Source organism: Rahnella aquatilis CIP 78.65 = ATCC 33071, assembly GCF_000241955.1.
Classification (GTDB): Bacteria; Pseudomonadota; Gammaproteobacteria; order Enterobacterales; family Enterobacteriaceae; genus Rahnella; species Rahnella aquatilis.
Genome location: NC_016818.1, coordinates 4,023,991 through 4,081,661 on the forward strand (window position 1 = coordinate 4,023,991; position 57,671 = coordinate 4,081,661).

Genomic DNA, 57,671 nt, shown 5'->3' on the forward strand with positions numbered 1-57,671 from the left:
AAAACGATAGCCATATTATGAATGTAAAACCTGACCGTCTTGAACTGCGCCCTACCCAACGTTTGCTGCTGGAGCTGATTCGTCGCCATGCACCGGTGACGCGCGCCGAACTGGCGCGCTATTCAAATCTCACCGCGGGGGCAATCACCCAACAATGCCGGGAGCTTTTATTTTCGGGTCTGGTTATCGAAGGCGAACGCAATATGGGACAGCGCGGACAACCGTCGCTGCCCCTGCGGCTCAATCCAGGCGGCGCATGTGCGGTCGGACTGGCGTTTAGCCCAGGGTTTATCGATATGACGCTTGTCGATCTCAGTGGCCGTAAGCTGTTCAGCGTTTCTGAGCCACACGAGGAAAATCAGCCCCTCACTACAACATTAAAACAGATCAAAAACCTGGTGGAGCAGACGTTAAAAAAACGCCAGCTGCAACACGCACGCATTCTCGGTGTCGGTTACGCCGTGCCGGGCTTTTTGAAACCCGATGGCAAAAAGCGCCACTGCGTAGCCTGGCTTTCAAGCTGGCGTGATGTCGACTTGCAACAGGCGTTTGAACTTAACTTGCCCTGGCCAACCTGGGTGGAAAACAACGCCAATGCGTCTGCCATTGGCGAGCTTTATTCGGGGTCGTGGAATGACTACCGTGACCTCACTTTTATCGATTTAGGCTATGGTATCGGCGCGGGGATCATTGCCGATAGTAAGCTTCTGCGCGGGGGGTTTCTAAACGCAGGAGAAGCCGGCATGGCATTCCCGGGCGATAAACCACGTCCATCCTACAAAGACCTGGTTGCCACACTGGCGCAGTACGGGATAAATGAAACCCAGCTGGCTGAACGGGTCGCGGCCAGACATCCGGTGTTTGAAGCGTGGTTTTCGCGCTGCTGCGATCAGGTTGAACAGAGCGTAATGGGCTGCCTGCAATGGCTGGATCCACAGTTGATTATTCTGGGTGGTGCAATGCCGAAAGCGATAACGGAACGGCTGGCGGAAACGTTAACGCAACGGCTTGATGCCCGGCTGGATCCCGACAGACCACGAGTGAGGCTGGTGAGTTCACCTATAGGTGCCGAAAGCGCCTCATGGGGCGCGGCAATGATCCCGTTATATCAAATCATCAATCAGCCTTAGCAGTCCGGAAACGGAAAGGAGAAGCGGTTAAGCTTCTCCTGATCAGTAAAATATAGCTTATCCCTTGAGTTACATTAGTCTTGACCTAATTTCCAGTAATAAGGGGTAGATAATGTTGTCGGCTTATCAACATAAACATACCCATAGTTGTAACCCCAATATAATTTACCCGAATATGTCCATGTCAGGGTCATTTTATTGGCATCAATTAATGAAAAATATCGTTTGTCATCGACACTGGGCTGCATTTCCCACTGCGAATTAAGCGATTTACAATCATTTTTCCAGTAAACATAATCCCATGACGCTGAACTTAAATTCGATCTCAAACATTGACTCGTTGCTTTAAGCGGCCAAACAATAACGCGCCCGTCAGGCTGGCGTGTTAATAATATATAGGGTGAATGGCCCGATTCGTAAGCCTGAGAAGGGGCATCCAGACGGTAGGTCCAGGCATACGAATCATTATTGCTCCAAAGAAACTGCGCGTCTTTCGCTGAAGACAAAAGTGCGGAAGGCGCTACAGCAATACCCAACTGCCATGAAAGCAGTGATTGCATATAAAATGAAGGTGCCTTGGTATAAGGGGTTAACGTCGTGTCCAGCCCTCCGGCTTGAGAAAAATATGTATTAATGGAATCTGTGTCATCTGCCGTAATAATGTTCGCACCGATATCCCGTAGCCAGCCGAGGTTTAAACGATAGTCTGTAGCTTCAGTGGCAATAGTTGATGGACTGAGTTTATCCAGTACCCGATAACAACATGATGAGTCATTATTATAAAAGGCATCCCTAACCGGAATATCCTGCGGGATGTTCTTATCATAGACAGTTTCTGTATAGAAATTAAAATTCTTCCATAACATATAGTCCGGGACAGGTGAGAACACCTCCAGCGCTTTTCCTGCGCTTTTGATCTCCGCCACTATATGCGCGATAGAGCCGCTGCGCGTATTGGATACCGCTAAGCTTGTTGGTGCGCTATAGGAACCCTGTATATTTTCTTTATCAACGGCTTGCGTGAAGTCAGACGAGTCTTTTATTAATACTGACACCATCGGCGCCAGGGTAACAGGTGCTTGAGCCCATGCACGCACAGCGCAAATCGATTTTGTATCGGTAACGCCAGCAGGACATGCAAAGGTACTGTCAGGCAATTCGTTTATTTTGCTGGCATCATTGGGGGTGATCACCGGGTCAATCATGATAGTCGTTCCCGTCGGGATACCGGCACTCACCAGGGCATGATTCCAGAGATCAGGTGAGGGATATTCCGCCATGTTCACTTTCATAATCACCCGCTTCAATAGGTTGCTGCTTGAGAAATCCACGGATTTTCTGTAGAGCGCAAGTGCGGTCGGGATGATAACGGAAGATGACTTGGTTTCCAGGTAGATGAGGGACTGACCGTTATAGGAAATGTAGTCCTGAAGCATTTCATCGACCGTGGGAACGGTAAGCGTTGTGGGTTGCCGGGTCGCCACGTTGACAAGAAATTTTGACTGTAGCTGTGCAAGCGTCAGGGTGCTTAATGCGTCATTGGGCCCCAGCCCCGAAACAGGATCATAGCCGGGCTCAAGCATTTTGCCGACGTTGAGATCGTGGAAAACCACCAGTTGATGATCTGAGGTTTCACGTACGTCGGTTTCAACATTTGGCCGACAGCGATCGTAAGAAAGATGGAAGGCATCGAGGCTGTTTTCAGGCCGGGTGTCATCAAAATCACCCCGATGTTGCGCAGTGGTCACCAGATTATTTATCGCCAGGTGATTTTGCATTTCATTGAGCAATGTACTTGCGCTGATGCAGGCTGAGGCATTTTTTTTCAGTTCGGCGGTAAACTCCACCGTCAGAACCGTTACCGATCCCGGATTAGAATCGCCATCGCTACCAGACAATTTGAAATGACCATGTTCCTCGATGGGGAGATTCTGCAAAAGTATGGAGTCTTCTTTTGGCTTATAATCCGATCCCATAAAAAATGCCAGTTCAAAATAATAAGGCTCATCGTTTTTCAAACATTCTGTTTCTTTGTCATCACCAATATCATAGATAAATGTCCAGTCTTTATTCGGTGGAATATAGCCTCCCATTTGCGGACATTGTTTGCTATACATTTTCACGCCATAATAAATTCCGGGCATTGACGTGGGATAAAGCTCTACATTTTTACCCTCTTTGGTGGTGTACGTTTCTAATGACCCCTGGTAATCTGCCACACTGCCCGAAAAGGCCTGTCCATCCTGACCAGGATTACACGTCGAGTGGATCGTATTTGACGTGATGAACTGCGTGCTGGTTTGCGCGGCGAGTTCTACATAACCACTGGTTGGCGGTGCCTGGTCAGTAAGGACAATCTTTTCGGTATAGCTAATGGGGATATGCCACTGATAGGTAAACATGCATTCGGTTGCGGCCTTCGCCGACGAACATATAGATAATAAACATAATGCGCCGAGCGTAGCCCTGAATTTAATATCCATTTTCACTCCATCTTCCAATGAATTAATTTTGACAACGACTTTATTGCCTTTGCACATTGCGCTTTTAATAAAATGAAAATGATATCGAACTCACATTTATAATTATTGATTATTAATATTCAGAGAGTTAACGAATCAACTATAAATATATTATATTCAACCACAGCAGAACATTTATTTAATAAATAGACAAAGGTCCACTGCGGGCAAAAAAAAACGCCTCCGGAGAGGCGTTTATCAGCAAAGGAGAACGATTATTTCTTCTTCGCTTTCGGGTTCGGCAGGTCGGTAATGCTGCCTTCGTAGATTTCTGCTGCCAGCCCCACGGACTCGTGCAGAGTCGGGTGAGCATGGATGGTCAGCGCGATATCTTCGGCATCACAACCCATTTCGATTGCCAGGCCGATTTCACCCAGCAGCTCGCCGCCGTTGGTGCCGACAATCGCACCACCGATAACACGGTGAGATTCTTTGTCGAAGATCAGTTTGGTCATACCGTCTGCACAGTCGGAAGCGATAGCACGGCCTGAAGCTGCCCACGGGAAGGTGGCGGTTTCGTAGCTGATGCCTTTTTCTTTCGCTTCTTTCTCAGTCAGGCCCACCCAGGCAACTTCCGGCTCAGTATAGGCAATGGATGGAATGACTTTCGGATCGAAGTAGTGTTTCTTGCCGGAGATAACTTCAGCAGCCACGTGGCCTTCGTGAACACCTTTGTGCGCCAGCATTGGCTGACCGACAATATCGCCGATAGCAAAGATGTGTGGCACGTTGGTGCGCATTTGTTTGTCGACGTGGATGAAACCACGGTCATCAACTTCAATGCCCGCAGCGCCCGCTTCCAGCAGTTTACCGTTAGGTACACGGCCGATAGCCACCAGCACCGCGTCATAACGCTGTGGTTCTGCAGGGGCTTTTTTGCCTTCCATCGTGACGTAAATGCCATCTTCTTTGGCTTCTACTGCGGTCACTTTGGTTTCCAGCATCAGGTTGAATTGCTTGCTGATTTTCTTGGTGAAGACTTTCACCACATCTTTGTCAGCCGCAGGGATCACCTGATCAAACATTTCTACCACGTCAATCTGAGAACCCAGCGCGTGGTAAACGGTGCCCATTTCCAGACCGATGATACCGCCGCCCATTACCAGCAGACGCTCTGGAACGCTTTTCAGCTCCAGTGCATCGGTGGAATCCCAGACACGCGGGTCATCATGAGGAATGAATGGCAGTTTGATTGGACGGGAACCCGCCGCAATGATCGCATTGTCAAAAGTGATGGTCGTCGGACCATTTTCGCCTTCAACAACCAGAGTATTCGCGCCCGTAAATTTGCCCAGACCGTTAACAACTTTGACTTTACGGCCTTTCGCCATACCGGACAGACCGCCGGTCAGCTGGTTGATAACTTTTTCTTTCCAGACGCGAACTTTATCGATGTCTGTTTTCGGCTCACCGAAAACAATACCGTGTTCAGCCAGTGCTTTTGCTTCAGAGATCACTTTCGCGACGTGCAGCAAAGCTTTAGAAGGGATACAGCCAACGTTCAGGCACACGCCGCCAAGCGTGGAATAACGTTCAACCAGAACAGTTTCAAGACCTAAATCAGCGCAACGGAAAGCAGCAGAATAGCCCGCAGGGCCCGCCCCAAGTACCACGACCTGAGTTTTAATTTCAGTACTCATCATGACCTCTTAATTTATGTCCGGCGGGTCTGACGTCATTTTGTATCGTAACGCCCATCATCCACCGGGTCGTTCTATCCGCCCGCAGTTTACAAAATTGTTAACAAATTTGAAACAACAAACGGCATCCGATTTGTGCTTTGCCCTGGAAAATCTCAAACAGCATGAAGAGATTATCAGAAAAAAGCCGGCCGATTGGCCGGCTTTTCGCTTACATCACCAGACGGCGAATGTCAGACAACACGTTGTTGATGATGGTGATGAAGCGTGCACCATCGGCACCGTCGATAACACGGTGGTCGAAGGAGAGCGACATTGGCATCATCAGACGCGGAGTGAACTCTTTGCCGTTCCAGACTGGCTCAATGGCAGACTTGGAGACGCCCAGGATAGCCACTTCCGGCGCATTAACGATTGGCGCGAAGTGGGTTGTCCCGATACCGCCGAGGCTGGAGATGGTGAAGCAACCGCCCTGCATTTCGCCGGCAGTCAGCTTACCGTCACGGGCTTTCTTGGAGATCGCCATCAGCTCACGGGACAACTCGGCGATGCCTTTCTTGTTCACGTCTTTGAAGACCGGAACAACCAGACCGTTTGGCGTATCTACCGCCACACCGATGTTGATGTATTTTTTCAGCGTCAGTTTCTGACCATCTTCGGACAGAGAACTGTTGAAGCGTGGCATCTGCTCAAGGGCAGCGGCAACGGCTTTCATGATGAAGACCACCGGCGTGAATTTCACGTCCAGTTTACGTTTCGCGGCTTCATCGTTCTGCTGTTTACGGAACGCTTCCAGCTCAGTGATATCAGTTTTGTCGAAGTGCGTAACGTGCGGGATCATCACCCAGTTACGGCTCAGGTTCGCACCAGAGATTTTCTGGATACGGCCCAGTTCGACTTCTTCAATCTCACCGAATTTGCTGAAGTCCACTTTCGGCCAAGGCAGCATGCCTGGCAGACCGCCGCCCGTTGCAGCAGCCGGTGCGGCTTCTGCACGTTTGACCGCGTCTTTCACGTAAGTCTGAACGTCTTCACGCAGGATACGACCTTTACGGCCCGTCCCTTTCACTTTCGCCAGGTTAACGCCGAACTCACGGGCCAGACGACGGATAACCGGCGTGGCGTGAACATAAGCATCGTTCTCAGCGAACTCGCCTTTGCTTTCTGCTTTGACAGCAGGGGCAGCCGCTTTTTGTTCCTGTTTCGCCGGGGCAGCCGCTTCTTCTTTCTTCGCCGCCGGAGCAGCAGGCGCAGCGCCTTCTACTTCGAAGACCATGATCAGAGAGCCGGTGCTGACTTTGTCGCCCGCAGCGATTTTGATTTCTTTCACGGTACCCGCGAACGGTGCCGGGACTTCCATTGAGGCTTTGTCGCCTTCAACGGTGATCAGTGACTGTTCTGCACTGATTTTGTCGCCAACTTTCACCATGATTTCAGTGACTTCTACTTCGTCGCCACCGATATCTGGCACGTTCACTTCTTTGCTGCCGGACTGAGCCGGAGCCGCAGGTGCCGCATCTGATTTGGTTTCTGCAGCAGCGGCAGGTGCGGCTGCACCAGAACCAGCCACTTCGAAGACCATGATCAGAGAACCGGTGCTGACTTTGTCGCCCGCAGCGATTTTGATTTCTTTTACTTTGCCCGCGAACGGTGCAGGGACTTCCATAGAAGCTTTATCGCCTTCTACGGTGATCAGCGATTGTTCCGCTTCGACGGTGTCACCCACTTTCACCATGATTTCAGTGACTTCTACTTCGTCGCCACCGATATCTGGTACGTTCACTTCTTTGCTTTCGCTGGAAGCAGGTGCGGCAGCAGGCGCTTTCTCTTCTGCTTTGGCTTCCTGTTTCGCAGGTGCTGCATCAGCAGCACCATCAGCGGCGTCAAAGATCATGATCAGTTTGCCGGTTTCGACGGTATCGCCAACCGCAACTTTAATTTCTTTGACCACGCCAGCCTGTGGAGAAGGCACTTCCATAGAAGCTTTATCGCCTTCAACGGTGATCAGCGATTGTTCGACTTCAACTTTATCGCCCACCTTCACCATGATTTCGGTGACTTCCACTGCATCTGCACCGATGTCCGGTACGTTAATTTCAATAGCCATCTGTCTTTACCTCTTATGCCAGACGCGGGTTAACTTTTTCTGGATTGATATCGAATTTCTTAATGGCTTCAGCCACTACAGACGTTTCGATTTCGCCGCGTTTAGCCAATTCACCCAGCGCAGCAACCACAACGTAAGACGCATCCACTTCGAAGTGGTGACGCAGATTTTCGCGGCTGTCTGAACGACCGAAGCCATCTGTACCCAGAACGCGATAATCGCTGGCCGGAACGTAGGTACGAACCTGTTCAGCAAACAGTTTCATGTAGTCAGTAGACGCCACCGCTGGCGCATCGCTCATCACCTGGGCGATGTACGGAATGCGCGGGGTTTCAGTTGGGTGCAGCATATTCCAGCGCTCACAGTCCTGACCGTCGCGGGCCAGTTCAGTGAAGGAGGTCACGCTGTAAACGTCAGAACCTACACCGTAGTCTTTGGACAGGATCTCAGCCGCTTCACGTACGTGACGCAGAATAGAACCGGAGCCCAGCAACTGCACTTTACCTTTGCTGCCTTCCAGCGTATCTAACTTGTAGATACCCTTACGGATGCCTTCTTCCGCGCCTTCCGGCATGGCTGGCATGTGGTAGTTTTCGTTCAGCGTGGTGATGTAGTAATAAATGTTTTCCTGCGCTTCACCGTACATACGCACCAGACCATCATGCATGATGACAGCCACTTCGTAAGCGTAAGACGGATCGTAGGAAATACAGTTAGGGATAGTCAGAGACTGAATATGGCTGTGACCATCTTCATGCTGCAGACCTTCACCGTTCAGGGTAGTACGACCTGACGTACCGCCGATCAGGAAGCCACGCGCCTGTTGGTCACCCGCTGCCCAGCACAGGTCACCGATACGCTGGAAACCAAACATGGAGTAGTAGATGTAGAACGGGATCATTGGCAGATCGTTGGTGCTGTAAGACGTCGCTGCGGCCAGCCATGAAGACGCGGCACCCAGTTCGTTGATACCTTCCTGCAGGATCTGACCTTTCTCGTCTTCTTTATAGTAAGCAACCTGCTCACGGTCCTGCGGGGTATATTGCTGACCGTTCGGGCTGTAAATACCAATCTGACGGAACAGACCTTCCATACCGAATGTACGCGCTTCATCAGCGATGATCGGGACCAGACGGTCTTTAATGGAGTCGTTTTTCAGCATCACGTTCAGGGCACGGACGAAGGCGATGGTGGTAGAGATCTCTTTCTTCTGCTCTTCCAGCAGTTGTGAGAAGTCTTCCAGTTTCGGCATTTCCAGCTTCTGCGTGAAGTTTGGCAGACGGGTCGGCAGGTAGCCTTTCAGCGCAGCGCGACGTTCGTGCAGGTATTTGTATTCTGCAGAGTCTTTTTCCAGTGTGATGTACGGCAGTTTTTCCAGATTTTCATCGGTTACTGGCACGCTGAAACGATCACGGATATAGCGCACGCCATCCATGTTCATTTTCTTCACCTGATGAGCAATGTTTTTACCTTCGGCAGCGTCGCCCATGCCATAACCTTTAATGGTATGCGCAAGGATAACGGTCGGCTGGCCTTTAGTATTTTGTGCTTTGTTCAGTGCAGCGAAGACTTTCTTCGGATCATGGCCGCCACGGTTCAGCGCCCAGATTTCGTCGTCGGTCATGTCTTTGACCAGCGCCGCAGTTTCAGGGTATTTGCCGAAGAAGTGGTCACGAACGTATTTACCGTCGCGGGACTTGAAGGTCTGGTAGTCGCCATCCACGGTTTCGTTCATCAGCTGGATCAGTTTGCCGCTGGTGTCTTTACGCAGCAGTTCATCCCAGCGGTTGCCCCAGATCACTTTAATCACGTTCCAGCCAGCGCCTGCGAAGATGCCGTCGAGTTCGTTGATGATTTTACCGTTACCGGTTACCGGGCCATCAAGACGCTGTAAGTTACAGTTGATGATGAAGCACAGGTTGTCCAGTTTCTCACGGGTCGCGATGGTGATCGCGCCTTTGGATTCTGGTTCGTCCATTTCACCGTCGCCCAGGAATGCGTAAACGCGCTGTGCAGAGGTGTCTTTCAGACCACGGTGTTCCAGATATTTCAGGAACTTAGCCTGATAGATGGCACCGATCGGGCCCAATCCCATGGATACGGTCGGGAACTGCCAGAACTCAGGCATCAGTTTAGGGTGCGGATAAGAAGACAGACCTTTACCGTGAACTTCCTGACGGAAATTGTTCATCTGGTCTTCAGTCAGGCGGCCTTCAAGGAAAGCACGTGCGTACACGCCCGGGGAGATGTGGCCCTGGAAGTACACCAGATCGCCGCCGTCTTTTTCGTTGCGCGCACGGAAGAAGTGGTTGAAGCACACTTCGTACACGGTCGCAGAAGACTGGAAGGACGCCATGTGGCCGCCGAGTTCCAGGTCTTTCTTGGACGCACGCAGAACGGTCATGATGGCGTTCCAGCGGATAGCGGTACGAATGTTACGTTCCAGCTCCAGGTTACCCGGGTATTCAGGTTCGTCTTCAACAGCGATGGTATTGACGTAGTTACGGCTGGCTGCGCCAGCAGCGACGCTCACGCCGCCCTTACGCGCTTCACTGAGAACCTGATCGATCAGGAACTGTGCACGCTCAACACCTTCTTCACGGATGACCGATTCGATCGCTTGTAGCCAGTCGCGAGTTTCGATCGGATCCACGTCATTATTTACACGTTCTGACATGGTGCTTTTCCTTATCTGTCTCTAATACGTTGGTTTATCTGGAGCCTGTCTTCCTGCGCTCTTTCTAAAACGCGCTTCGCCGCGATGAGAACGCACGAAGACAGGCCCGTCATGTAGTTGCCGTGAGCCCTCAAATGAAGGCTCTAAAAATTAACCCTGATGGTTAACTTTCATCTTTTCGTTGCTGGAGCCGTCGTAAAGACCGATCCCGCCGGGTGTGTTCCCTGCTGAGATCCAGCAAAACTTCTTCAATGAACGCCAGGTGACGGTGAGATGCAGCACGCGCTATTTCTGGTTCCCGTGCAACAATCGCCTCGAAAATACTGGCGCGGTGGTTGCTTACCGTCGCCAGCATTTCCCGGCGTGAGTAAAGCAATTCAAAGTTCTGTCGAACGTTCTTCTCGAGCATCGGCCCCATACAGCGGACCAGATGCAGCAGCACCACATTATGGGCTGCTTCTGTTACAGCGACCTGATACTGCATCACCGCGTCGGCTTCTGCGTCCAGATCTCCGCTGTCTTGTGCGGTCTGAATGACCACATGACAATCGCGAATGCGCTGCAAATCTTCCTCTGTGCCACGAAGCGCCGCGTAATACGCAGCGATCCCTTCAAGGGCATGTCGTGTTTCAAGGAGATCGAATTGTGATTCAGGATGGTCGGCCAGTAACTCAGCCAGCGGATCACTCACGCTTTGCCACAGGTTACTTTGTACGAAAGTACCACCACCCTGACGGCGCAGGAGTAGCCCCTTCCCTTCCAGGCTTTGGATTGCCTCTCTGAGAGAAGGTCGCGATACATCAAACTGTTTGGCCAGTTCGCGCTCTGGCGGAAGCTTTTCCCCAGGCCTCAAGGTGCCTTCGAGGATCAGAAACTCAAGTTGCTGCTCGATCACATCGGATAACTTAGGCTGTCGGATTTTGCTGTAAGCCATATATGTGCGGTTCTCTGCGAGTAGCGACTCTGTAAGTTGCCGGAGTCAATTGGTAATACCAATTTAAAAAACGTGGCCGTAAAGTAACAAAGTATTCACCTTGTGTCCATATGGCTACCCAGTAAATGCGTCGACCCCGCACAATTTAACAAATTTTTATCATTTATTGTTTTTACGCTGCGTGAGATCGCATTTTAGAGATCCAGAACAAATTTCCAGTCAATTTGATTATTTGTTATGCAGATGACGCATAAACCCCGTGCAAACTTTTCCGCATAACATTATTCTTGCCCGAACGGTAGATGATCCTGATTTTTAGGCACAATCCAGCCGTAAATAATTAGATACAAAAAGTGTAATTATCGCCTTACATTCTCTCTAACACACAGAATGTTATGGGTTTTGCCCCAATGACAGAGGACAGGTAAATGGTTGATCAACAACAAGGCGATGAGCTGAAGCGCGGCCTTAAAAACCGCCATATTCAGTTGATTGCATTAGGTGGGGCCGTCGGTACAGGGCTGTTTCTGGGCAGCGCTTCCGTTATTCAGTCCGCAGGGCCGGGGATTATTCTCGGTTATGCCATCGCAGGTTTTATCGCATTCTTAATTATGCGCCAGTTGGGTGAAATGGTGGTTGAAGAGCCGGTTGCCGGTTCGTTCAGTCATTTTGCCTATAAATACTGGGGCGGATTTGCAGGTTTTGCTTCCGGCTGGAATTACTGGGTGCTGTACGTTCTGGTCGCGATGGCCGAACTGACTGCCGTCGGTAAATATATTCAATTCTGGTGGCCGGAAATCCCGACATGGGCTTCTGCTGCGGTTTTCTTCGTGCTGATCAACGCTATCAACCTGACTAACGTTAAAGTGTTTGGCGAGATGGAGTTCTGGTTTGCGATCATCAAAGTGGTTGCCGTGGTGGCCATGATTCTGTTCGGCGGCTGGCTGCTGTTCAGCGATACGGCCGGCCCTCAGGCAACCGTGCGTAACCTGTGGGAGCAAGGCGGTTTCCTGCCACATGGTATGACCGGGCTGGTGATGATGATGGCGATCATCATGTTCTCCTTCGGTGGCCTGGAACTGGTTGGGATCACTGCTGCTGAAGCCGATAATCCGGAAACCAGCATTCCTAAAGCGACCAATCAGGTTATCTACCGTATTCTGATTTTCTATGTGGGCTCACTGGCCGTCTTGCTTTCCCTGATGCCATGGACCCGTGTCGGGCCGGATACCAGCCCGTTTGTGCTGATCTTCCATGACCTGGGTGATGCGCTGGTGGCTAACGCCCTGAACGTGGTGATCCTGACGGCGGCGCTGTCGGTGTATAACAGCTGTGTTTACTGTAACAGCCGCATGTTGTTTGGTCTGGCTCAGCAAGGCAATGCGCCAAAAGCATTGCTCAACGTCGACAAGCGCGGCGTGCCGGTGGCCTCTATCCTGGTGTCTGCGGCCACCACTGCGTTGTGCGTGCTGATTAACTACCTGATGCCGGGCGAAGCGTTTGGCTTGCTGATGGCGCTGGTGGTTTCCGCACTGGTCATCAACTGGGCAATGATCAGCCTTGCACACATCAAATTCCGTCAGGCGAAACGTCGTGAAGGTGTGGAACCTAAGTTCAAAGCCCTGCTGTATCCGGTGGGGAACTACATCTGTCTGCTGTTTATGGCGGCGATTCTGGTGATCATGGCTATCACTCCGGGCATGGCGATCTCCGTGTGGCTGATCCCTGTCTGGCTGGTGGTGCTGGGCATTGGTTACTGGATCAAGAATCAGCAAAGCGGGAAATCCGTTAACGCTTAAGCAAGAGTAATCATTTAAAATCCTCAGACGCCCCGGTTAAGTGCCTTGCCGGGGCGTCCTGTTATACAGGTCACACTTTTTCTGAGATGACCAAATCGTCCATCTTCATGACTCTTACCTCCTGACTCTTATTCCCTTTCTAAGCCAATACTCTGGGCTATCAAACAGTTTTTTAACAACTGTCCTTTTGACATCTATCCGGAGAGAACATCCATGAAGGAAGGCGCGCTGTCGTTCAAAGAGAAAGTGGCGTACGGCATGGGAGATGCGGGCTGCAATATGATTGGCGGCGCCATCATGCTGTTTCTTAATTATTTTTACACCGATGTCTTCGGTTTAGCTCCGGCACTGGTTGGCGTATTGCTGCTATCAGTGCGTGTTATCGACGCCGTCACCGACCCGATAATGGGCGCAATTGCTGACCGCACCACGACGCGCTGGGGCCGTTTCCGCCCTTATTTGTTATGGGTTTCGGTGCCATATGTGCTGTTCAGCGTGCTGATGTTCACCACGCCGGAATGGAGCTACAACAGCAAAGTTATCTATGCGTTTGTTACCTACTTCCTGATGTCCCTGACTTACACCGCCATCAACATCCCCTACTGCTCGCTGGGCGGCGTCATTACTGCCGATCCGCATGAGCGTGTTGCCTGTCAGTCTTACCGCTTCTTTATGGTGGGTATCGCAACGTTGATCCTGTCTTCCACCTTGCTGCCGATGGCCGACTTTTTCGGTGGCGCAGACAAAGCCAAGGGCTACCAGATGTCGATGGGCGTGATGGCGATCATCGCGCTGTTTATGTTCCTGTTCTGCTTCAGCTCGGTAAAAGAGCGTATTCAGCCTGCGGTGCCTTCTAAACACGCCTTAAAATCTGACCTGAAAGATGTGTGGAAAAACGACCAGTGGGTACGCATCCTGCTGCTGACGTTCTGCAACGTGTGTCCGGGCTTTATCCGTATGGCGGCCACTATGTATTACGTGACGTGGGTAATGGAGAAATCCACCTCATTCGCCAGTATGTTTATCAGCCTGGGTGTCGTGGGCATGATGATCGGCAGCGCGCTGGCAAAACCGCTGACCGACAAATACTGCAAACTGAAAGTGTTCTTCTGGGCCAACATCATCCTGACCATTTTCTCCTGCGGATTCTATTTCCTCGACCCGCACGCCACGACGCTTATTCTGGTGGCGTACTTCATCCTCAATATCATGCACCAGCTCCCTTCCCCGCTGCACTGGTCGCTGATGGCCGACGTTGACGATTACGGCGAATGGAAAACCGGCAAACGTGTTACCGGCATCAGCTTCTCCGGTAACCTGTTCTTCCTGAAATGCGGACTGGCGGTAGCGGGCGCGATGGTCGGCTTCCTGCTCTCCGCCTATGGTTACAACGCCGGTGCGGCGCAGCAAAGCGATCATGCCATCAACGGCATCATGTTGCTGTTCACCATCATTCCGGGCGTGGGTTATCTGATTACTGCCGGTGTTGTACGTTTACTGAAAGTGGATCGCGAAACCATGCGCACCATTCAGGCCGATCTGGAAATCCGCCGCCGTAATTACCGCGAGCTGAATGAATATCACGATGCGAAAAATGCCGTGGACGCGGACACACTGAGCGTCCCACTGACCAGCAAGGAGCTGAAACATGAGTAATTATCCAAACCCGCTGATTGAGCAGCGCGCAGATCCGCATATCTGGCTGCACAGCGACGGGCACTATTACTTTATCGCGTCGGTGCCGGAATATGACCGGCTGGAGATCCGCCGCTCACCGACATTGGCAGGGCTTGCACAGGCACCCGCCATCGTCGTCTGGCACAAGCCAGACACCGGCCCGATGAGTGCGCTGATCTGGGCACCGGAACTGCATTTTATCGACGGACAATGGGTCATCTACTACGCGGCCGCACCGTCGCAGGAAATCGTCGACGGTTTATTCCAGCACAGAATGTATGCGCTGGTCTGCGAAGACCCCGATCCGCTCAGCGGAACATGGCAGGAGAAAGGCCGGATCCAGACGCCGATCGACAGTTTCTCGCTCGATGCCACTCATTTTGAGCATCAGGGCAAAAGCTATTATTTGTGGGCGCAGAAAGACCCGGAAATTCGCGGAAACTCCAATCTTTATCTGGCCGAAATGGAAACCCCGTGGACGCTGAAATCACCTCCGGTCATGCTCAGCAAGCCTGAACTGGACTGGGAAATCATCGGTTTTTGGGTTAATGAAGGCCCTGCGGTGATCAAACACGGCGATAAGATTTTCATCACCTATTCCGCCAGCGCCACCGACGAAAATTACTGTATCGGCCTGCTCAGCGCAGACATCAACAGCAACTTGATGGATCCTGCGAGCTGGCATAAATCCCGGCGCCCGGTATTCAGTACTCAGACGCAGAACCGGCAGTTCGGCCCCGGCCACAACAGCTTCACCCGCAACGAACAGGGCGAAGATGTGCTGGTATATCACGCCCGAAATTACACCGAAATTGAGGGTGATCCGCTGTACGACCCGAACCGGCATACACGCATTAAAACCTTCCGCTGGGATGAAAACGGCATGCCCGATTTCGGTGAACCCGCCGCCGATAACCGTCCGCTGACTTTACAAAAGCAGCACTGACAAAAAGCAAAAAGCCCGGCCAATAAAATGTACCGGGCTTTTTTGCGATACTGGATATTAAAAGTTAATTAAATCAAGGTGCCATAAATCGTTAGCAGCGCCACGACCACCAGAATGATCATCGTCACTTTACGTGCAAGGCTCACGGCAGCACGAGGCGTCTGTACCGGATCGGTATGCGGATCGCGCGCCAGAGAGAACTGCGCCAGCCGCGTTAAGACATGATATTGCGAAGAGTGAATATCGCCCAGCGAAGCAAACCAGGCAGGTAAGGCTCTCTCGCCGTGACCAAGCAATGCATAAGCCACACCGGCCAGGCGAACCGGGATCCAGTCCATAATATGCAGCAGGGCATCGACGCCGGACTGGGAACGTTTCAGCGGCGGCATATGACGCGCCAGCCAGGTCTGATAACCGCGCAATACGGCATACCCCCCCAACGCTATGGGTCCGTAAGGCCCACAGACCACGAACCAGAACAACGGTCCCAGGTAGTAGCGATAGTTAATCCAAAGCAGCGCATTTTGCAGCTCTCTCAGACGGGCTTCTTCGCTGCAGTCTGTCGGTAACCCGTGGATCAAGGCCAGTTCTTCTGCCATTTCCTTACAGGCATCGACATCCCCCTGACGGGCGGACTTAAGATAAGCGCGATAATGCTTGCGTTTGATGCCCGCGCCAATGCACAGCAGGCATAAAATCACCCACAAAATCAGGGTTGGCACACCAAAGAAGATCCCCTGCACGGCGCGCAATATCGCCCAGATGATCACCATCCAGACAATCATAATAGCCAGCGTTTTAGTCAGAGAAGCCTGCCGGCCTCGGCGGAAAATCACCTCAAACCGATGATCCAACTGCCAGTGTTCACCCAGTTTGAACAAGCGTTCCCAAGCCAGCACCAGGAGCAAAGTAAATAACGTCATCGATTGTCACTCTCTCTCAACACACCACACCCGTAAAACAGACACCTAAGTCCGGTTTATCACAGGTCAGAAAGGTTATTCTGCCCTACCGGCAGCGCTAACAGCTTGCGATAAAATGCCCAGTCGAATTCAGGGCCGGGATCAGTCTTACGCCCGGGAGCAATATCACTGTGTCCGGTAATCGCATCAAGACTAATGGGATAGTGCTTAATTAACAACTCAGTAACGGCGGCCAGGCCGTGATATTGAGCGTCAGTAAAAGGCTCAAAATCCGTCCCTTCCAGCTCAATGCCAATCGAAAAGTCATTACAGCGCTCACGCCCCTGCCAGCGGGATACACCCGCATGCCAGGCACGTTTATCAAAGGGCACATATTGCACAATCTCACCATCACGACGAATTAAACAATGCGCAGCAACGCGTAAGTGACTGATCCCTTCAAAATAAGGATCATCCTGCGGATTCAGCGTGCCGGTAAATAATTGATCAATATAAGGACCGCCGAATTTTCCAGGCGGCAAACTGATGTTATGGATCACCAGCAGTGAGGGAATTTCATCTTCAGGACGGAGATCAAAATGCGGGGAAACGACCTGCCGGGCTTCAGTTATCCAGCCTTGTTTTAAGTGCATCAAAGACCTCAATGATGTGCTCAGGTGGTACTTATCACAGCAACAGGGTAGCATGTTTTTTTCTCCTTCTTATCCGCCATTTCGGAGTATTTGTATGTCTACCCGCAGCTACAGCCCTGAAAGTCGCCGCGCCCAGTTACTCGAACGTATCCAGAACGATATTCCTTCTCTTGTTACTCAGGCTCTCGGTGAGGATCTGGGGGGCGAAGCCAATGCCAACAATGACTTAACAGCTCAACTGTTGCCGCAAGACAAAAATGCTACCGCCACCATCATCACCCGCGAAGCCGGTGTTTTCTGCGGCCAGCGCTGGCTGGACGAAGTTTTTATCCAGCTGGCTGGCGATAAAATCACCGTCAAATGGCATGTCAAAGACGGCGACCCTGTTTCTGAAAACCAGACCTTATGTGAACTCTCAGGTTCCGCACGTCTGCTGCTGACTGGCGAACGTACCGCGCTGAACTTTGTGCAAACCCTGTCCGGCGTGGCAACCGAAGTGAATCATTATGTGAAAATCCTTGAGGGCACAAAAACTCAGTTGCTCGATACCCGCAAAACCTTGCCCGGCCTGCGAACGGCACTCAAATATGCTGTGTTATGCGGTGGCGGAAGCAATCACCGCCTTGGTCTTGCCGATGCGTTTCTGATTAAAGAAAACCACATCATTGCCTGTGGCTCGATAAAAGCCGCCGTGGAACGTGCCTTGTGGATCCACGCCGACGTGCCCGTCGAAGTAGAAGTCGAATCCATCGATGAACTTCAGCAGGCGCTGGATGCGGGTGCTGATATTATCATGCTGGATAACTTCACCGTGCCGATGATGCGGGAAGGCGTTGCCCTGACCGCGGGCCGTGCGCTACTTGAAGTCTCCGGTAACGTGACGGAAAAAACGCTACGCCAATTCGCGGAAACTGGCGTGGATTACATTTCTGTCGGCGCACTGACTAAGCATGTCAGAGCCATGGATCTCTCCATGCGCTTCAGCTAATTGCTGCATTGTTGCCCCTGAATTCCTTTCCAGGGGCAACACGACTTCCTTCGCTCTATTTCATCTTGCCGCATTACCCTCGCATTCTCCCCTTCTGGCCACCATCACCTTTTTCATTTCATCTTTATAGTTGCGAGACATCACGCAAATGTTTTGCCTGCCTTGCAGGCATACCTATTTATCCTGGAAGACATCCTGGAAAAGCCAGCAATGGTGCTGGAGTCAGGTTTTTTCTCCGTTTAGTTTGCTGCCTGAGAAACAACAACGCAGTCTTACGAAACGGAGAATGCCATGAATCACCGGCAACAAGGATTTACCCTCATTGAACTGATGGTAGTGATCGCGATTATTGCGATCCTCAGTGCCATCGGCATACCCGCTTACCAGAGTTATATCCAGAAAGCAGCCATGACCGATATGCTGCAAATGATGGTGCCCTACAAAACCGGTGTCGAACTGTGCGTCATCGATACAGGTACGCTGACGAGTTGCAGCGCTGGCAGTCAGGGCATTCCGGCGGCAGCGACCAGTCGTTATGTCAGTCAGATTCAGGTTAATTCGGGCATCATTTCACTGACCGGTCAGCAGGCATTGGACGGCCTCAGCGTTGTGATGACACCGGCCCAGGACAATCAGGCAGGCGGTATTACGTGGAGCAGAATCTGCACCAATTCCAGTAATGCTTCGATGGTTGAAGCTTGCGAAAGCGTTTTCCGGTTTGACACCACAGGAGCGCCATAATGAGCGATATCCCCCTGCGCCCAGAGTCTCCATCCATTAACGACCGCCTGCAAAGTGAAGCGTCACTTGAAGCATTGTGTCAGCGCTACAAAGCCGTTGTGTTGCATCGTGACAACCAGACGCTTCATGTTGCATGCCATGAAACAGAGGCAGACACGGAGGCATTAAGTAATGTACTGCGCTTTGCCACGGGCTTAAAAGTGCAGCTTGAACGCTGGCCACAAACACGGCTCGAACAAGTCATGGAGCAAGGCAATTCCGAAATAAAGGAGAAAACGGCCTCAGACGATTCATGGTCATCCTCGAAAACTGATGAAAGCAATGAGCTGAATAATCAAAGCGATGCCCCGGTCATTAATGTCCTCAATCAGATACTGAGGCTGGCAATCACCCGCAGGGCTTCAGATATACACTTTGAACCCTACGAACACAGTTTTCGGGTTCGGATGAGAATTGACGGAGTATTGCAGGAAGTCCCCGGCCCTGAATTTTCGATGGCAGCGGGTGTGTGCGCACGACTAAAGATTATGGGGCAGCTGAATGTCGCTGAGCGCCGGTTACCACAAGATGGTCAGATCTCAGTCATGCTGCAAAATCAAAGATATTCCATGAGAGTATCTTCTCTGCCGACCTTACACGGTGAGAAGATCGTGCTGCGCATTCTGCACATGACTCAGCAGGATCTCTCTATGTCACAACTTGGTTTTACGCCACGAGACCTGGACTTTTTCAAAGCCGCACTGAAACATCCACAAGGGCTAATTCTGGTCACCGGCCCGACAGGCAGCGGGAAAACGGTAACGCTTTACAGCGGCCTTCGTCACCTGAATGCCATCTCCCGCAATATTTGCAGCGTGGAAGATCCCATTGAGATCCCGGTCAGTGGCATAAATCAGACTCAGATTAACAGCAAAACAGATCTCAGCTTCGCCAGCGTCCTGCGTGCGTTGTTACGTCAGGATCCTGATGTAATTATGGTTGGCGAAATCAGAGACAAAGAAACGGCCGAAATTGCCGTAAAGGCAGCACAAACCGGGCATCTGGTGCTTTCGACTCTTCACACGAATTCAACCTGCGAAACACTGATCCGCCTCCGACAAATGGGGATTGAAGGTTTCCATATTGCCGCCAGTTTACGTCTTGTGATTGCTCAGCGGCTGGTACGAAAATTGTGCCCCCATTGCCGCAAACCGCACAAGTCGCTGGTTGAAAAAGACGCTGATGGCAGAAGCGGCTATATGCAGTTATGGCTATCCGCTGGATGCCATCAATGCTTTTCGGGCTATTACGGGCGTACCGGTATTTATGAAACGCTGAACATAACACCCCGGTTACAGCAGGCGCTGGTAGCAGAGGCAAGTGTGAACGAGCTGAGTAAAATTGCCCGCGAACAAGGTCAAAAGACGTTGCAGGAAGCCGGTATGTTGCTGGTCGAACAAGGTATTACCTCACTTGAAGAACTTTATCGTGTTACCGGTGAAGGCGAGGCTACATGAAAACTGACGGTGACGCTCTCCGGTCCTGGCGGCTATACCACTGGCAGGCCATCGACACACTGGGAAGCATTCAGCAAGATCATTGCATTGAGGTGGATAAAGACGGAATTTACCAGCAGCTTTTTGCTGCTGGTTTGCAACCGCTGAAAATCAGAATGAAGCAGCGGTTGGGACGGCGTTTCTGGAAAAATCAGGAACGAGTTGCTTTCGTCAGGCAACTCGCAACGCTGTTACAAGCCGGGCTGCCGCTGGTAAATAGCCTGACCTTACTGGCCAATGAACACCTGAAACCCGCATGGCATTGTGTATTGCTAAATATTGCGAAAGGCGTTCGCGAAGGAAAACCGCTGTCGGTAACACTGAATCATTATCCGGATGTTTTTCCAGATATTTACAGACAAATAATTGCTATTGGTGAGCTCACGGGACAACTGGACAAATGCTGCCTGCAACTGGCAACTCAGCAGGAGCAACAAGCTGAGTTAAGAAGCAAAGTGAAAAAGGCGCTGCGGTATCCGCTGATTGTCAGCGTTATTGCAATGGTGGTTACTCTGTTGATGCTGACTTTAGTGTTGCCTGAGTTTGCCAAAATCTATGCTTCTTTTAATGCCGAACTCCCCTGGTTTACACGCATGCTGGTCATTGCTTCTGGCACCCTCCTCAGCACCGGTCCCTGGCTGGCAGGTATTTTGTTGCTTTGCTGTTTCGGCTATCTGCAAAAGTTGCACCCGCTTAAGCACTGGCAACTGCGCGAGCAGATGCTACTGCTCAGGTTGCCTCTGACATCGCGGCTGGTGACAGACAGTTGCCTCAGCCAGATATTTCAAACGCTGGCAATGACACAGCACGCTGGAATGACGTTAATTGCCGGACTTGCCGCAGCGTCTGCATCAATGTCCAATCTGCATTTTCAGGCCGCACTGAGCCAGATACGTGAGCAAATCATGCAAGGGACACCTTTACACAAAGCTTTCGGCCAGTCGCCGCTGTTCCCAACCTTATGCCATCAGTTGATAAAAATCGGTGAAGAATCAGGGTCGCTGGACGAATTGCTGTTGAAACTCGCGCATCTGCATCATGACAAAGCTAACTCGCTGGCCGACACATTGTCACAAACAATTGAGCCGGTACTCATGGCCGTAATGGGATTGATTGTCGGTGGACTGGTGATTGCGATGTATTTGCCCATTTTCCAGCTGGGTTCGGTGATGGGGTAAATCAGAGAGGAGGAAAAGCGGCGAAACATGTTTCGCCGCGATGGCGGCAGTATGCTTACTTACTTGCCAAACAGACGGTTTTCCTGTTCCGCGACGCGGATAAAGGTGGTGCGCTTGGTCAGTTCTTTCAGGCGCTCTGCACCGACGTAAGTACAGGCAGAACGTAGTCCACCGAGAATGTCACGTACGGTGTTTTCAACCGGGCCACGCAGAGGTAATTTCACTGTTTTACCTTCTGCCGCGCGGTATTCAGCGACACCGCCAACGTGGCGTTTCATGGCAGATTCTGAACTCATGCCATAAAAGAGCATGAATTTTTCGCCATTCTCTTCAACAACCGTGCCTTCACATTCTTCATGCGCCGCCAGCATACCGCCAAGCATGACGAAATCAGCACCGCCGCCGAACGCTTTTGCCACGTCGCCTGGAACAGCACAACCGCCGTCGCTGACAATCTGTCCGCCCAGACCGTGCGCAGCGTCGGCACATTCGATAACAGCAGAAAGCTGCGGATATCCCACACCGGTTTTTACGCGAGTCGTACACACCGATCCCGGACCGATGCCGACTTTCACAATGTCCGCACCAGACAGAATAAGCTCTTCCACCATTTCACCGGTCACTACGTTGCCAGCGCAAATGACTTTATCCGGGCAGGCTTCACGTACGCGTTGCAGAAAACTCACAAAGTGCTCGGAATAACCGTTAGCGACATCCAGGCAAACAAACTTCAGCAGGGGCGACAAAGCAAGGATTTGCAGAGTTTTAACAAAATCAGCTTCTGACGTTCCGGTAGACACCATGACATTACGCAGCACGGATTCATCAGAGGAAGTGACGAAAGCCTGCCACTGTTCTACGGTGTAATGTTTATGCACGGCCGTAAGCAGACCAAAAGAGGCCAGTACGATCGCCATACGGAATGTGCCAACGGTATCCATGTTCGCGGCGATAATCGGAGTACCGGACCAGTTGAAACCTGAGTGTTTGAATGTGAATGTGCGCTCCAGTTCAACTTCGGAACGACTTTTGAGGGTAGAACGCTTAGGGCGGATGAGTACGTCTTTAAAACCTAACTTCAAATCTTCTTCAATGCGCATGGCGGGTTAGTCCTGGTTTGGCGACGGGTCGCTAGGGTGCACAGCAAATTTTTACACACCCTTTCCAGTGGTTTTATCATACACAGGAAAATGACAACGGCAAGATGGCTTTTACAACCTTCATCACAGACTTTTGATTGTGCAGGTTAATAATTTTACGCAGCAAAACCCGGAACACCACGGCTTGCACTTACTCACAATGTCTTTATCATTTACCTAACTAATTTTATCAGAGCACCAGTATGAGCTATATCGTTGCATTGACCGGAGGTATCGGTAGTGGCAAAAGTACCGTTTCCCAAAGCTTCGCCCGTCATGGCGTAAGCATTGTCGATGCAGATGTCATTGCCCGTCAGGTCGTTGCTCCGGGTGAGCCAGCGCTGGAAGCGTTAAGCCAGCGATTTGGTAAAAGCATTATTTCCGCTGATGGCTCATTGAAACGCCCGGCACTTCGGGAGCGAATTTTTAGTAATCCTGCTGAAAAAGAATGGGTTAATAAATTACTACACCCCATTATTCATGCCAGGACACAATGCTTGTTTGCACAGGCGCAAACGCCGTACGTGCTCTGGGTCGTACCGCTGCTGATTGAAAATGGATTACAGAAGCAAGCGAATCGCGTTCTGGTGGTGGATGTAGAGCCACATGTTCAGCTTTCCCGGACGATGTCGCGCGATGGCATCAGCCGCCAGCAGGCTGAAAGTATTATTGCTGCGCAGATCAGTCGTGAAAAACGTCTGGCCTGCGCGGATGACATTATTGATAACAGCGGTGATCCGAAATTAATTGAACCGCGTGTTGCCCAATTACATCACCGCTATTTGCAACTTGCGGTGTGAGTAAACAGACAGGATATTGCCAAGCATGACTGATGTAGCTGCAACCGTTCTCTTTGAACATCCACTGAATGAGAAAATGCGCACCTGGCTTCGCATCGAATTTTTGTTGCAACAGATGCATTCCAACGCTCAACTCACTGATATTGCTTCTGCCTTGCTATTTTTTCGCACCGTTTCAGATTTACTGGATGTGCTGGAGCGCGGTGAGGTTCGTACCGATTTACTGAAAGAGCTTGAACGCCAGCAGCAAAAATTGTCTCAGTGGAAAGATGTGCCGGGCGTTGATTTATCAAGGATCGAGGGGCTGCGCGCCGAGCTGAAGCAATGTGCATCCGTGTTAATGAAAGCACCACGTATAGGGCAAGCCCTGAAGGAAGATCGCCTGATCGCGCTGGTTCGCCAGCGTCTGAGCATCCCCGGCGGGTGTTGCAGTTTTGATTTGCCGACGCTGCATATCTGGCTGCATCTGGCACAATCACAACGTGATCGTGAAGTGCGAAACTGGCTCGAAACACTGGCTCCGCTGAATAATTCGCTCATGATGGTACTGGATCTGATCCGCCAGTCTGGCGCGTTTCGCAATCAAATCAGTCTGAATGGATTTTTCCAGGACAACGCTGAAGGTGCAGATCTGTTACGATTACGGCTCTCGATGGAAAACCAGCTTTACCCGCAAGTATCCGGGCATAAAACCCGTTATGCCATTCGCTTTTTACCCCTCGACAGCGAACATGGCGTGGTTCCCGCGCGACTGAATTTTGAACTTTCCTGCTGCTAGGAGTTGCAAATGGACCCTGAAATCATTGAAGTAAACTGCCCGACCTGTCAGAAAATCGTGGTTTGGGGTGAACAAAGCCCTTACCGCCCTTTTTGTTCCAAGCGTTGCCAGCTCATTGATCTCGGCGAATGGGCCGATGAAGAGAAACGCATCCCGAGTAAAGGTGATGTGAACGATCTGGATGACTGGAGCGAAGAAGAGATTTAATCCGGACAACGGGGATAGTAAAAGGGGCTTCGGCCCCCTTTCTCTATGCCATCAAATTCTGCATGTCAGATATTCTATACGTAATCAGTACTGATTATTTTTGAGGGCTGTAACAATCACTTCGTTGGCAGGAGGGAATTCCTCCTCTTGCAAATCCGCCTGCGCAATCCAGCGCTTCGGCTGCCCTTCTTTGCCATACGGCTCGCCCTGCCAGTCTTCCACCAGGAAAAAATAGAGTGTAATGATGCGATCCGGGAACCGGTGCTCCAATGTTTTTAGCAGTACAGGAGATTTAGCATTGATGCCGACCTCTTCCTGTAACTCACGAATAACAGCCTGTTCTGGTGTTTCGCCCGCTTCAATCTTACCGCCAGGAAACTCCCAGAACCCTGCCATATGCGATGATGCATCGCGCTGAGTGATAAAGATTTCTTTGCTGGCATTCCGGATAATGCCCGCTGCGATATTAAGTTGTTTAAGCGTCACAGTTTCCACCTATCCGCTGAGTGCAATGACTGTCCTTATGGGGACTTTTAAGACAAAAATAAAGGCGGCAATTATGCCGCCTTCAAGATTAACACGATGACTTAGCCGAAGATCTTACTTTTGCAGGCGGCCATGGCATTGTTTGTATTTTTTACCGGAGCCGCACGGACAGAGATCATTACGGCCTACTTTGCGATCACCAGAGGAAGCAAGACGCGCCGCTTCAGCGACTTCGATTTCCTGCTGATCCTGATGACTCAGTTGTTGCTGACGAGCCAGACGTTCAGCTTCTTCACGACGCTGAATTTCCATCGCTTCCACTTCTTCAGGCATACGCACCTGAACTTTGCTTAACACGCTGACCACTTCATATTTCAGAGATTCCAGCATGGCAGCAAACATCGCGAAAGATTCGCGTTTGTATTCCTGCTTAGGATCTTTCTGCGCGTAGCCCCGTAAATGGATACCCTGACGCAGGTAATCCATTGCCGCCAGATGCTCTTTCCACAAGGAATCCAGCGTTTGCAGCATCACGCCTTTCTCAAAGTTACGCATCATTTCAGCGCCAACCACTTCTTCTTTACGGGCGTAAGATTCTTTTGCGAGTTCCATGATACGCTCGCGCAGGGTTTCTTCATGCAATTCCGGCTCTTTGTCCAGCCACTCTGCAATCGGCATTTCCAGCTCGAAGTCTTTCTTCAGACGCTCTTCCAGCCCCTGAACATCCCACATTTCCTCCAGAGATTGTGGCGGAATGTAGCTGTCGATGGTCGCTTTGAACACATCTTCACGGATGCTGGCGATGGTTTCACTCACGTCAGACACGTCCAGCAATTCGTTACGCTGGCTGTAGATGGCACGACGCTGATCGCTTGCCACGTCATCGTATTCCAGCAGTTGCTTACGGATATCGAAGTTACGGCTTTCTACTTTACGCTGCGCATTGGCAATCGCTTTGGTCACCCATGGGTGCTCAATGGCTTCGCCCGGTTTCATACCCAGTTTACGCATCATGCTTGATACACGGTCAGACGCGAAGATACGCATCAGGGCATCTTCCATAGACAGGTAGAAGCGGGATGAACCGGCATCACCCTGACGACCCGCACGACCGCGCAGCTGGTTATCGATACGACGTGATTCGTGACGCTCAGTACCAATGATGTGTAAACCACCTGAAGCCAGAACCGCGTCGTGACGAATCTGCCATGCGGCTTTAATTTCAGCGATTTTCTCGTCGGTGACTTCTTCACCCAGGTTTTCAACTTCAACCTGCCAGCTGCCGCCCAGCACGATATCGGTACCACGACCGGCCATATTGGTGGCGATGGTCACTGCGCCTGGCTGGCCAGCCTGCGCGACAATATCCGCTTCTTTGGCGTGGAATTTGGCGTTCAGAACGCTGTGCGCAATGCCCGCTTTGGTCAGTTCGTTAGAGACAACTTCTGATTTTTCAATGGAAATAGTACCGACCAGAACCGGCTGGCCTTTGGCAGTACACTGACGAATATCCTCGATAATCGCGCCAATCTTTTCCATTTCAGTCATGTACACCAGGTCGGCCATATCTTTACGCACCATAGGGCGGTTAGTAGGCACGACAATGGTATCCAGCTTATAGATAGAGCTGAATTCGAACGCTTCGGTGTCTGCAGTACCGGTCATGCCGGCCAGTTTTTCGTACAGACGGAAATAGTTCTGGAAAGTAATAGAAGCCAGTGTCTGGTTTTCGTTCTGAATATCCACGCCTTCTTTGGCTTCAACCGCCTGATGCAGACCGTCTGACCAGCGACGACCTTGCATGGTACGACCGGTATGTTCGTCGACGATAATGACTTCGCCGTCTTTCACGATGTAATCGACATCACGGGTGAACAGGACGTGTGCGCGCAGCGCTGCGGTCACGTGATGCATCAGCATGATATTAGTCGGGGAATACAGGGATTCGCCTTCTTCCATAATACCGGCTTCAACCAGCAGTTCTTCGATCAGGACCAGACCACGTTCGGTCAGGTGAACCTGACGCGCTTTCTCATCAACAGAGAAGTGGCCTTCACCCTGGAAGGAATCGGAGTCTTCTTTTTCCTGGCGGATCAGTTTAGGGATCAGTTTATCTACGCGGGTGTACATTTCTGAGCTGTCTTCGGCCGGGCCGGAGATGATCAGCGGAGTACGTGCTTCATCGATCAGGATGGAGTCAACCTCATCCACCAGCGCGTAGTGAAGTTTACGTTGCACACGTTCTTCAGGGCTGAACGCCATGTTGTCGCGCAGGTAGTCAAAACCGTATTCGTTGTTTGTACCGTAAGTGATATCAGCGGCGTAAGCAGCACGTTTAGCCGGAGAAGGCATACCGGGCAAGTTGATGCCGATGCTCAGGCCAAGGAACTCAAACAGCGGACGGTTATTTTCGGCGTCACGCTGTGCCAGATAATCGTTGACGGTAACAACGTGAACGCCCTTGCCGCTCAATGCATTCAGGTAAGCTGGCAGGGTTGCGGTCAGCGTTTTACCTTCACCGGTACGCATTTCTGCGATGCAACGTTCGTTCAGTACCATCCCACCCAGCAGTTGCACATCGAAGTGACGCATGCCGAATACACGTTTACTGGATTCACGGACAACCGCGAAGGCTTCCGGGATCAGATTTTCCAGCACTTCACCTTTTGCCAGGCGCTCACGGAATTCGTTCGTTTTCGCCTGCAGTTGCTCATCGGTCAGTTTTTGGATTTCAGGTTCCATGCGGTTGATCAGATCAACCACTTTACGCATGCGGCGCAATGTGCGGTCGTTACGGCTACCAAAAACTTTGGTCAATAATTTGATTAACATAGTGCTTAATATCTCTTGGAGGCCACCAAATGCAGCCAATAATTTGTTGATTTATAAATAGAGTTTAGGATTACAGTCTGTTAAATCAGAGAGGACGGGCCGGCACGAATGCCTTGCACCTGTGCTAACCACAGGCCGGTTTGATGCGATGAAGCAAGAGGGAGAAATGGCTGTTGCGTCTGACGGATGATAACCGGAGGTTTAGGCTCATGGGTCAGCAAAGCATTAAGGGTAACCAGCAACGCAAGTTGCTGAACATGCAGCGGCTCGGCTTTCTGCATTTCTGCTTCCGGCTGCGCTACGGTGTAAACTACCTGCGGGGCCAAAGCAAAAGAAAGGTGACGGATGACCGTGCGTAATGCATGCTGTTGCCAGTAATCAACACCGAAAGACGGGCGGCGGTTCGCCTGGAGTAATGCAAGATTACTCAGCCCTGTACTGGCGATGTTAAGACGGTTTAGACTTGAGGACGTATTGGGAACCGCTGGCAGTTCCGTTTGCGACAGATTCGTGGACACGCCAAGGCTTGCCGCGACCATCCCCAACAGGAGATGCGGCCAAAAATACCTTCTGCCAAATTGTCGCCAACGATTTAGAATACCAATCACAAGTTTACAATCCGCCGGAGCCCATCATGCGCGATAGTCGCCCACAATTATTAGATATCCTGTTCGATGATGCCTCTTCGACTGAGCAAAGCCCGCTGCGTATTGTTCAACAGCGTGCGGCAGCGTTATTGAAACTCAACCGCGCAGTGAAAGGTCTGTTACCGGCACCCATGCAACCATGGTGTCGCGTCGGTAATTATCGACAGGGAGTTTTAGTACTTGAAATAGCTAATGCCAGCTGGATGATGCGCTTACGCTATGAACAACCTGCATTACTCTCTGCACTTCGAGCGCAAATTCTACCATCATTGTCATCAATCGACATCAGGATTAATCCTTCGCTCATGGCGAAAATGGAAAATGCTTCGCAGATTGCGATTAAAAATAAAGCGATCGCGTCAGAATCTATGCCAGTCAGACACTTGAGTGCGCAGAGCGCAGAAGAATTAAGGGGACTTGCGAGCCGGAGCCCGGAAAAACTCAGAAAGGCTTTAGAACGACTGGCTGGATTGGCCGGAGAGAGTGCCAGGCCAACCAGTCGTAATAAATAATACCAAAGTACCGATTACGCCAATACTGTAGACGGTGCTTTAAAAGCCAGTGGCATTTCAGCTTCATCCTGGAATGTGACTAATTCCCAGGCTTCCTGCTTAGCCAGTACCGCTTGCAATAACTTATTGTTCAATGCGTGACCAGACTTGTAGGCGGTAAACGCACCAATGATGTTATGCCCACACATGAACAGGTCACCGATAGCATCCAGCATTTTGTGACGAACGAATTCATCTTCAAAACGCAAGCCATCTTCGTTAAGCACGCGGTAATCATCCACAACAATTGCGCAATCAAAGCTGCCACCCAGGCACAAACCGCGTGACTGCAGGTACTCGATATCACGCATGAAACCAAAAGTACGTGCGCGGCTGATTTGGCGAACAAATGCTTCTGCAGAGAAATTCATCTTGTAGCGCTGTGAGCTGGAATCAATCGCCGGGTGATTGAAGTCGATAGTGAAGTCCAGAGAGAAACCATTAAACGGTTTGAACTCAGCCCACTTATCACCGTCTTCAACACGCACGGTATCTTTGATGCGCAAGAATTTCTTCGCGCTGTTCAGCTCTTCAATCCCTGCATCCATCAACAGATAGACGAAAGGTGCAGCACTACCGTCCATAATCGGCACTTCAGGCGCATCGACTTCGATAACAATGTTATCAATGCCCAGGCCAGCTAATGCCGCATTAAGGTGTTCTACCGTAGAAATACGTACGTCATGCTCATTAACCAGGCAAGTACAGAGCATGGTATCACGCACGGATTTTGCATCTGCCGGGAAATCAACCGGTGGATTCAAGTCAGTGCGACGATAGATGACCCCGGTATTCGCCGGTGCAGGACGCAGAGTCAGGGTGACTTTCTTGCCGGTATGCAAACCGACGCCCGTCGCCTGAACGATACGTTTTAATGTACGTTGTTTGATCATCGTTTTTATCTCGCAATGTTTATCCATCCAACCGACCTAAGCATACCTTAAGGTCGGCGGGACAGTTTAGCACAAAGAGCGGAGATCCTACAATTCGGACTAGTCTGCCTGCTTACGCAGGAAGGCCGGAATGTCCAGATAGTCGGGCTCTTTATTGGATTGCGCACTTTGATCATTGACCACTTTCGCCGCGGGTTTCGTTTCCTGCGGCAACGGAGACATTCCGTGCTGCTGGTAACGGTGATCCATGACTGGCTGGCTGGCTGGCTTATTGGTCACCAAAGTGATCTCAGGACGTTTGTCCATGCCGATACCGGTTGCAACCACAGTCACACGCAACTCGTCGTTCATTTCCGGGTCAAGAGACGTACCGATAACTACAGTGGCGTTATCTGATGCGAAAGCACGGATGGTGTTACCCACAGTCTCGAATTCATCCAGACGCAGGTCGAAGCCCGCAGTGATGTTGACCAGAACGCCGCGCGCACCGGACAAATCGATGTCTTCCAGCAGCGGGCTGGAAATCGCCATTTCAGCGGCTTCTTCAGCACGGTCTTCACCACACGCCACACCGGAGCCCATCATGGCATAACCCATTTCGGACATGACAGTGCGCACGTCAGCAAAGTCGACGTTCATCAGACCCGGACGGGTGATCAGCTCAGCGATACCCTGCACCGCACCTTTCAGCACGTCGTTAGCCGCACCGAAGGCGTCCAGCAGAGAGATACCACGACCCAGCACTTTTAACAGCTTGTCGTTAGGGATAGTGATCAGGGAGTCCACATGTTTGGACAACTCAGCAATACCCTGTTCCGCGAATGCCATGCGCTTTTTGCCTTCGAAGTTGAAAGGCTTAGTCACAACAGCAACAGTCAGGATACCCAAATCTTTAGCTACTTCAGCAACCACGGGTGCGGCACCGGTACCAGTACCGCCGCCCATACCCGCTGCGATAAAGACCATGTCAGCACCTTCAAGCGCAGCGCGCAGGGCTTCACGGTCTTCTTCTGCAGAATTGCGACCCACTTCCGGGTTCGCACCAGCACCCAGACCTTTGGTAATACCGCTACCGATCTGAATCGTCTGGCCTACTGCCGTTTTACGCAACGCCTGAGCGTCTGTGTTAACGGCAAAGAATTCAACACCTTCGATGCGCTCACGCACCATGTGTTCGACAGCATTACCGCCGCCACCACCGACGCCGATGACTTTAATCACCGCGTCATTGGTCAGTTCCATAGGTTCAAACATAGTTTCTCTCCGTTTTGTGCCTGTCGCGTCGGGATCAAAAACCTGAACAGCATGATCCCGTTGTTAAAACATTAAAACTCTTTTCTCAGCCAGCTGTTGATTCGTTTGAACCAGTTGCCCACTGAGGCGCGTTTTTCCACTTCGGCCTCACCGCTCAGGTGAGACTCCTTCCCGTAGTGCAGCAGCCCTACAGCCGTTGAGTAGTAAGGTTCCTGCGCATAATCTGTCAGCCCGGTGATGTTCAGGGGTTGCCCGATACGCACCTGGGTATGGAATACCCGCTGCGCACAAGCTGCCAGACCATCAATTTGTGCTGCACCGCCTGTCAGAACAATACCGGCGGCCAGATGATGTTTTACGCCTTGCTGACGTAACTGCTCCTGCAATTGCAAAATTTCGTCGTTCACTAAATTCAGCAATTCTGTGTAACGGGGCTCGATAACTTCAGCCAGTGTCTGACGCTGCAGACTGCGTGGTGGACGTCCACCGACGCTCGGCACTTCGACGTTCTCGTCTTTGCCGACAATCGATCCTAATGCACAACCGTGGCGAACTTTGATCGCTTCAGCATCGGTAGGTGGCGTTCCAAACGCATAAGCGATGTCGCTGGTAACCACATTCCCGGCATAAGGAATGACCTTAGTATGACGTAGTGCGCCGCCGGTATAAACCGCGATATCCATGGTTCCACCACCAATATCCACGACACAAACCCCTAATTCACGCTCATCTTCGGTCAGAACGGCATAACTGGCTGCCAGACCGGCAAAAATCAGCTGGTCAACTTTCAAGCCACAGCGTTCAACCGCTTTCACAATGTTCTTCGCCATATCGTTATGGCAGGTAATCAGGTGAACTTTAGCCTGCATACGCACACCGGAAAGTCCGACCGGATTTTTAATCCCTTCCTGATAATCAATGGCATATTCCTGAGGGATCACATGCAGAACCCGATGCTCATCACGCACACGCACCGATTTAGCGGTATGTACCACATTCTCTACATCTTCCTGTGTGACTTCCTCTTCTGAAATAGGAACCATCCCTATTTCATTCTGACAACTGATATGTTTACCAGACAAAGCAAGGTAAACAGAGGAAATCTGACAATCTGCCATCAGTTCAGCCTGATCGATGGCGCGCTGCACGCACTTCACCACCGATTCCAGGTCATTCACGCCACCCTTGTCCATGCCACGGGATGGGCAACTGCCCACGCCAATAATATTGACCATGCCATCGGGCAGAACTTCCCCCACCAATGCGGCGACCTTTGCCGTACCGATCTCCAGCCCAACTACCAGTTTTCTGTCCGTCGACTTGATCATTGTTGTTTAGCCTGTGCCTGATTCTGTTGCTGATTACTGTTTTGCTGGTCAATAAACTCTGGTGCCCAACCTACCGACGCACCGCTGTCATAACGTAAATCGACATAAGTGATGCGTTTCTTATCGGCTTCAGCCTGTTGCTGGAATCGCGGGTAAAGCTCGATAAAACGTTGTAAACGTCCCATCCGGTCATCTCTCCCCAATTCCAGCCGGACGTCATTATCCAGAGTTAACTGCCACGAGTGACGTGCACTCATTGCCACTGCTTTCAACGTGAACTTGCCGGCGGCCAGCGCCTGACTCATCGTTTGAAAGCCCTGCAAAACATCCTGTTCGCTGCCTTCCGGACCGTAAAGCAACGGCATTTTTTGTTTGACCACACGCTCGGCGGGTATGCTGAAAGATTTGCCATCGGCATCAACCATATGCAGATCATTCCAGTGTGCGACCGGCACATACTCCACGAGATGTATCTTCAGTTCATTCGGCCATTGCTTACGTACGCTGACCTGTTTTATCCAGGGTAAACGCTCAATCTGCTGCTGAATGACGTTTACATCCTGCGTCATGAACGTTCCCGGAGCCCCTAAGGACAGAATCGCCTGACGAATATCATCGTTGGTCGTGTAATGCCGTTCCCCGGTGACAACTAACTGGGACAACGGCAATCGGTTTGCATCCTGCATCCAGCCGACAACGGCCCACGCACTCCATAAAATCGTTCCTACCACCAACAGGAGAAACACGATCCCTGCCAGCTGGCCACCGTTACTGCGACGGCCGTTGCTCTCGGCCGTCTCACGCTCTCGGGTATTCAGGGCGGCTTGAGACATATCAGTCTGCCAGTTCCAGAATACGGAAAACGAGTTGCGGGAAGCTCAGCCCGGCGTGTTTAGCCGCCATGGGCACCAGACTGTGACTGGTCATTCCCGGCGATGTGTTCACTTCCAGTAAATTGAAGTTGCCGTCACCATCCTGCATGACGTCGACACGTCCCCAGCCGCTGCAATCGAGCGCCTGATAAGCCTGCAAGGCCAGCGCAGTCAACTGCTGCTCCTGCGCTTCGCTTAAACCGCTCGGGCAAAAATATTGTGTTTCATCAGACAGATATTTTGCCTGATAGTCATAAAACGTACCGGCTGGCTGGATGCGAATCGATGGCATCACCTGATTACCAACAATAGCCACGGTATATTCCGGGCCGCTCAGCCATTTTTCGATCAGTACGTTATCGTCATGACGGAAGCCTTCCTGCAGGGCGGGCAACAACTCTTTTTCGGTCGTCACTTTACTCATCCCGACGCTGGAACCTTCACGGCTTGGCTTGACGATCACCGGCAGGCCTAATTCGGCGATTTTTACCGCCAGAGTGCCCTGCCCTGCCTCCTCAATTTGTGAACGATGCAATGTGACAAACGGCGCAACCGGAAGCCCTAAAGCCTGCCACACCAGTTTGGTGCGGAATTTATCCATCGTCAGCGCAGAAGCCATCACACCGCTGCCGGTATAGGGTAAACCGATTTGCTCCAGCAAACCCTGCAATGTCCCGTCTTCGCCACCACGACCGTGAAGTGCGATAAAGACTTTGCTGTACCCTTCTTCCCTGAGAAGCGCCACATTGAACGTTTTGGTATCGATGCCGTGGGCATCAACACCGGATTCGCGTAAACCAGCCAGCACCGCGGCGCCTGACTGTAATGACACATCGCGTTCTGCGGAAGTACCACCCAACAATACCGCTACTTTCTCAGACATGATGTTCTTCACCTTTCTTAACTGGCTGCAGCTTTTGATCTGCCAATTTACGGGCTACTCTGCCGACATTACCGGCGCCCTGAACCAGAACTAAATCGTCACCTTCGAGGATTTGCGCCAGACTTTCCGGCACCGCCTCAATATCAGAAACCAAAATCGGATCAAGCTTGCCGCGTGCGCGAATAGTGCGGCACAACGAGCGGCTGTCCGCGCCCGGGATCGGCGCTTCACCGGCCGGATACACATCCAGCATGATCAGCACATCAACCTGCGAAAGCACGTTGGCGAAATCGTCGTACAAATCGCGGGTACGGGTGTAACGGTGCGGCTGAAAGATCATCACCAGGCGCTTGTTTGCCCAGCCCGCACGCGCGGCTTTGATCGTGGCATCCACTTCTGTCGGATGGTGACCGTAGTCATCAACCAGCATCGCACTACCCGTTTTACCGTTCACATTTTCCAGCGCGTATTCGCCCAGGAAATCAAAACGTCGTCCGGTACCCTGGAAACCTGCCAGCGCGCGCAAAATAGCGTCATCGCTGATATTCTCATCAGTCGCTACGGCTACTGCGGCTGCGGCGTTCAGCGCATTGTGACGACCCGGCGCATTCAGCGTAACGCTTATCAGCGGCAAATCCTGACGGCGCAGCGTGAAGTGCCCTTGCGCGCCCACCTGACGGTAATTTTCGATAACCACATCGGCGTCTTCACTGAAACCGTACGTCGTCATATGACGGCCTACGCGTGGGATCAGCTCACGGATCACCGGATCATCAATACACATTACTGCACGCCCGTAGAACGGCAGGTTATGCAGAAAATTGATGAACGTTTGTTTCAGGATTTCAAAGTCACCCTGATACGTATCCATATGATCTGCTTCGATGTTGGTCACAATGGCCACCATCGGTTGCAGATGCAGGAAAGACGCATCGCTTTCGTCTGCTTCAGCAATCAGAAAACGGCTTGAACCCAGACGCGCATGCGTGCCTGCGGCTTTCACTAAGCCACCGTTTACAAAGGTCGGATCCAGCCCGGCCTCGGCATAAATACTGGTCACCATCGCCGTGGTGGTGGTTTTACCGTGCGTACCTGCCACAGCGATGCCGTGACGAAAACGCATCAGTTCAGCGAGCATTTCTGCGCGGCGGATCACCGGAATACGGGCTTCACGCGCCGCGACAATTTCCGGGTTATCGGATGAAATCGCGGTGGAAACTACCACTACACTCGCATCCAGCACGTTCTCAGGGCGATGATTGAAATAAATCGTCGCGCCCAGTGCAGTCAGTTGCTGAGTCACCGCGTTAGGTGCTAAATCAGAACCGCTGATCTGATAGCCTTCATTGGCCAACACTTCGGCGATACCACCCATGCCGGCACCACCGATGCCAACAAAGTGAATGTGCCGGACACGATGCATCTCGGGCACGAAGGTACGCAGTTTCGCCAATTGTTGTGTATTCACGTTTTTATTCACTATTTCAGGTTACTGATTAATCCGTTTCTTACGGCTGGGACCACAGACTGCATGGCCCGTTCAATTTCATTTTTTGCTGGCGGCAACCACTTCTGCGGCAACACGCTCTGTCGCATCAGGGATGGCAGCGGCACGTGCGGCCATCGCCATTTCCAGCAGATGGGTTCTGTCCCATCCGGCCATCACATCAGCGACGGCGGCGGCACTAAAATCTTTCTGCTCGATAATCTTCGCTGCCCCGGCTTTCTCCAGCGGTAGCGCATTCCAGTACTGCTGGCGGTCTTTGTGCTGGAAAGGCACAAAAATGGCCGGTAAACCGGCGGCGGCAATCTCGCTGACCGTTAATGCACCGGAGCGACAAAGCACCACATCAGCCCAGGCATACGCCTCTGCCATGTCATCAATGAATTCGGTCACGTTATGCAGCGTCTGACCGGCTTTTTCATAAGCCTGATTCACTGACTCAAGCGCACCTTTACCGACCTGATGCCACAACGTAATTTTGTCACCCATCAGCGCCGCCACTTCCGGCATGGTCTGATTAAGGACCCGCGCGCCCTGACTGCCACCGATCACTAATACACGGATCGGGCCTTCACGTCCGGCCAGCCGGGTTTGTGGTAATTCCAGCGCCAGTACGTCGGTACGTACCGGATTGCCCACAACGTCAGCATGTGGAAATGCCCCCGGAAACGCCTGCAATACTTTTTTAGCAATGTGCGACAAACCTTTATTGGTCATGCCGGCAATGCCATTTTGCTCGTGTAATACCACCGGAATGCCCAGTGACCAGGCTGCCAGCCCACCGGGGCCAGACACATATCCGCCCATGCCTAATACCACATCAGGCTGGAAGCGTTTCATGATGGCCTTCGCCTGACGCCACGCATGATATATGCGAACCGGTGCCGTTAGTTGCGCTTTCAGACCTTTCCCACGCAATCCGGCGATTTTAATGAAATCAATCTCGATCCCATGTTTTGGAACCAAATCCGCTTCCATTCGGTCTGCTGTACCCAGCCAGCGAACTTCCCAACCTTGCGCGATAAGATGATGGGCCACTGCCAGTCCAGGGAAAACATGCCCCCCGGTACCACCTGCCATCACCATTAAACGCCGGGTATTGCCACTCATCGGGCACTCCTTACAAACGCCTGGGCTTTTGCCAGCCGCGTTTCAAAATCCACTCGCAGCAATAACACGATTGCCGTCGACATAATTAACAGGCTCGAACCACCGTAACTGATGAGCGGCAGTGTCAGGCCTTTAGTGGGCAACATGCCCGCCGCAGCCCCGACGTTAACCAACGCCTGGAAGCTAAACCACACGCCAATTGAACAGGCTAAAAACCCGGAAAAACGCTGGTCGGTTTCTAACGCCCGACGCCCGATAGACATGGCACGAAAAGCGACGAAGAATACCATTAACAGGGCGAGAACCACACCGAAATACCCCAATTCCTCGCCTAAAATGGAGAAGATAAAGTCGGTGTGTGCTTCAGGTAAATACTCCAGTTTCTGGACGGAATTACCTAAACCTTGTCCCCAAAATTCACCTCGACCAAATGCCATCAGTGACTGGGTTAACTGGTAGCCGCTACCAAACGGATCTGCCCATGGATTCCAGAACGATGTCACGCGGCGCATACGGTATGGCTCGGCAAGAACCAGCAGTACCACAGCGAATACGCCCGAACCGATAATGGCCAGGAACTGCCACATCTTTGCCCCCGCCAGGAATAACATCGCCAGCGTGGTGATGAACAGTACAACCACCGTACCAAGGTCCGGCTGAGCCAACAGCAAGACGGCCAGCACGACCATCACACCCATCGGTTTGCAGAAGCCCCAAAAGTTACTGCGCACTTCATCCACTTTGCGCACCAGATAGCTGGCGAGGTAGCAGAATAGTGACAACTTGGAGAACTCGGCTGGCTGAATACGCAGCGGCCCGAGAGAAATCCAGCGTGATGCCCCGTTAACCGAGCTGCCCACCACCAGTACCACCAGCAGCATGATGACCGAGAGCAGCAGCAGGACGTTGCTGTACTTCTGCCAGACCGCCATCGGGACACGTAATGTCACCAGCGATAAACCAAAAGCCAGACCGAGATAAATCGCATCACGTTTAGCAAACAAAAACGGATCGTCTGCCAGACGCTGGCCAATCGGCATCGACGCCGATGTCACCATCACGAAGCCGACGATAGCCAGCCCGAAGGTCAGCCACAGCAAAGTCCGGTCATACAACACCAGTGTGACGGACTCGCTTTCTTTGGCACCCATCACCCAGTCATTAAATTTGCCGACGAGGCTCAGGCCGGGGATCCGAATCCTCATCAACCCAACTCCTTCGCCAGCGCGGTGAAGACATCGCCGCGTTGTTCAAAACTGCGGAACTGATCCAGACTCGCGCAGGCTGGCGACAGTAAAACCATGTCGCCGGAAACCACCCGCGTGCTGATATCACGCATCGCCTGCTCCATCGTTTCAAACAAGGAAGAAACGTCAGGACGTAAATCCGCAAGCGCCGCTCCATCACGGCCAAAGCAATAAATACGCAGATTGTCGCCCTGCAAATAACGCGTCAGTGGCGAAAAATCGGCAGACTTTCCGTCCCCGCCCAACAGCAGGTGCAGCGTGCCGTCAATATGCAACCCGTTCAATGCCGCTTCAGTGCTGCCCACATTGGTCGCCTTCGAATCATTAATCCAGCACACGCCATTGTGCTGCCATGCCACCTGAAAACGATGAGCCAAACCGGTAAAGGTCGTCAGTGCTTTCAGGCTGGACGCATGGGGAATACCGACGGCATCCGCCAGGGCCAGCGCCGCCAGCGCATTGGTGTAGTTATGGCGTCCTGTCAGCGGCATCTCGCGGGTATTCAGCACCTTCTCGCCACGCACACGTAACCAGATATCATCCTGCTGACGGGTCAGATGGTAATCGCCCACATCAACACCAAAACTCACGCAGCGTTTATCCGCGCCACGTACCGGCATGGTCAGCGCATCGTCGGCATTGACAACGCACAATGCTGCGTTCTCATACACTTTCAGCTTGGCTGCACGGTATTGCTGCAAACCAAACGGATAGCGATCCATATGGTCTTCAGTTACGTTGAGAATGGTCGCCGCCGCCGCATGCAGACTGTGCGTGGTTTCAAGCTGGAAGCTGGAAAGCTCAAGCACAAACAAATCATATTCGTGATCCAGCATGGTCAGCACAGGCAAACCGATATTGCCGCCCACGCCCGCGCGCCATCCGGCCGCTTTCGCCATCTCACCGACCAGCATGGTGACGGTGCTTTTGCCGTTCGAACCGGTAATAGCCACAATCGGAGTTTGCGTTTCACGGCAGAACAATTCGATATCGCCAATGATTTCCACACCTGCCTCTGCAGCTGCGCTCAGTGCCGGCGTTGCCAGCGCAACACCCGGACTTGAAATGATCAAATCAGCGTCCAGCAGCCAGTCTTCATTGAGTGAACCGAGATGACACTCAATGTTATCCGCCAGTTTATCGAGTCCTGGCGGGCTGACGCGGGTATCAATGACACGCGGCGTTACACCACGTGCAACAAAGAAATCAACACAAGACAGGCCGGTAAGACCCAGCCCGATGATGACCACTTTTTTACCCTGATAGTCAGCCATATTCACCGTACCTTCAGCGTCGCCAGGCCAATCAGCACCAGCATCAGCGAAATAATCCAGAAGCGCACAATGACGCGCGGTTCCGGCCAGCCTTTAAGTTCGTAGTGATGATGAATAGGCGCCATACGGAAAATACGCTGCCCACGCAACTTAAAGGACCCAACCTGCAGGATGACCGACAGTGTTTCGACAACAAACACACCGCCCATAATCACCAGTAAAAACTCCTGACGCAGCAGCACGGCGATAGTTCCCAGTGCGCCACCCAGAGCCAGAGAACCTACATCGCCCATGAAAACCTGTGCCGGATAAGTGTTGAACCACAAGAACCCAAGCCCGGCGCCAACAATGGCGGTACACACAATCACCAGTTCACCCGCATGGCGCAGATAGGGAATATGCAGGTAGCTGGCGAAATTCATGTTGCCGGTCGCCCATGCCACCAGCGCAAAACCCGCTGCGACGAAAACCGTGGGCATAATCGCCAGACCATCCAGACCGTCCGTCAGGTTTACTGCGTTACTGGTACCAACAATCACAAAATAGCTCAGCAGGATATACAACAAACCCAACTGCGGCATGATGTCTTTAAAGAACGGCACCACCAGTTCAGTCGCAGGGGTATCTTTACCAATGGCATACATGGTGAAGGCCGCAGCCAGCGCAATCACGGACTGCCAGAAATATTTCCAGCGGGCAATCAGGCCCTTGGTGTCTTTGCGCACGACTTTGCGGTAGTCATCGATAAAGCCCACCACGCCGTAACCCAGCAAGACGAACAGGACACACCACACGTAAGGGTTGGACGGATAAGCCCACATCAATACGGAAATCGTGATAGACGCCAGGATCATCAGGCCGCCCATCGTGGGTGTACCACGTTTACTGAAATGTGATTCCGGGCCGTCGTTACGGACAATCTGACCAAACGACATTTTCTGCAGACGGGCAATCATGCGAGGCCCGATCCACAACGACAGGAACAAAGCGGTCAGCAGGCTGACAATGGCGCGAAACGTCAGATAGGAAAAGACGTTGAAGCCGGAATAATATTTGACCAAGTGTTCGGCCAGCCAAACTAACATGTTGCATTCTCCTGTAACGCGCGTACTACCTGCTCCATTGCGGCACTACGTGAACCTTTAATCAAAACGGTAATTACCGCATGTTCAGACAGTAAGCTCGTTAAACGGGCCGTCAGGGCTGCCTTATCTTTCAGATGTTCACCACACCCGCTGACATCACTGATGATGCGGCTGTCATGACCAATGCTGAAGACCTTATCGATGCCTGCATTACGGATAGCCTCGCCAACCTGACGGTGGCAACTTTCGCTTTCAGCACCCAGTTCAGCCATATCGCCCACCGCCATCACGCGGTATCCCGGCATCTCCGCCAGCACCTGTGCGGCAGCAGTCATTGAACCCACATTCGCGTTGTAGCTGTCATCGAGCAAGGTTTTGCCCTCGCTGATGACGATCGGGAACAAGCGTCCTTTTACAGATTGCAGTGTTGCCAGACCGGCGCGCACGTTGTCCAGTGAAGCGCCGACAGACAACGCCAGCGCAGCCGCAGCGAGTGCATTAGCGATATTGTGTCGGCCCGGAACCGGCAGCGAAACATCAATGCTGCCCTGAGGAGAATGCAGGGTGAATGCGGTATTCAGCGGGCTGATTCTGACATCTGAAGCACTGAAATCGACATCAGCAGCCTGCAGCGGAGAGAAGCGCCAGACCGTTTTGCCGGTCAGCTTGTGCTGCCAGTTTGCCCAGTCATTGTTGTCCGCATTAATCACGGCAATGCCATTTTCCGGCAGGCCTTCGAAAATCTCGCCTTTCGCACGGGCCACACCCGCAAGGGAACCGAAACCTTCCAGATGTGCGGCTGACAGGTTATTCACCAGGGCCGTTTCAGGCCGCGCCAGCGCAGTGGTATAGGCGATTTCCCCCGGATGATTCGCGCCCATTTCAATGACAGCAAAATCATGCTCTGCCGTCAGACGCAGCAATGTCAGCGGAACGCCGATGTCGTTATTGAAGTTACCTGCGGTATACAGCACATTGCCGCACTCACGCAAAATTGCCGCAGTCATCTCTTTTACAGAAGTCTTGCCGGAAGAACCGGTCAGGCCGACAACGCGCGCAGGTACCTGCTGACGCACCCAGCCCCCCAGTTTTCCGAGCGCAATACGCGTATCAGCAACCACTAACTGCGGAACGTCCACCGGTAAGCGCTTACTTACCAGTAAAGCCCCTGAACCGGCTTTGACGGCATCAGCGGCAAAATCGTGGGCATCAAATTTTTCGCCTTTCAGCGCAACAAACAGACAGCCTTCGGTGACCTGACGGGTGTCCGTCGTCACGCTGTCGATTTGGGTATCGGTACCGATAAGCTCAGCGTTGAGCGCATCCGCCAGTGTTTGCAGGGAAACGCGGATCATGCGATCACCCCCAGCAAACGTGCGACCGTCACGCGGTCGGAATAATCGAGACGCTGATTGCCGACAAGCTGGTAATCCTCATGTCCTTTACCGGCAATCAACACCACATCCTCTTCTTTCGCCTGCATAATCGCGCTGGTGACTGCTTCTGCGCGGCCATGAATTTCCTGCGCGCGCCCGGCATCAAGCAGGCCGGAGAGAATATCGGCAACAATTGCGCGAGGCTCTTCGCTGCGGGGATTATCATCGGTAACAATCACGCGGTCAGCGTATTGCTCAGCAATACCGCCCATCAGCGGACGTTTACCTTTATCGCGATCGCCGCCGCAACCAAATACACACCACAGCGTGCCACGACAATGCAGACGGGCTGCCGCCAGCGCTTTTTCCAGTGCGTCAGGGGTATGGGCATAATCCACCACCGCGGTAGGTTTACCCGGCGCATTGAAAACTTCCATGCGGCCACAAACCGGTTGTAGCTGAGAGGCTGTCGCCAGTAATTGCGCCAGCGGATAATCGAGGGAAAGGAGCGTTGCCAGCGCAACCAGCAGGTTGCTGACGTTGAACGCGCCCATGAGGCGACTCTCCAGATTGCCTTCACCCCAGCTTGAATCGATATTTACGGTCGCGCCGTTGTCGTGATAATTCACGCTGCGCGCCACCAGCCAGCGGCCATTCCAGCCTGCCGGGATTTTGTCTTCCATGCTGACCGCAATTGCGCCCGGCGTTTTCGTCAGCCAGCGCGCTCCGACGTCATCGTCAGCATTAATGATTTTCTGACCGACATGATGCGAGGAGAAAAGCTGCCATTTGGCGTCTTCATAATTTTGCATATCGCCGTGGTAATCAAGATGATCACGGCTCAGGTTGGTAAATGCGGCAGCGGCAAACGGCAGTGCAGCAACACGATGCTGAACCAGCCCGTGGGAAGAAACTTCCATTGCGGCAAAGGTTGCCCCCTGTTTCACCAGATCAGCCAGAATGTGCTGAACCTGTACGGCAGAACCGGTGGTGTTTTCCGCCGGTACCACGCTATCCAGCAAGCCATTGCCCACAGTGCCCATCACGGCACTGGTTTCGCCCAGCAACTGGCTCCACTGCGCCAGCAATTGCGTGGTCGTGGTTTTGCCATTGGTGCCTGTTACGCCAACCAGACGTAATTCTTTGCCCGGTTGCTGGTAAAAGCGTCCCGCCAGCTCTGACAGCAGAATATTAAGATCCTCGAGATAAACTACCGGTACACCATGCATCTGGCAGACCGTTCCATGCTTTTGTTCACCCTTTGCCTCGGCCACAACGGCAGCGACGCCCTGGGCAATTGCCTGGGGAATAAAACGACGCCCGTCACTGGTATGGCCTGAAACCGCGACAAACAGATCGCCGGCAGCCGCAACGCGGCTGTCGAGAATCATGTCTTTTAGCGCTACCGCCGGGGCATCACTCACCCAGGGCGCTAAGATGTCGCGCAAATTACGATCTGCCACCTGAAGCCTCTTTTTGATTGTTCACTATGTCTGCGTTTTCATCGGCAGTCAGCGCATCCGGTTCAACGTTCATGGTGCGCAATACGCCGCCCATGATGGCGCCAAACACCGGTGCGGAAACGGCCCCACCGTAATATTTCCCTGCCTGTGGGTCATTGATAACCACCACAAGGGCAAATCTTGGATTGCTTGCTGGCGCAACGCCTGCGGTATAGGCAATGTATTTGTTAACGTATTTTCCGTCCGGACCGACTTTTTTCGCGGTACCGGTTTTAATCGCAATGCGGTAACCCTTGATGGCGGCTTTCACGCCACCGCCGCCAGGCAGTGCCACGCTTTCCATCATATGCACGACGGTACGCACCAGCGGTTCAGGGAAGACGCGCTCGCCGGAAACCGGCGGATCAACTCGTGTGATCGACAATGGGCGATAAACGCCCATGCTGCCGATTGTTGCGTAGACTCGCGCTAGCTGGAGAGGTGTCACCATTAGCCCGTAGCCGAAAGAGAAGGTGGCCCTCTCTATGTCAGACCACCGTTGTTTTTTAGGGTATAAGCCACTGCTTTCTCCGACCAGCCCCAAATTGGTCGGTTTTCCCAATCCGAATCGCGAGTAAGTATCTACCAGCTCAGCGGATGGCATCGATAACGCCAGTCGTGAAACACCGACGTTACTCGACTTCTGCAAGATACCCGTAACGGAAAGCTCCGCGTAACGGGCTACATCTTTAATCTCATGACCATTAATCCGGTACGGCAAGGTATTCAGCACGCTGTTCTCGCGCACCACGCCATTTTTCAGCGCCGTCATCACCACCATCGGTTTCACGGTGGAACCCGGTTCGAAGATGTCGGTGATGGCACGGTTACGCATCACGTCTTTTGGCGTATCCGGCATGTTGTTCGGGTTGTAGGACGGGCTGTTGGCCATCGCCAGGACTTCACCGGTTTGCACGTCGACCAGCACCGCAGTGCCCGACTCCGCTTTGTTGAATGCCACGGCGTTGTTAAGCTCGCGGTAAACCAGCGCCTGCAAACGTTCATCAATGCTCAGCGCCAGATTGTGTGCCGCCTGGCTATCTACGGTAGAAATATCTTCGATGACGCGCCCGAAGCGGTCTTTACGAATGGTACGTTCGCCCGGTTTACCGGTCAGCCAGCGGTCAAAACTCTTCTCAACGCCTTCAATGCCTTCACCGTCGATATTGGTGACGCCAATAACATGCGACGTCACCTGCCCGGCCGGGTAATAGCGGCGGGATTCCTGACGCAGGGAAATCCCCGGCAGTTTGAGTTTACGGATATATTCACCGACCGCAGGATTGACCTGGCGCGCCAGATAGACGAAACGCCCATTTGGATTGGCAGTAATACGGGAAGAAAGTTGGGCAAGAGGCATGTTCAGCGCATCGGCCAGCGCTTTCCATTTGGTATCGGCGCTGATACCGCCGCGATCGCTAATTTCTTTCGGATCAGCCCAGATGGCATTAACCGGTACACTGACCGCCAGCGGGCGGCCAGAGCGATCGGTAATCATGCCACGGGACGTTGGAATGGTTTGTACGCGAAGGGAGCGCAGATCACCCTCTTTCACCAGCTTATCCGGATTAATCACCTGCAGATACGCCACACGCAACATCAGGCCAACCAATGCCAGCAGGATACAGGCGCACAACAACGCAAAACGCCAGCTGATAAAGCTGGCTTGATTTTCGGGACGCTTTAACTTCGCGGTGCGTGTTGCTTTCATTCGCTGCCTGTATTCTCCGTGGGCATTTTAAGGCTGAACCACAATTATTTCTTGAGATGGATCAACGTGTTGCATCTGCAATTTCTCCGTTGCGATGCGTTCTACCCGGCTGTGATCGCCGAGGGCATTCTCTTCAAGGATCAGGTTGCGCCATTCAATGTCCAGCGCATCTCTTTCCAGGACTAATTGTTCGCGCTGAGCCGTCAGCAAACGCGTACGGTGAGCGGTAGTGACCACTAAAATTGCGCTGACCAAAACGGCGATCATCAAAATTAATGGGATTTTGCCGTTGCGAAGGATATCGCTGGCGATCACTCCCACGAGTCCGTGGCGTTCGTTGCCTATCACGCTGTTGTTCTCTCAGCAAAACGCAGAACAGAACTGCGTGCCCGCGGGTTTTCGGCCACTTCAGCCTCAGAGGGCATCATTTTCCCGACTGACTTCAGTGAACGTCCGCCCAGTTCCGCGATTTGCGCTTCCGTCATCGGGATACCGGCCGGCACCTGCGCACCACGGCTATGCTGGCGGATGAAGCGTTTCACAATCCGGTCTTCCAGCGAATGGAAGCTGATCACAGATAAACGACCTTCAGGTGCCAGAATTTCCAGCGCGCCATCCAGCGCACGTTCAATCTCTTCCAGTTCACTGTTGATGTAGATACGGATCGCCTGGAAGCTGCGCGTGGCCGGATGCTTGTGCTTCTCGCGAATTGGCGAGGCATTAGCGATCAGATCCGCCAGCTCTTTGGTCCGGCTCATCGGCAGTTCGCGGTTACGCTCAACGATCGCGCGTGCAATACGTTTGGCAAAACGCTCTTCACCAAACGTTTTCAACACCCAGGCAATATCTTCGGCTTCAGCTTTCATCAACCATTCAGCTGCTGAATAACCGCGGGTAGGATCCATACGCATATCCAGAGGCCCGTCACGCATAAATGAGAATCCACGTTCAGGATCGTCAAGCTGAGGAGATGAAACACCTAAATCCAGGAGGACGCCGTCGATCTTGCCTTCGAGACCACGATCCCGCACATAGTCAGCCAGATCAGAAAAAGGTCCGTGAACGATAGAAAAACGAGGATCAACAATAGATTCTGCGGCTTTGATCGCCTGTGGATCACGGTCAATCGCCAGCAAGCGTCCGTCCGGCCCAAGCTGGGACAGGATCAGACGTGAATGGCCACCACGGCCAAAAGTTCCGTCTATGTAAATGCCGTCCTGTCGAATGTTGAGACCGTTAACGGCTTCATCCAGCAAAACGGAAGTGTGTTTGTAGTTTTCAACCATGCTTATAATGACAAGTCCTGTAATCGGTCAGAAAGGGGTTCCTGAGACGATTGTTCAGCGTCGATGTCTTCCTTAACTTGTTGATACCAGGTCTGTTCATCCCACAGTTCAAACTTATTGAACTGCCCAACCAGCATCACTTCTTTTGCGAGCCCGGCATGCTGACGCAATGTTGTTGCAATCAGCAGACGCCCGGCGTTATCCATCTGACATTCACTGGCATGCCCCAGTAAGAGGCGCTGAATACGGCGCTCAATAGGGTTCATGCTCGACAGACGGGACAATTTTTGTTCGATAACTTCCCATTCAGGGAGGGTGTAAAGGAGGAGGCATGGGTGATGGAGGTCTATGGTGCACACCATTTGACCTTGCGATTCTTCGCTCAGCAAATCCCGATAACGGGTGGGTACGGCAAGTCGCCCTTTGCTGTCGAGGTTAACCATCGTCGCGCCACGAAACATGACCGCTCTACCCCTCTGTGACCCTTTCCACCACTTTCCCCCACAAATTCCCACAGAAAAGAGTTTACGGATGGTTTTAAAACCTTGTCAAGCCAGAGCAGAGACGGTTTGGCAATATTTACGCAGCGACACAAATGCTTAGCGCAAGGTGATGAGGTTTTTTAGAGAGGGGATAGAAAATAACGTCATGATTAGTTGAAGAAATTTCGGAGGGTTAATAATTTCGTTTAAAAAAAAACCAAACTGAACATTATTTAACTATTTATATTCTTCTGCTACCTAACTCTCATTTCCTGACCGTTTTGCCTTAACAAAAATCATTTTCAATTTTTTTCTGGCTGTCACGTCTAAATCAACATCATTTTACATGCCAACCCGCATGGCATAAGCCTTTGGGGAGTTTCAAAAACCATCAGTCATGCAGTAAACCCATGCTGCTGGAAATTAAGCGGGGAATTCTACAGCACTTTTATGGGGAGCATTAACGTATTTTAGAAATTGATGGGAGGATTTATATCTGCGGGAGAAAGGATAAAACATTTGTTAATAATTCAGCAGGCTGGGAATGCTCCTAAATTACCCTTTCAATCGTCAGGGGAATTTTTGTAATTGATTCCCCGGGCGGATAAGCCAAATAACCCAAAATTTTTAAGGATAATCTCAAAAGGGAAAGTGACGGGTAACAGCAGGGATACCCGTCCGATGATTATTTTCGGCTCAGGCGACCACGGCGGAACAAATTACGCCGGATACGGGTCAGCCCGGCTTTCGGCTTCTTAGGTTCATCCAGACAGGCCAGAACCAGTTCCAGCACGCGTTCAGCCACATCGCGGTGACGCTGCGCCACGGCCAGAACCGGGCATTCAAGGAAATCGAGCAGCTCGTTATCGCCAAACGTGGCGATAGCCAGATCGACCGGTAAACGCCCTTCCCTTTTCAGCGTAACGTCCATTACGCCCTGCAACAACTGGAATGACGTGGTGAATAACGCCTGCGGCATCGGGTTTGTTTTCAGCCATTCGGCAAACACAATGGCCGCAGATTCACGATCATAAGCATTGGCATAAAGATATTTTGGCTGGCGTGGATCGTCAGCCCATGCCTGGCGGAAACCCTGCTCGCGCAGGAAACTCACGGAAAGCTCAGGCAACGCGCCGAGATACAATACCGATTCAGCAGGGAAGGTGCGCAGTTCCTGCGCCAGCATCAGTGCATCATCCTGATCGGCACCCACAACACTAATAAAGTGTTCGGGATCCAGAGCACGATCAAGCGCAATGATCGGGAAATCGTTATTGGCCCAGCGCTGATAGAAAGGATGTTCCGGTGGCAACGACGTGGAGATAATGATCGCATCTACCTGACGTTGCAGCAAATGCTCGATGCAGCGCATTTCATTGTCAGGCTGATCTTCAGAACAGGCGATCAGCAACTGATAACCCCGCTGACGGGCCTGACGCTCGAGGAAGTTAGCGATTTTGGTGTAACTGGTATTTTCCAGATCAGGGATCACCAGGCCAATAGAACGGGTACGACCGGCGCGTAAGCCCGCTGCCACCGCATTCGGGTGATAGTTATGTTCCTTCACGACAGCCATAACTTTTTCGACTGTCTTATCGCTGACACGATACTGTTTCGCTTTGCCATTAATCACATAACTGGCCGTTGTACGCGAAACGCCCGCTAACCTCGCGATCTCATCCAGCTTCACTGAGAAAACCCCTTAATAAAGATAATGCTTTATCTAACCGCAGAAGCCCCTGCCGGGCAAGGTGTTTTACCGAATCGCTTCACCTGACTCGCAAAAAAAAAAGCCCAACTCAAGAGTCGGGCTTTTAAATATCAGATAAGTTTCACATCTTGCTGATTATTTACACTTTAGCGCATGATTTTGTCGCCACGGGAAACACCCACGACGCCGGAGCGCGCAACTTCCACAATTTCAGCCACATCACGAATACTGGCTAAAAACGCGTCCAGTTTGTCACTGGTACCTGCCAGCTGAACGGTGTAAAGCGTTGCTGTCACGTCCACGATCTGCCCGCGGAAAATCTCAGTTGAACGCTTCACTTCTTCGCGGCCATAACCCGAAGCCTGCACCTTCACCAGCATGATCTCACGCTCAACGTGAGCGCCCTGCACCAGCTCGGTCACTCGCAATACGTCCACCAGCTTATGCAGTTGCTTTTCGATCTGCTCAAGGACTTTGGCATCGCCTACGGTCTGAATCGTCATGCGCGACAGCGTTGGATCATCCGTTGGCGCGACGGTCAGGCTTTCAATGTTGTAGCCACGCTGAGAGAACAGACCGACTACGCGGGACAATGCGCCCGATTCGTTTTCCAGTAATACTGATAAAATCCGGCGCATGATCAGGTCCTCTCCGTTTTGCTTAACCACATTTCGTCCATCGCACCGCCACGGATGTGCATCGGGTAAACGTGTTCTGTTTCATCCACGCTGATATCCACAAATACCAGACGATTTTTCTGTTCCAGCGCCAGCGCCAGCTTGCTTTCCAGCTCATCCGGTGTGCGGATAGCAATACCAACATGCCCGTAAGCTTCCGCCAGTTTCACAAAATCAGGCAGCGATTGCATGTAAGACTGGGAATGGCGGCCGGAGTAAATCATGTCCTGCCACTGCTTTACCATGCCCAGATAGCCGTTGTTCAGGTTCACGACGATCACCGGTAAATCGTATTGCAGCGCGGTTGACAGCTCCTGAATGTTCATCTGGATGCTGCCGTCACCGGTGACACAAATTACCGTTTCATCCGGCAGGCCGAGTTTTACCCCCAGCGCAGCAGGCAGGCCGAAGCCCATCGTGCCAAGACCGCCTGAATTGATCCAGCGACGCGGCTTGTCGAACTTATAATACAGCGCAGCAAACATCTGATGCTGCCCGACGTCTGACGTCACGTAGGCATCGCCTTGAGTCAGACGATGCAGCGTTTCAATGACCGCCTGTGGCTTGATCGTGCCGGTATTTTTGTCATAGCTCAGGCACTCACGCCCGCGCCAGTTCTCAATATTTTGCCACCAGTCACGCAGGGCATCGAATTCCTGCTTTTCGTCGCTTTGCGCCAGCAATTCGAGCATCTGAATCAACGTCTGTTTCGCATCGCCTACAATCGGAATATCAGCATTCACGGTTTTGGAAATGGATGTCGGGTCGATATCAATGTGCATAACCGTCGCATTCGGGCAGTACTTCGCCAGATTGTTGGTGGTACGGTCGTCAAAACGCACACCCACACCGAAGATCAGATCTGCGTTGTGCATCGCCATATTGGCTTCGTAAGTACCGTGCATACCCAGCATGCCGAGACTCTGGCGATGGGTGCCGGGGAATGCGCCCAGCCCCATCAGCGAACTGGTGACCGGCAGATTCAGTTTCTCCGCCAGTTGTAGCAGTTCAGCATCACACTCAGAATTAATCGCCCCGCCGCCGACGTACAGCACCGGTTTCTTCGCTGCCAGTAAAGTCTGGACTGCACGTTTGATTTGCCCGCGATGGCCTTGCACCGTCGGGTTATAGGAGCGCATCGCAACCTGATCAGGATAGGCGTAAGGCAGTTTAATCTGCGGATTCACCACGTCTTTTGGCAGGTCGACAACCACCGGGCCAGGACGGCCGGTAGAGGCAAGATAAAACGCTTTTTTCAGCACAGTCGGAATATCTTCCGCACGTTTTACCAGAAAACTGTGTTTCACCACCGGGCGGGAAATCCCCACCATGTCACATTCCTGGAATGCGTCATAACCGATCAGTGAACTGTGTACCTGGCCGGATAGCACCACCAGCGGAATGGAATCCATATAAGCCGTGGCAATACCGGTGATAGCATTGGTTGCGCCGGGACCGGAAGTCACCAGCACGACGCCGACGTCCCCCGTGGCACGCGCATAACCGTCAGCCATATGAACAGCACCCTGTTCATGTCTCACCAGCACATGATCTATCCCACCGACCGTATGCAGGGCATCATAGATATCCAACACCGCACCGCCGGGATAACCGAATACGTGCTTAACGCCCTGGTCGATTAACGACCGGACGACCATCTCGGCTCCTGACAACATCTCCATGGTTTTGCCTCCAGGCTTTTTGCTTCTTCTATAGGATGACTTTTGTTTCAGCTAGCTGTTCTATCAGCAGCGATTTCAATATAAACCGCTGAATTTTAGGACTTTCTATCGGGCTCACAAAACCCTGCTGTTCTTATTGGCGTTCAGGGATCTAACTCAGTACCTTAGCGTCAGAACCGAAGTCAGGCAAACGCCAAAAATTCTGAGCAGACAGGGTTTTATCGCCTCTCACTGCCTTCATTCTCCCGTTCGGGACAAAACACTGCCTGTAGGTACTAACCCGTCAGAAATATCAGGAAGGCCGGAAAAATTACAGTATTAAATTATGTCCATAGCAGCCATAAAACGAGGAAGGAAACCGGCGAAGGCACATACGCCGGTGATTCAGAAAGGAAAGAGGCAAAACGGGCAGGTGAAGCATTACTCCTGATAAAGCTGATCGATTTCCTTCTGATAACGGCTGAAAATGATTTTACGGCGCAGTTTAAGGGTAGGAGTCAGCTCGCCTGCCTCCATCGTGAAAGGTTTGGTCAGCAATACAAACTTTTTCACCTGTTCAAAACCGGCCAGATCATGCTGAATCTCGCGTAACTGGTGGGCAAACAGCGAGAGGATCTGCTCATTTTTCACCAGTCCCGTGCGATTCAGGTAATCGATATGATGCGCCTGGGCATAGACGTTCAGCACATCAAAATCAGGCACGATCAGCGCAGAAACAAAGTGCCGTTCATCAGCGATGACTGCCGCCTGCTCGATATAACGATCCTGCACCAGCGTGCCTTCTATACGCTGCGGAGCGATGTATTTACCGCCCGACGTTTTCATCAGATCTTTCAGTCGCTCAGTGATAAACACATTTCCCTGCGCGTCCATTTTCCCCGCGTCACCCGTTTTAAACCAGCCATCCGATGTGAAACTGGCGGCGGTTTCTTCGGGCTTATTGAAATAGCCGCGTAGCAATGTCGGGCCGCGAACCTGAATTTCATTCTCCTCGCCGATCCGTACTTCAATCTCAGGCAACGCCGTACCGACAGAACCGAAGCGAAAATCATGCTCCTCCCAGCAGGTGACCGTCGCGCATGTTTCCGTCAGACCGTAGCCGTATTTGATTTTCAGACCGAGTGATTCGAAAAACAGAATGACGTTATCATCCAGACTTGCACCGGCGGCCGGCAGAAAACGCAGATTGCCGCCCAGCAAATCGCGCAGCTTTTTCAGGACCAGTTTATCAGCGAGAAAATGCGCAGGCGTCAGCCAGAACGGATAACGCTCGCCACGGCGCTCGATCAAGAACTTCTCTTTGCCCTGCGCGACGGCCCAGTGGAAAAGTCGCTTTTTGAGGGTTCCCGCACGGGCGACTTTGTCGTGGATCGCGCTGAATACTTTTTCATAAAAGCGCGGGACCGCACACATTACTGTCGGTTTAATGGCCTGCAAAGCATCACGTACCCGATCGGTTTCGCGCAGGAAGACGTTTTGCGCACCGCAATGCATCACGAAAAAACTCCATGCGCGTTCAAAAACGTGTGCCAGCGGCAGGAAGCAAAGGGAAACATCATGCTCCGAAATACTCAGGCGTTTTTCATGTTGCCTAAGCTGCGTCGCCATGCTGCGGTAATCCAGCATCACGCCTTTTGCTTCCCCGGTGGTGCCCGAGGTATAGATGAGCGTGAACAGATCACTGAGGTCACGGGCATTCACCCGCACTTCGCGCTCGGCAGCTAAAGCAGCATTCTGGGGAACAATACCTGAAACATGCCGGGCAATCGGCACGCCACGTAAATCGACCTCATTGTCCAGCACCAGAATGTGTTTCAGTTGCGGGCAAAGATCACGCAAAGCCACCGCCGCGTCATATTGTTTCTGACCGACGACAAACAAAATACGGATATCAGCATCATTAAGAACATACGCAGACTGCGCGGGTGTATTGGTGGCATAAACCGGGACGGTGACAGCACGCAATTGCAGGATCGCAAGGTCTGCCGTCGCCCAGGCCATCGAATTATTCCCGCAAATGGCGATACGTTCCTGAACGCCCACTTGCTCCTGTAATAACACGTCGGATAAGGCATCCACTTTCTCACCCAGTTCACGCCAGGTCAGGGCAGATACTGCCGCTGGCGACCATTCGCGAAATGCAGTCTGTTCAGCACGGGTAATGATTTGCTGACGAAAACGGGTAATCAGATGGTAATCATTTAAGGTTGGATTCATTGGGCGTTTATACCGGCGTCCAGCGTAGTCAGTAAAGGGAGGGAGCTGACTGCATTGCTCTGTTACAAAGATTTAACGCAGTCTACCGGCAAATATTGCACGGCGAAATGAAATTGTAGGAACAACAGCAGCGTTTTGGAAAGATGACGCGGAATTTCTAAGATGAAAAAACCTGCAGAATTCTAACGAGGAGGAAAAATCCTGCAGGATAAAAAACCATCTAATAAAGAACAGACAGCTACTTTCTCTGCTGTCGCGATCGCAAAAGGAATCTTAACCACTGACTGATTACAGAGAAACAACACACTGGCTCAATAATGTTTTCATCCACATATTACCTTTGTCTTTGCTGGAGGATTCATGCCAGGAAAGATAACAAGTCAGCGTATTTTTCATCCACGGTAGCGGAATGACGGATAAATTAAGTATTCCGGCATTTGCCTGTGCCAGCCAACGTGGCACCAGTGCAACCATGTCAGTTTTAGAGACAATCTCCATGACACTGAACAGATCGGTTCCCTGATAGGAAATCAGCGAAACTAACTCGGAGTCGTCGTAATAAGGCGAACTGAATGAATAAAAGCGATCCATCATCATGACAGCATGTTTTTCTTTCAGATATTTTTCATCAGACATGTGCGGACTGATGCGGGGGTGATTTTGTGCTGCAACCAGAACCAGTTCATCATTAAATAACGCATGATTGCAAAAATCAGCGCGCTCAAATTTACGATAACTGATCACAAATTCAATATTCTGATAACGCAACTGATGCTCAATATCATCGTTCACTATGGTTTGCAGTTTAATACGGACACCCGGCGATAATTCTTCCGCGGCATTCAGCACCTGGCTGGTGAAGCGCTTATCAAGCGGGCTGCAAATAGCGACGTTAAACTGGCGCGTGCTGAGATAAGGGTCAAAACCTGCCCCTGGCAGTTCGTTCATCACCAGCTGCAAAGCCTGTCTGATCGGGCCAAAAAGCTGACGTGCACGCATCGTCGGTTGGATCCCTCGCCCGAACCGCACAAACAAGTCATCGTTAAACATCACTTTCAACCGGGCAACGGCATTACTGACCGCCGGTTGGGACATTCCCAGCATATTAGCTGCACGTGTAATATTTTGTAATTGCATCACGGCATCAAAAACCGTTAATAAATTGAGATCAACATTGCGAAGGTGAGTTTCTGCCTCAGCGGTTTTAGGTTGTATTTCTGTATCGGCGTCAGACATGATATCCCTCATAATAGACATTCGAATCCAAATAAAAATGATTATCTTCAATAATCTATTTTATAAAGCACAGCATTGAGATGACATTGGGGAACATAAATATCGGCAGAGAAAACATGGCGTATTCTCATCAATTCATTTTAAGAAAAATATGAACTTTTGTTTCCAATAATCAGAAACAGAAATACAAATTTCATTTCCCACAAAGAAACTGATGATATAAGACAGCAAAATATTTTTGGAAACAACATTCGAAAAATGAATAATAAGTTAAGCCATACTAAATCATTTCTAATTAATTGTATTAAATAGAGTATTTATCCAGGCATCCTGCGAAGGAGACACTTTTATTTGTTGTTATTTTTTGCGCCCGCGTAAAAATCTTCATCCCGGACACCCCCGAAATTCCAGTGTTTTATGCTAAGTGAGATCAAATATCATTTATCAGGTTTTCTGGAATTTCCACACAGTGAAGGTTGACATACCGCACACATTCCCGTATCACTTTAGTCACTGTTTGAACGATGTCCGTTCTGACCACCCGATTATGAGAAGCTGAAAACACATGTTCATGATGACCCGTCTCCTAGGCCTACTACTCAACGCAGAATATTTGCGCGGTAAGCCAGTGGGCGAAAATCAGAACTGATTCAACTTCCACAGACAATAAACCCGCGCCGATGCGCGGGTTTTTTTTTATCTCCCCGCAGGGCGCGAAAATAAAAGCAGACAAGGAATAACCCATGAGCGAGCAAGTCATTATTTTCGATACCACGCTGCGTGACGGTGAACAGGCGTTACAAGCCAGCCTGAGTGTTAAAGAGAAGATTCAAATTGCAATGGCGCTGGAAAGAATGGGCGTTGACGTGATGGAAGTCGGCTTCCCGGTCTCCTCTCCCGGCGATTTCGAGTCTGTACAAACTATTGCGCGCCAGATTAAAAACAGCCGTGTTTGCGGTCTGGCCCGTTGCGTAGATGGCGATATCGACGCCGCTGCTGAAGCATTACGCGTTGCAGAAGCCTTCCGCATCCATGTTTTCCTGGCCACTTCGACTCTGCACATTGAATCCAAACTGAAGCGTTCGTTTGATCAGGTGCTGGAAATGGCTACGCATTCCGTAAAACGCGCCCGTAATTATACCGACGACGTCGAATTCTCCTGCGAAGATGCCGGCCGCACACCGCTGGATAACCTGTGCCGCGTGGTAGAAGCCGCGATCAAAGCCGGTGCGACCACCATTAATATTCCTGACACCGTGGGTTACACCACGCCGGTTCAGTTCGGCGGCATCATCACCAATTTGTATGAGCGCGTTCCAAACATTGATAAAGCGATTATCTCCGTACATTGCCACGACGATCTGGGCATGGCGGTCGGTAACTCCATTGCTGCCATTCAGGCCGGTGCACGTCAGGTGGAAGGCACGCTGAACGGTATCGGCGAACGTGCTGGTAATACTGCGCTGGAAGAAGTGATCATGGCGATCCGCACCCGCAGCGACTACATGAATGTTCATACCAACATCAATCATAAAGAAATCTACCGCACCAGCCAGATTGTCAGCCAGATCACCAACATGCCGATCCCTGGCAACAAAGCGATTGTCGGCTCTAACGCCTTTGCACACTCCTCCGGCATTCATCAGGACGGCGTGCTGAAAAACCGCGAAAACTACGAAATCATGACCCCGGAATCCATCGGGCTGAATCAGGTTCAGCTGAACCTGACTTCCCGTTCCGGTCGTGCTGCCGTTAAACATCGTATGGAAGAAATGGGCTACAAAGAATCCGATTACAACCTGGATCATCTGTATGCCGCATTCCTGAAGCTGGCCGACAAAAAAGGTCAGGTTTTCGACTACGATTTAGAAGCACTGGTCTTTATTAATAAGCAGCAGGAAGAACCTGAATTCTACCGCCTGGATAACTTCAGCGTGCAGTCCGGCTCCAAAATTACCGCCACCGCGTCAGTCAATCTGGCCTGTGGCGAAGAAATCATTACCGAAGCCGCCACCGGCAACGGCCCGGTTGACGCCGTTTATCAGGCCATCAACCGCATCACCGGTTATCAGATTGAACTGGTGAAATACCAGCTGAGCGCCAAAGGTCAGGGCCGCGATGCGCTGGGCCAGGTTGACGTGGTCGTCTCCTTCAATGGCCGCCGCTTCCACGGTGTCGGGCTGGCAACAGACATTGTCGAATCCTCCGCAAAAGCGATGGTGCACGTACTCAATAACATCTGGCGCAGCAAACAAGTTGAGATCGAAAAGCAACGTTTGCAGCAGACCGGTCAGCAACACAACAACATTCAAAATAATCAGGAAACGGTGTGAACATGAGCAAGACCCATCATATTGCCGTCTTACCCGGAGACGGAATTGGCCCGGAAGTCATGGCCCAGGCTTATAAAGTTCTGGACGCCGTACGTCAGCGTTTTGGCCTGAAGATCACCACCAGCGAATACGATGTCGGTGGCGCCGCCATCGACAAACACGGCAGCCCGTTGCCGGAAGCGACCGTTGCCGGTTGCGAACAGGCGGATGCGATTTTGTTCGGCTCGGTCGGTGGCCCGAAATGGGAACATCTGCCACCTAACGATCAGCCTGAGCGTGGCGCATTATTGCCTCTGCGCAAACATTTCAAACTGTTCAGCAACCTGCGCCCTGCCCGTCTGTATCAGGGGCTGGAAGAGTTTTGCCCGCTGCGTGCTGATATCGCGGCAAAAGGTTTCGACATTTTGTGTGTCCGCGAACTGACAGGGGGCATTTACTTCGGTCAGCCTAAGGGCCGCGAAGGTCAGGGCATGCACGAGAAAGCGTTTGATACCGAGGTGTATTACCGCTTTGAGATTGAACGTATCGCCCGCATCGCCTTTGAATCAGCGCGCAAACGCCGCAGCAAAGTAACCTCCATCGATAAAGCGAACGTGTTGCAGACCTCAATTATGTGGCGCGAGGTCGTTAATGAAATCGCCAAAGATTACCCGGATGTCAGCCTGAGCCATATGTACATCGATAACGCGACCATGCAGTTGATTAAAGATCCGTCTCAGTTTGATGTGCTGCTGTGTTCCAACCTGTTCGGCGACATCCTGTCCGACGAATGCGCGATGATCACCGGTTCCATGGGCATGTTGCCCTCCGCGAGCATGAATGAGCAGGCATTTGGTCTGTTCGAACCTGCGGGCGGTTCAGCACCGGATATCGCCGGTAAAAACATTGCCAATCCGATTGCACAAATTCTGTCTGCCGCGCTGTTACTGCGTTACAGCCTGGGCGCTAATGACGCGGCCAATGCTATCGAGCAGGCGGTTAATAAAGCACTGGAAGCAGGCCACCGCACCGGTGATTTGGCTCACGGCCAGCAGGCGCTGGGTACCAGTGAAATGGGCGATATCATTGCCCGCTTTGTAAAAGAAGGGGCATAACATGGCCAAGACTCTGTACCAGAAATTGTTTGATGCGCATGTGGT

47 protein-coding genes (1 of these 47 running past the window's edge) are annotated in these 57,671 nt (G+C 51.7%); 15 read left to right on the forward strand and 32 right to left on the reverse strand.

Going from position 1 to position 57,671, the window contains the following annotated elements; translation table 11 throughout:
- Positions 1–17 precede the first annotated feature (17 nt).
- A complete protein-coding gene (locus tag RAHAQ2_RS18275) occupies positions 18–1,130 on the forward strand; it encodes an ROK family transcriptional regulator (RefSeq protein ID WP_015698645.1) in 1,113 nt (370 codons plus the stop codon).
- Positions 1,131–1,204: 74 nt separating this feature from the next.
- Here RAHAQ2_RS18275 and RAHAQ2_RS18280 read toward each other — a convergent pair whose 3' ends face one another.
- The 5 genes from RAHAQ2_RS18280 to pdhR all read right to left on the reverse strand — a co-directional run bounded on the left by RAHAQ2_RS18280 (position 1,205) and on the right by pdhR (position 11,010).
- Complete coding sequence (locus RAHAQ2_RS18280; RefSeq protein WP_015698646.1) at positions 1,205–3,613, reverse strand: glycerophosphodiester phosphodiesterase family protein; 2,409 nt, start codon at positions 3,611–3,613, stop codon at positions 1,205–1,207.
- 254 nt (positions 3,614–3,867) lie between these two features.
- Entirely contained in the window at positions 3,868–5,292 is a 1,425-nt protein-coding gene (lpdA, locus tag RAHAQ2_RS18285) for a dihydrolipoyl dehydrogenase (protein ID WP_013576983.1), read from the reverse strand.
- A gap of 211 nt (positions 5,293–5,503) precedes the next feature.
- A complete protein-coding gene (aceF, locus tag RAHAQ2_RS18290) occupies positions 5,504–7,399 on the reverse strand; it encodes a pyruvate dehydrogenase complex dihydrolipoyllysine-residue acetyltransferase (RefSeq protein ID WP_015698647.1) in 1,896 nt (631 codons plus the stop codon).
- A 13-nt stretch (positions 7,400–7,412) separates the two neighbouring features.
- Entirely contained in the window at positions 7,413–10,076 is a 2,664-nt protein-coding gene (aceE, locus tag RAHAQ2_RS18295; protein ID WP_015698648.1) for a pyruvate dehydrogenase (acetyl-transferring), homodimeric type, read from the reverse strand.
- Positions 10,077–10,239: 163 nt separating this feature from the next.
- Positions 10,240–11,010 carry a pyruvate dehydrogenase complex transcriptional repressor PdhR gene (gene pdhR, locus RAHAQ2_RS18300; protein ID WP_013576986.1) on the reverse strand — a complete coding sequence of 257 codons (771 nt, stop codon included), beginning with the start codon at positions 11,008–11,010 and terminating at the stop codon, positions 10,240–10,242.
- Between the two features lie 428 nt (positions 11,011–11,438).
- Here pdhR and aroP point away from each other — a divergent pair, with 428 nt between their 5' ends.
- The 3 genes from aroP to RAHAQ2_RS18315 all read left to right on the forward strand — a co-directional run bounded on the left by aroP (position 11,439) and on the right by RAHAQ2_RS18315 (position 15,432).
- On the forward strand, positions 11,439–12,809 hold the full coding sequence (aroP, locus tag RAHAQ2_RS18305) for an aromatic amino acid transporter AroP (RefSeq protein ID WP_015698649.1): 1,371 nt from the start codon (positions 11,439–11,441) through the stop codon (positions 12,807–12,809).
- A 213-nt stretch (positions 12,810–13,022) separates the two neighbouring features.
- The gene (locus RAHAQ2_RS18310; RefSeq protein WP_015698650.1) at positions 13,023–14,465 is read left to right on the forward strand and encodes a glycoside-pentoside-hexuronide (GPH):cation symporter; all 1,443 of its coding nucleotides are present in this window, start codon (positions 13,023–13,025) and stop codon (positions 14,463–14,465) included.
- Positions 14,458–15,432, forward strand: coding sequence for a glycoside hydrolase family 43 protein (locus RAHAQ2_RS18315; RefSeq protein ID WP_015698651.1), 975 nt, complete (start codon positions 14,458–14,460; stop codon positions 15,430–15,432). Before RAHAQ2_RS18310 ends, RAHAQ2_RS18315 begins: the two co-directional genes overlap by 8 nt.
- Before the next feature lie 68 nt (positions 15,433–15,500).
- On the opposite strand, the gene ampE is transcribed toward RAHAQ2_RS18315, so the two are convergent.
- Both ampE and ampD read right to left on the reverse strand, forming a co-directional pair.
- Positions 15,501–16,355, reverse strand: a complete 855-nt coding sequence (gene ampE / locus RAHAQ2_RS18320) for a beta-lactamase regulator AmpE (protein ID WP_015698652.1) — start codon at positions 16,353–16,355, stop codon at positions 15,501–15,503.
- Positions 16,356–16,414: 59 nt separating this feature from the next.
- The gene (gene ampD, locus RAHAQ2_RS18325) at positions 16,415–16,987 is read right to left on the reverse strand and encodes a 1,6-anhydro-N-acetylmuramyl-L-alanine amidase AmpD (protein WP_015698653.1); all 573 of its coding nucleotides are present in this window, start codon (positions 16,985–16,987) and stop codon (positions 16,415–16,417) included.
- 94 nt (positions 16,988–17,081) lie between these two features.
- Here ampD and nadC point away from each other — a divergent pair, with 94 nt between their 5' ends.
- From nadC to hofC, 4 genes are all read left to right on the forward strand, one after another.
- Positions 17,082–17,975: a carboxylating nicotinate-nucleotide diphosphorylase gene (nadC, locus tag RAHAQ2_RS18330; protein ID WP_015698654.1), complete on the forward strand. Its 894-nt coding sequence runs from the start codon at positions 17,082–17,084 to the stop codon at positions 17,973–17,975.
- A 291-nt stretch (positions 17,976–18,266) separates the two neighbouring features.
- Positions 18,267–18,716 carry a prepilin peptidase-dependent pilin gene (gene ppdD / locus RAHAQ2_RS18335; RefSeq protein WP_015698655.1) on the forward strand — a complete coding sequence of 150 codons (450 nt, stop codon included), beginning with the start codon at positions 18,267–18,269 and terminating at the stop codon, positions 18,714–18,716.
- Complete coding sequence (gene gspE, locus RAHAQ2_RS18340; protein ID WP_015698656.1) at positions 18,716–20,212, forward strand: type II secretion system protein GspE; 1,497 nt, start codon at positions 18,716–18,718, stop codon at positions 20,210–20,212. The genes ppdD and gspE overlap by 1 nt, the downstream gene beginning before the upstream one ends.
- Positions 20,209–21,429, forward strand: coding sequence for a protein transport protein HofC (hofC, locus tag RAHAQ2_RS18345; protein ID WP_015698657.1), 1,221 nt, complete (start codon positions 20,209–20,211; stop codon positions 21,427–21,429). The genes gspE and hofC overlap by 4 nt, the downstream gene beginning before the upstream one ends.
- Positions 21,430–21,488: 59 nt before the next feature.
- Here the strand turns inward: hofC and RAHAQ2_RS18350 are convergent, their stop codons facing one another.
- A complete protein-coding gene (locus RAHAQ2_RS18350; RefSeq protein ID WP_015698658.1) occupies positions 21,489–22,529 on the reverse strand; it encodes a GMP reductase in 1,041 nt (346 codons plus the stop codon).
- 242 nt (positions 22,530–22,771) lie between these two features.
- Between RAHAQ2_RS18350 and coaE the strand changes: the two genes are divergently transcribed.
- Genes coaE through yacG form a run of 3 tightly spaced genes read left to right on the forward strand, consistent with a single transcriptional unit; the run spans position 22,772 to position 24,353 of the window.
- Positions 22,772–23,368, forward strand: a complete 597-nt coding sequence (gene coaE, locus RAHAQ2_RS18355) for a dephospho-CoA kinase (RefSeq protein ID WP_015698659.1) — start codon at positions 22,772–22,774, stop codon at positions 23,366–23,368.
- Positions 23,369–23,393: 25 nt separating this feature from the next.
- Positions 23,394–24,146 carry a cell division protein ZapD gene (zapD, locus tag RAHAQ2_RS18360; RefSeq protein ID WP_015698660.1) on the forward strand — a complete coding sequence of 251 codons (753 nt, stop codon included), beginning with the start codon at positions 23,394–23,396 and terminating at the stop codon, positions 24,144–24,146.
- A gap of 9 nt (positions 24,147–24,155) precedes the next feature.
- Positions 24,156–24,353, forward strand: a complete 198-nt coding sequence (gene yacG, locus RAHAQ2_RS18365) for a DNA gyrase inhibitor YacG (protein WP_013576999.1) — start codon at positions 24,156–24,158, stop codon at positions 24,351–24,353.
- Positions 24,354–24,437: 84 nt separating this feature from the next.
- On the opposite strand, the gene mutT is transcribed toward yacG, so the two are convergent.
- The 3 genes from mutT to secM form a co-directional block, all read right to left on the reverse strand.
- The gene (mutT, locus tag RAHAQ2_RS18370; RefSeq protein ID WP_015698661.1) at positions 24,438–24,839 is read right to left on the reverse strand and encodes an 8-oxo-dGTP diphosphatase MutT; all 402 of its coding nucleotides are present in this window, start codon (positions 24,837–24,839) and stop codon (positions 24,438–24,440) included.
- 114 nt (positions 24,840–24,953) lie between these two features.
- Positions 24,954–27,671: a preprotein translocase subunit SecA gene (gene secA / locus RAHAQ2_RS18375; protein WP_015698662.1), complete on the reverse strand. Its 2,718-nt coding sequence runs from the start codon at positions 27,669–27,671 to the stop codon at positions 24,954–24,956.
- An 80-nt stretch (positions 27,672–27,751) separates the two neighbouring features.
- Positions 27,752–28,279: a secA translation cis-regulator SecM gene (gene secM / locus RAHAQ2_RS18380; protein WP_015698663.1), complete on the reverse strand. Its 528-nt coding sequence runs from the start codon at positions 28,277–28,279 to the stop codon at positions 27,752–27,754.
- A 26-nt stretch (positions 28,280–28,305) separates the two neighbouring features.
- Here secM and RAHAQ2_RS18385 point away from each other — a divergent pair, with 26 nt between their 5' ends.
- Entirely contained in the window at positions 28,306–28,830 is a 525-nt protein-coding gene (locus tag RAHAQ2_RS18385) for a DUF721 domain-containing protein (RefSeq protein WP_015698664.1), read from the forward strand.
- A 14-nt stretch (positions 28,831–28,844) separates the two neighbouring features.
- Here the strand turns inward: RAHAQ2_RS18385 and lpxC are convergent, their stop codons facing one another.
- The 21 genes from lpxC to leuO all read right to left on the reverse strand — a co-directional run bounded on the left by lpxC (position 28,845) and on the right by leuO (position 54,199).
- Positions 28,845–29,762: a UDP-3-O-acyl-N-acetylglucosamine deacetylase gene (gene lpxC / locus RAHAQ2_RS18390; protein WP_015690467.1), complete on the reverse strand. Its 918-nt coding sequence runs from the start codon at positions 29,760–29,762 to the stop codon at positions 28,845–28,847.
- Between the two features lie 99 nt (positions 29,763–29,861).
- On the reverse strand, positions 29,862–31,016 hold the full coding sequence (ftsZ, locus tag RAHAQ2_RS18395; RefSeq protein ID WP_013577005.1) for a cell division protein FtsZ: 1,155 nt from the start codon (positions 31,014–31,016) through the stop codon (positions 29,862–29,864).
- Positions 31,017–31,087: 71 nt separating this feature from the next.
- A complete protein-coding gene (gene ftsA / locus RAHAQ2_RS18400; protein WP_009634688.1) occupies positions 31,088–32,344 on the reverse strand; it encodes a cell division protein FtsA in 1,257 nt (418 codons plus the stop codon).
- Positions 32,341–33,177: a cell division protein FtsQ gene (gene ftsQ, locus RAHAQ2_RS18405; RefSeq protein WP_013577006.1), complete on the reverse strand. Its 837-nt coding sequence runs from the start codon at positions 33,175–33,177 to the stop codon at positions 32,341–32,343. Before ftsQ ends, ftsA begins: the two co-directional genes overlap by 4 nt.
- A 1-nt stretch (position 33,178) precedes the next feature.
- The gene (locus tag RAHAQ2_RS18410) at positions 33,179–34,099 is read right to left on the reverse strand and encodes a D-alanine--D-alanine ligase (protein WP_015698665.1); all 921 of its coding nucleotides are present in this window, start codon (positions 34,097–34,099) and stop codon (positions 33,179–33,181) included.
- Positions 34,092–35,567: a UDP-N-acetylmuramate--L-alanine ligase gene (gene murC, locus RAHAQ2_RS18415; protein WP_037040360.1), complete on the reverse strand. Its 1,476-nt coding sequence runs from the start codon at positions 35,565–35,567 to the stop codon at positions 34,092–34,094. Before murC ends, RAHAQ2_RS18410 begins: the two co-directional genes overlap by 8 nt.
- A gap of 78 nt (positions 35,568–35,645) precedes the next feature.
- Positions 35,646–36,713 carry an undecaprenyldiphospho-muramoylpentapeptide beta-N-acetylglucosaminyltransferase gene (gene murG / locus RAHAQ2_RS18420; protein WP_015698667.1) on the reverse strand — a complete coding sequence of 356 codons (1,068 nt, stop codon included), beginning with the start codon at positions 36,711–36,713 and terminating at the stop codon, positions 35,646–35,648.
- On the reverse strand, positions 36,710–37,912 hold the full coding sequence (ftsW, locus tag RAHAQ2_RS18425) for a cell division protein FtsW (RefSeq protein ID WP_013577010.1): 1,203 nt from the start codon (positions 37,910–37,912) through the stop codon (positions 36,710–36,712). The genes murG and ftsW overlap by 4 nt, the downstream gene beginning before the upstream one ends.
- Positions 37,913–37,917: 5 nt before the next feature.
- A complete protein-coding gene (gene murD / locus RAHAQ2_RS18430; protein ID WP_015698669.1) occupies positions 37,918–39,234 on the reverse strand; it encodes a UDP-N-acetylmuramoyl-L-alanine--D-glutamate ligase in 1,317 nt (438 codons plus the stop codon).
- A 2-nt stretch (positions 39,235–39,236) separates the two neighbouring features.
- Entirely contained in the window at positions 39,237–40,319 is a 1,083-nt protein-coding gene (gene mraY, locus RAHAQ2_RS18435) for a phospho-N-acetylmuramoyl-pentapeptide-transferase (protein WP_015698670.1), read from the reverse strand.
- Entirely contained in the window at positions 40,313–41,674 is a 1,362-nt protein-coding gene (murF, locus tag RAHAQ2_RS18440) for a UDP-N-acetylmuramoyl-tripeptide--D-alanyl-D-alanine ligase (protein ID WP_015698671.1), read from the reverse strand. The genes mraY and murF overlap by 7 nt, the downstream gene beginning before the upstream one ends.
- Entirely contained in the window at positions 41,671–43,158 is a 1,488-nt protein-coding gene (gene murE / locus RAHAQ2_RS18445) for a UDP-N-acetylmuramoyl-L-alanyl-D-glutamate--2,6-diaminopimelate ligase (protein ID WP_015698672.1), read from the reverse strand. Before murE ends, murF begins: the two co-directional genes overlap by 4 nt.
- The gene (locus RAHAQ2_RS18450) at positions 43,145–44,908 is read right to left on the reverse strand and encodes a peptidoglycan glycosyltransferase FtsI (protein ID WP_015698673.1); all 1,764 of its coding nucleotides are present in this window, start codon (positions 44,906–44,908) and stop codon (positions 43,145–43,147) included. Before RAHAQ2_RS18450 ends, murE begins: the two co-directional genes overlap by 14 nt.
- A gap of 27 nt (positions 44,909–44,935) precedes the next feature.
- On the reverse strand, positions 44,936–45,256 hold the full coding sequence (gene ftsL / locus RAHAQ2_RS18455; RefSeq protein WP_013577016.1) for a cell division protein FtsL: 321 nt from the start codon (positions 45,254–45,256) through the stop codon (positions 44,936–44,938).
- A complete protein-coding gene (rsmH, locus tag RAHAQ2_RS18460) occupies positions 45,253–46,194 on the reverse strand; it encodes a 16S rRNA (cytosine(1402)-N(4))-methyltransferase RsmH (RefSeq protein ID WP_015698674.1) in 942 nt (313 codons plus the stop codon). Before rsmH ends, ftsL begins: the two co-directional genes overlap by 4 nt.
- 2 nt (positions 46,195–46,196) lie before the next feature.
- Positions 46,197–46,655, reverse strand: a complete 459-nt coding sequence (mraZ, locus tag RAHAQ2_RS18465) for a division/cell wall cluster transcriptional repressor MraZ (protein WP_015698675.1) — start codon at positions 46,653–46,655, stop codon at positions 46,197–46,199.
- 706 nt (positions 46,656–47,361) lie between these two features.
- Positions 47,362–48,366, reverse strand: a complete 1,005-nt coding sequence (gene cra, locus RAHAQ2_RS18470; protein ID WP_015698676.1) for a catabolite repressor/activator — start codon at positions 48,364–48,366, stop codon at positions 47,362–47,364.
- Positions 48,367–48,533: 167 nt separating this feature from the next.
- Positions 48,534–49,025 (reverse strand): acetolactate synthase small subunit, encoded by a 492-nt coding sequence (ilvN, locus tag RAHAQ2_RS18475; protein ID WP_013577020.1) that lies wholly within the window; start codon positions 49,023–49,025, stop codon positions 48,534–48,536.
- A 2-nt stretch (positions 49,026–49,027) separates the two neighbouring features.
- Complete coding sequence (ilvI, locus tag RAHAQ2_RS18480; protein WP_015698677.1) at positions 49,028–50,746, reverse strand: acetolactate synthase 3 large subunit; 1,719 nt, start codon at positions 50,744–50,746, stop codon at positions 49,028–49,030.
- 420 nt (positions 50,747–51,166) lie between these two features.
- Positions 51,167–52,963, reverse strand: coding sequence for an AMP-dependent synthetase/ligase (locus tag RAHAQ2_RS18485; protein WP_015698678.1), 1,797 nt, complete (start codon positions 52,961–52,963; stop codon positions 51,167–51,169).
- A 288-nt stretch (positions 52,964–53,251) separates the two neighbouring features.
- Positions 53,252–54,199, reverse strand: a complete 948-nt coding sequence (gene leuO, locus RAHAQ2_RS18490; RefSeq protein WP_015698679.1) for a transcriptional regulator LeuO — start codon at positions 54,197–54,199, stop codon at positions 53,252–53,254.
- Positions 54,200–54,942: 743 nt separating this feature from the next.
- On the opposite strand from leuO, the gene leuA reads away from it, so the two are divergent.
- The 3 genes in view from leuA to leuC are tightly spaced (at most 2 nt apart) and all read left to right on the forward strand, a layout consistent with a single transcriptional unit that may run on beyond the window.
- Positions 54,943–56,532 carry a 2-isopropylmalate synthase gene (leuA, locus tag RAHAQ2_RS18495; protein WP_015698680.1) on the forward strand — a complete coding sequence of 530 codons (1,590 nt, stop codon included), beginning with the start codon at positions 54,943–54,945 and terminating at the stop codon, positions 56,530–56,532.
- Positions 56,533–56,534: 2 nt separating this feature from the next.
- A complete protein-coding gene (gene leuB / locus RAHAQ2_RS18500; RefSeq protein ID WP_015698681.1) occupies positions 56,535–57,626 on the forward strand; it encodes a 3-isopropylmalate dehydrogenase in 1,092 nt (363 codons plus the stop codon).
- A gap of 1 nt (position 57,627) precedes the next feature.
- On the forward strand, positions 57,628–57,671 hold the beginning of the coding sequence (leuC, locus tag RAHAQ2_RS18505; protein WP_015698682.1) for a 3-isopropylmalate dehydratase large subunit. 1,357 nt of this gene lie beyond the right edge of the window; 44 of the gene's 1,401 nt are visible here — the first part of the coding sequence; its start codon is at positions 57,628–57,630; the stop codon falls past the right edge of the window.

Coding starts and splice junctions, on each gene's coding strand:
- RAHAQ2_RS18275 (WP_015698645.1), top strand. CDS start 18: ATGAATGTAAAACCTGACCGTCTTGAACTGCGCCCTACCCAACGTTTG.
- RAHAQ2_RS18280 (WP_015698646.1), bottom strand. CDS start 3,613: ATGGATATTAAATTCAGGGCTACGCTCGGCGCATTATGTTTATTATCT.
- lpdA (WP_013576983.1), bottom strand. CDS start 5,292: ATGAGTACTGAAATTAAAACTCAGGTCGTGGTACTTGGGGCGGGCCCT.
- aceF (WP_015698647.1), bottom strand. CDS start 7,399: ATGGCTATTGAAATTAACGTACCGGACATCGGTGCAGATGCAGTGGAA.
- aceE (WP_015698648.1), bottom strand. CDS start 10,076: ATGTCAGAACGTGTAAATAATGACGTGGATCCGATCGAAACTCGCGAC.
- pdhR (WP_013576986.1), bottom strand. CDS start 11,010: ATGGCTTACAGCAAAATCCGACAGCCTAAGTTATCCGATGTGATCGAG.
- aroP (WP_015698649.1), top strand. CDS start 11,439: ATGGTTGATCAACAACAAGGCGATGAGCTGAAGCGCGGCCTTAAAAAC.
- RAHAQ2_RS18310 (WP_015698650.1), top strand. CDS start 13,023: ATGAAGGAAGGCGCGCTGTCGTTCAAAGAGAAAGTGGCGTACGGCATG.
- RAHAQ2_RS18315 (WP_015698651.1), top strand. CDS start 14,458: ATGAGTAATTATCCAAACCCGCTGATTGAGCAGCGCGCAGATCCGCAT.
- ampE (WP_015698652.1), bottom strand. CDS start 16,355: ATGACGTTATTTACTTTGCTCCTGGTGCTGGCTTGGGAACGCTTGTTC.
- ampD (WP_015698653.1), bottom strand. CDS start 16,987: ATGCACTTAAAACAAGGCTGGATAACTGAAGCCCGGCAGGTCGTTTCC.
- nadC (WP_015698654.1), top strand. CDS start 17,082: ATGTCTACCCGCAGCTACAGCCCTGAAAGTCGCCGCGCCCAGTTACTC.
- ppdD (WP_015698655.1), top strand. CDS start 18,267: ATGAATCACCGGCAACAAGGATTTACCCTCATTGAACTGATGGTAGTG.
- gspE (WP_015698656.1), top strand. CDS start 18,716: ATGAGCGATATCCCCCTGCGCCCAGAGTCTCCATCCATTAACGACCGC.
- hofC (WP_015698657.1), top strand. CDS start 20,209: ATGAAAACTGACGGTGACGCTCTCCGGTCCTGGCGGCTATACCACTGG.
- RAHAQ2_RS18350 (WP_015698658.1), bottom strand. CDS start 22,529: ATGCGCATTGAAGAAGATTTGAAGTTAGGTTTTAAAGACGTACTCATC.
- coaE (WP_015698659.1), top strand. CDS start 22,772: ATGAGCTATATCGTTGCATTGACCGGAGGTATCGGTAGTGGCAAAAGT.
- zapD (WP_015698660.1), top strand. CDS start 23,394: ATGACTGATGTAGCTGCAACCGTTCTCTTTGAACATCCACTGAATGAG.
- yacG (WP_013576999.1), top strand. CDS start 24,156: ATGGACCCTGAAATCATTGAAGTAAACTGCCCGACCTGTCAGAAAATC.
- secA (WP_015698662.1), bottom strand. CDS start 27,671: ATGTTAATCAAATTATTGACCAAAGTTTTTGGTAGCCGTAACGACCGC.
- RAHAQ2_RS18385 (WP_015698664.1), top strand. CDS start 28,306: ATGCGCGATAGTCGCCCACAATTATTAGATATCCTGTTCGATGATGCC.
- lpxC (WP_015690467.1), bottom strand. CDS start 29,762: ATGATCAAACAACGTACATTAAAACGTATCGTTCAGGCGACGGGCGTC.
- ftsZ (WP_013577005.1), bottom strand. CDS start 31,016: ATGTTTGAACCTATGGAACTGACCAATGACGCGGTGATTAAAGTCATC.
- ftsA (WP_009634688.1), bottom strand. CDS start 32,344: ATGATCAAGTCGACGGACAGAAAACTGGTAGTTGGGCTGGAGATCGGT.
- ftsQ (WP_013577006.1), bottom strand. CDS start 33,177: ATGTCTCAAGCCGCCCTGAATACCCGAGAGCGTGAGACGGCCGAGAGC.
- RAHAQ2_RS18410 (WP_015698665.1), bottom strand. CDS start 34,099: ATGTCTGAGAAAGTAGCGGTATTGTTGGGTGGTACTTCCGCAGAACGC.
- murG (WP_015698667.1), bottom strand. CDS start 36,713: ATGAGTGGCAATACCCGGCGTTTAATGGTGATGGCAGGTGGTACCGGG.
- murD (WP_015698669.1), bottom strand. CDS start 39,234: ATGGCTGACTATCAGGGTAAAAAAGTGGTCATCATCGGGCTGGGTCTT.
- mraY (WP_015698670.1), bottom strand. CDS start 40,319: ATGTTAGTTTGGCTGGCCGAACACTTGGTCAAATATTATTCCGGCTTC.
- murF (WP_015698671.1), bottom strand. CDS start 41,674: ATGATCCGCGTTTCCCTGCAAACACTGGCGGATGCGCTCAACGCTGAG.
- RAHAQ2_RS18450 (WP_015698673.1), bottom strand. CDS start 44,908: ATGAAAGCAACACGCACCGCGAAGTTAAAGCGTCCCGAAAATCAAGCC.
- rsmH (WP_015698674.1), bottom strand. CDS start 46,194: ATGGTTGAAAACTACAAACACACTTCCGTTTTGCTGGATGAAGCCGTT.
- mraZ (WP_015698675.1), bottom strand. CDS start 46,655: ATGTTTCGTGGCGCGACGATGGTTAACCTCGACAGCAAAGGGCGACTT.
- ilvN (WP_013577020.1), bottom strand. CDS start 49,025: ATGCGCCGGATTTTATCAGTATTACTGGAAAACGAATCGGGCGCATTG.
- ilvI (WP_015698677.1), bottom strand. CDS start 50,746: ATGGAGATGTTGTCAGGAGCCGAGATGGTCGTCCGGTCGTTAATCGAC.
- RAHAQ2_RS18485 (WP_015698678.1), bottom strand. CDS start 52,963: ATGAATCCAACCTTAAATGATTACCATCTGATTACCCGTTTTCGTCAG.
- leuO (WP_015698679.1), bottom strand. CDS start 54,199: ATGTCTGACGCCGATACAGAAATACAACCTAAAACCGCTGAGGCAGAA.
- leuA (WP_015698680.1), top strand. CDS start 54,943: ATGAGCGAGCAAGTCATTATTTTCGATACCACGCTGCGTGACGGTGAA.
- leuB (WP_015698681.1), top strand. CDS start 56,535: ATGAGCAAGACCCATCATATTGCCGTCTTACCCGGAGACGGAATTGGC.